Here is a 57,671-nt window from a genome sequence, read left to right as displayed (position 1 = left end):
TTCAGCAATTGGACAAGAAATTTATAAAAGTTTATTAGTTCGGAGAGAATCCTTAAAAGAATATGTTTCCAGCATTCAACAATATAAAAATGAAGACATGCTCTGGAATAAACAACAAACAATTATGGGAGCAATTATTCATATGCATTGTAATCGACTATTGGGAGCTAATCGAGAACTAGAGAAAAAAGCACTTGCCTTTACGCGGCATATCTTATCAAGCCAGCGATATTGGAGGAATCAGAATGAAACAGATACTCAATCACGTACCTGAAGATGAGAAACTATCATTTATAAATATTCTAAAGTCTTTTCATTATTGGCCTGGTTTATTTAAACTTTTATGGGAAACGCACAGAGGGTATTTCTTCTGTGTGCTTACCTTAAATTTTTTAAATGGATTATTACCTGCAGCATTGATTTTGACAATCCAATACCTCGTTAATACAGTACAGAACATCTACCAGAATGGGTATCAGGATGCTTATTTTACCCATGTTTTACCGTTTTTTATAGCTTTTGCACTAGTTACAATTTTAACGGGTGTTACAGGATCCGTTTTGGAAACATATAAACAGCTTTACCGAAATCTTCTTTCTAATAAAATCAATGTAAAATTAATAGAAAAAGCAAAAAGATTACCTTATTCCAGTTTTGAGAACCCAGAAATTTACAATAAACTTCAAAGAGCGCGCCAAGATTCCACATATAAACCATTTGCCATTTTTGAAGAACTTATGGGGATTATAAAAAGTGGAATAACTGTGATTTCTATTTCCGGTATCTTAATGATTTGGAATTGGCAGTTTACCCTAATTTTAATTTTGTTACCACTAATCTCTTCTTGGTCCATCATGAAAATTGGAAAAGAAATTTTTTTAATTAGTCATAAGCGTGCTGAAGAAACACGAAAACAATTTTACTACTACTATTTGCTAACAACAGACATCACAGTAAAAGAAGTGAAATTATTTGGATTAGGCAATTTGCTTCTCAAAAATTATTCGAATATCTTCAATCTATTTTATCAGCAAGATAGACATTTGCTTTTAAAAAAGATGAGGATTGACCTGTTTTTCCAATTAATTAGTGTTGCTTTTGTAATGTTTGTGCAGTTTATGGTGGTTATGGATGCTGTAACAGGGATTATTGCTATTGGAAGTCTTATCGCTTATTTTCAAGCTGTAAATACTACACAAAAAACATCTAATGAATTAATGTATATGATTTTTAATATGCATCAAAACAATCTTTATATGACTCAACTATTCTCATTTTTGGACATCCCTGAAGAAAGGGATGTTTCAAATAATAGAGACAATACTTATATAGAAAGTATCTCTTTTGAAGAAAAAGGTATTCGATTTATAAATGTCTCTTTTAAGTATCCCGGTCAAAAAGAATATATATTAAAAAAAGTGAATTTTCACATAAAACCAGGTGAAACATTGGCTCTTGTCGGATCTAATGGTTCGGGTAAATCTACAATTGTAAAGTTAATTACAAAACTTTATACGGACTTTGAAGGGATTATTCTATTAGATGGAAAATCCATTCATCAATACAGTACAAATGAATGGCAGGATAAGGTTAGTGCCATTTTCCAAGACTTTGTTAGATATGAACTAGATGTTAAAGATAATATTGGCTATGGTGATTATAAAAAAGCCGATCAAGTGATGGCTATACAAGCGGCTGCTAAAAAATCTGGAGCATTAAAGATGATTAATAATTTGCCTAACAAAATGGATACACAACTTGGTAAAACTTTTGCGAACGGAATACAGTTATCTGGAGGACAATGGCAAAGAATCGCCATTTCACGAGCATACATGAGGGATGCGGGCCTATATATTCTAGATGAACCTACTGCCGCATTAGATCCAGAAGCAGAAGAAGAGGTTTTTAGAGATTTTAAAGAAATTACAAAGAATTGTATGGGGCTTTTTATATCTCATCGGTATTCAACTGTAAGGCATGCTACAAAGATTATGGTCCTTGATAAAGGTAGAGTCGCGGAACTAGGTACTCATAATGAATTACTAAAAGTAAAAGGAATATACGCAAGACTATTTGAGTTGCAAGCTAAAAATTTTATAAATCATTCTAAAATTCAAGTGAAGGTGTAATTAGAGAGGAGAAAACTATGCGATTAACTACAGAAAAAAAATCATTTTGGTTACAGGGAATTAGTATTGAAAAAAGAAATAAAGCATTAAAGTTAGTTCGTGATATAGCAGAGCGATTAAAGGATCCGATGTATGTAGAAAAAATTGTTATGGAGCCTGATAATATACCAAACGGAGGAACACTTCATCCATGGGACCCCATTACTTTATCCCATGGTTATCCAGGAACTATTATGTTATTTGCAGAATTAGATCGACAGTTTCCAGAAGAGGGATGGGATCTTATTGCACATAGTCACTTGATAGAAATACAAAAGGCAATAGAAAAACAAGGTGTGAATAGTATTTCTATGTTTGGCGGTGTTTCTGGTATTGCGTATGCGACTTCATATGCTTCGCGTAACTATGAAAGATATCATATATTTTTGAAAAAGTTAAATGAATTTGTATTATCGCAGTTACATCTTGTATTGAACTATCAGAAAGAAGAGTGTGGTGTTCATCCATTTATGTACGATACAATTCAGGGCGCTACTGGAGTAGGTCGTTATTTGTTGCAAAATATTCAACTTGAATCAAATTCAGAAGCACTCAAAAAAATTCTCAATTGTTTTATTAATATGTCTAATGACATTGAAGTGAATGGTGAAGTTGTACCTGGTTGGTACGTACCGTACGCCAATCAGTTTTTGGAAACTGATAAGATACTATTTCCGGATGGGAATTTCAATTGTGGCCATGCTCATGGAATGCCTGGCCCGCTTTCCTTGATGGCGTTGGCTATTGAACAAGGAATTGAAGTCCCTGGGCAAAAGCAAGCGATTCGTAAAATGATAGATTGGTTAATAAGATGGCAAGATGAAGGTTCGTGGCCTGCCAGGCTTAGTTTTAAAGAAGTGGTCAATGACCAAGCATACCATGTGTATCCAAAGCGAAAAGGTTGGTGCTATGGAAATCCAGGAGTAGCAAGAGCTCTCTATTTGGCTGGAAGATCTTTGAAGGATCAGAAATCCATGAAAATAGCTTTAAGTTCTTATCAAGATACACTTTTGCAAAGTGAGGAGGAATGGGATTTAGCATCTCCAACATTTTGTCATGGAAGAGCGGGATTATTACAAATGTCTATTAGGATGGCAAAGGATGAAAATGGGGAGATATCGATGCAGTCCATTATAAAATTAATAGATTATGTAATGGATGCATATGATCCTCAAGCACCATTTGGTTTTAAAGACTTACAATCCAATGAGCAAACATCCAATGAGTTAAACAAGGTTGGACTATTGGAAGGTGTAAGTGGTGTACTTTTAACTTTATTAAGTCTAAGCGCAGTAGAGGAGCCATGGTGGGACGGAGTATTTTTAATTTCCTAATAAAAAATTGAGAGGATGTTACAGTATGGACCAAATGAAGCAATTGCTCAGTTCTAAGAAAATATTAGTAGGAGTAAGCGGATCTATTGCAGTAGCTGGGATTTTTCAATATTTAGCTATATTGAAAGCGAATTTTAGTGAAGTAAAGGTTATCATGACAAAAAGTGCAATAAAGCTTATCCCTGCAGAAACTGTGAAATTATATTGTAATGAGGTATTTGTTGATGAGGAACTTACTCTAAGTGGTAAACCAGGTCATGTGGAATTGGCTAGATGGGCAGACTTACTAATGGTACTACCGGCTACAGGAAATACTATTTCAAAAGTAGCTCATGGTTTAGCTGATGATTTATTAAGTACAGTCATTCTTGCTCATGATAAACCAGTTCTCTTTTTTCCTAATATGAACAAATTAATGTGGGAGAAAAAAGTAGTTCAGAATAATGTTAGTCTTTTAGGAGAATATGATCATATAGTGATTCCGCCTTTGAAAACAACGGCTTTTGAAATTGCGACTATGTCTTTGAAACCGAACTATGTTTTACCTAATAATCAAGAAGTATTGCATATACTCTTTAAGGAATTTGAGAAAAGAAAGTCAGTAACTGTACATGAAACAGTTGAAATGCACTAAAACTCACAAAAATGTGAGTTTTTTATTTTTTTCTTTCTTTTCTTTATTTTTTTTTTATATTTGTCTTCTATATTAGTCCATAAGGAGGGATTTTATATGAATAATGAAATAGTTTTAGAAGCAAATCACTTAACAAAAACAGTAGGTGGTAAGACAATAGTAAATGATTTTTCAACTAAAATATATAAAGGAGATATTTGTGGTTTTCTGGGGCCGAATGGGGCAGGAAAAACAACTGTTATGCGTATGTTTACAGGATTAATTCGCCCGACAAAAGGGGCCATAAAAATAAGTGGTCAAGATGTAAATCAAAATAGACAACAGGCTTTGATGAATATGGGGGCAATTATTGAATCACCAATATTCTTCCCATATATGACGGGTAGAAAAATGCTACAAAATTTAGCGAGATTATACCCTGCTCTTTCGCGAAAAGAACAATTGGAACAAGTAGAAGCAATACTATCTATTGTAAGGTTAACTGAGGATGCGGATGTGAAAATTAAAAATTATTCATTAGGAATGAGACAGCGACTTGGCATTGCACAAGCTCTTCTAGGTGATCCTGATGTTATTTTGTTAGATGAGCCAGCAAATGGCCTGGATCCTATGGGCATGAGAGAGTTAAGGGAATTAATTCTTGAACTTCGTGAAAAGAAAAATTTAACCTTTTTTATTTCAAGCCATTTACTAGATGAAATTCAGCAAATGTGTGACCGTCTTGTCATAATTAGAAATGGAAAACTTATTACGCAAGGAAGGAAAGATGAATTAATTACAGATCCAACAAAAAGGTTGGAAGATGTGTTTGTGGAGATGATGACATCATGAGGGGACTTTTTATTTCTGAATTCGAAAGGCTTTGGACGCAAAAAATAACTTGGTTAATCTTGCTTTTCTTACCTTTAATGGTAGTTGCGTCAGTGAAATATTACTTAAACTGGAATCAACATACTTCTCCTGGAAGACCAGATTACGTTACTGCTTTAAATTTTCCTATAATAAGTATTTCTGAGCATCTTGTGGTTTCGTTTAATATTATCGCTATAATACTGATTTCCACTGTTATAGCGTATGAAGTAGAAAATGGACAATTAAGAATGATTTTAATTCGTCCATTCTCTACCTCACAATTGTTTGTAGCTAAACTTGCTACTATATTAACTACCATGTTTCTATATTTAACTTTGTTTTGGATTTTTAATTCTATAGCGGGTTATTTATTCTTTCCAAAGGTAGATACATTAATAACATTTATAGATGAAACCAAGGTGTCTATTGCAGGGGCGATATTATATAACTTAAAGTATTTCTTCGCATGTTTCATTACTATGGTTTGTATTGTTTCTGTATTTACATTAATAGGGGCGTTAAGTAGAAGTACGATGATTACTCTTGGATCAGGAGTAGCCTTTATTTTCTTTGCTATTGCAATTCCACAGATTTTAGAATTCTCTAACCAAACGATAATTAGCGCTAATACTGTACTACACCTTATGTACATGTCAATCGTTAAAATTCAGCATACAGGTATAGCATTTATACTTTCAACAAGTAATAGTATAAACATTTATATTGTTATAGTGGAAGCGATTTATATTTTCCTATTTGGAATGTTCGCATACCTGTCATTTGTGAAAAGAGATTATTTTATTTGAAAACTAGGAGGGAGTTTAATTGAAAGCATTAGTTATAAGTGAATGGGAACGACTATGGAATCAGAAAAAAAGCAAATGGATGTTGGGGATTTTTACTGTCATTGTTTTTCTTCAGGCTTGGTTTTTAAAGTACTATGGAGTGGGGATTTATAATGATGGGCAACAAGTTCCACTAAATTCTTGGAATTTTTCATGGTTTTTATTAAAGGAATCTTCTTTCTTAATTACTTTGATTTTCATGCCTGTATGTTTCTTGAATAGCTTAAATGTAGAATACAACTCAGGAGCATATCGTCTATTTTTAATTAGGCCTTTTCAACGTATAACCTTTCTTATGTCAAAATGGTTTTCTCTTTCTATAATAGTGTTACTCTACTTATTTGTTGTTCTTTTTGTTGGCATAGTACTTGGGTTGGTGTTTTTTAAAGCCGATGATGCTTTTATGTTCTACGGCCAACAAAAGACCGCGATAGAAGCGATATTATATACAGTACAAGTATATGGATTGTTTTTTATTATTCAAATGTGTGGCTTAGCTCTTGCTAGTTTAATAAGTGTCATAATTTCAAATGCAGTTATTAGCTTTTTCCTTCTGATCGGAATCTACATCGGGTGCTTGTACATTAGTCAATTATCGTTCTTTTTATTATCTGTCCAGAGTATCTTCCATGCGCTCAGCACAGGAAGTAACACTTTATACGTTCTGATTCTAGGTATCATGATTATTAGTGTTAGCGTTTGTATAAGCATTTGGAATAAAAAAGAATTTACATGTTAATGCACAGGATAGAATGGAGGTATACCATGATTATGTTAGAAGCTAAAGGAATCGAAAAAGTTTACAAAACTAAATTCCGAGAATATCCAGTTTTAAATAATGTCAACTTAACTGTTCATGAAGGAGATTTTGTAGGAATTATGGGACCTTCAGGGAGTGGAAAGTCTACACTTTTAAATGTACTTTCCTCTCTTGATTTTCCTTCAAATGGAGATATTACAATTAAAGGACAAAATTTAACTAATATGGATGGTGATCAATTAAGCAATTATCGTCGTGAAAATATTGGTTTTATTTTTCAAAATTATAATTTGTTAGATCACTTAACAATTGAAGAAAATATTCTTCTACCCGCAGCTTTAAGAATGGGGAGTAAAAAAGGTGTCAGGGATAAACTCAATACATTAGGGAATGAACTAAATATTGAATCACTTTTGCCAAAGTATCCCTATGAAATCTCTGGGGGACAACAACAAAGAGCAGCTATTATCCGTTCATTAATTAATGATCCTTATCTGTTATTTGCTGATGAACCGACGGGAAATCTAGATTCAAAATCTGCTTATGATGTATTGAATATACTAAAAACATTGAATGAAACACATAAAACAACTATTTTAATGGTAACTCACGACTCTGTAGCTGCTAGTTTTTGCAACAGGGTCATATTTTTGAAAGATGGCAAGATTGTTCATGAGATGCAACGTTCCTATGAAGAAAAGCAATTCAGTTTCAATCAACGTATACTACTGTATATCTCTAAAGAAGTGGGGGAGAATGATGTCAATATTTTCACTCGCACTTAAAAATATAACTCGCAATTTTTCACTGTATATAGTGTATCTTGTAAGTAGTATTCTATCAGTTACAATTTTTTATATGTATGCAGCATTTCTTTCATATCCAAAAGTTTCTGGAATAGAGCAACTGTTAATTGCATGTGAATTCATTATCCTGCTATTTTCATGTTTTTTCATTTCCTATTCTTATGACCATTTTCTTACTGAACGGAAAAAGGAAATTGGTATTTGGAAAACGTTCGGAGCTTCTAAAAAACAATTATTTATTATCATTGTTTTAGAGAATACGATAATTGGAGCAATTTCTATCGTAATTGGAATTATACTTGGTATAGCACTATCAAAAAGCTTTTTTGAATTCATCGGGAAATCGCTCTTCTTAAGTGAGTCATTTTCCTATTTCTTCTCTCCAATTGCTACTTTTTTTACAGTTATTTTGTTTGGAGTTCTATTCTTTTTTGTTTCATTACGTAGTTATTATAAAATTGGACGCATTTCTGTTTTGGAGTTATTTCAAGAGACAAAAAAAACAAAAGATTTACCTAGGTTTTCTAAGAAGAAATTCATAATTTCCCTGTTAATTTTGGTTATTTCGTATGTTTTTATCCTTTATGCAACTTTACCTGTACTATTATTTTCTTTTTTGCCTTTATCTGCTCTTTTATTGTTAGGGACGTACCTTTTTTGTTCACACGGATTAGTAGGAACTGTATCGTATTTAATTAATAAAGAAAAAAAACATTTAAATGGCATTCGAATGCTAATATTTATAAGTCTAAGGAAAAAACTTTATTATAATGCTAAAATCATCTTTCTTGTTTCAATATTCTTATCAATGATAATGATATTAATCAGCTCTATATATTTATATTCGGAGTTGAATGATCAAAGAATGCGAAGTAGCCACCCACAGCCAGCTGTATTTATTGTTGATAAAAAACAAGAGAATACATTAGAATCTGATTTAGAAAAAAATTTCAAAGGAGAGGTTGAGGGATTTCATAAGAAAAAATGGGAAGGTGTATTACTGAAATCATCAAAGGAAGAAGGACAAACTCTTATACTACAAACAAATTCATTCTTTATAAAGAACTGGACAAAAACAAAAAAAGATAACCTGTTATTTAGTAAAAAAAATGCTAATATCGATAAGTTGAATATCCAAACAAATAAAGGGAATACAAAATTGATAGTAAAAAATGTAGTTGAAGGACATGCGATAAACCCGGTATCTGGGATAGATAATGTAGTTTTTGTACCAGCAGATATACTTAATGAATTAGAGAAGGGAATATTACCTACTCAACATGTTTCATTTTATACATTAGATTTCAAGGAAGATAATAAGAGTTATAGTGCACTAAAAACTTTATTTGAGGCACTCCCTTTAGAGATAAAGGAACAGTCCAGCGTTCGTCTTCTTCATTATGAAAATACAGTTCAATTAACTTCAGTTTTATGGATAATAGCATTATTTATTGGTTTTATCTTGCTAATTGCTTTATCCAGTCTTCTTTGGTTTAAGTTATACGAAGATATATCTAATGATAGAAAAATATTTCACGCTTTAAGAAAAATTGGTTTGAATTTCAATGAAATAAAAAAAACATTAAGAGTTCAAATTGCAATAATTTTCTTTGTACCAATTATTCTCGGGGGAATAAATCTATTCATAGCAATCTATGCCTTGCAAAATATATTGGGAGGATTTAAAATTTACTCAATAATATTAATATTTTTTATTTTCTTGGTATTCCAATTGGTATTTTGCTTCATTTCAAACCACGTTTATTATAAGAAGGTTGTTCATGAAAAGAATATTAATTAGCAAGAAAATATATTTCACAAAATAATAAGAGTTTTAAAATAAACTAGAGAGGAGTGTTTTTTTGAATGGAACGATTCTTGTTGTAGATGATGAGTCAGAAATTGTAGATGTACTCTCTGATATATTCTGTGATCGGGGTTATAAAGTTCTCAAGGCCTACAATGGAGAACAAGCTCTAAATCATTTGAAAACACAAGTTGATTTAGTCATTTTAGATATTATGATGCCAAAAATGGACGGTTTTGAATTTTGTAAGGTCGTTCGTGAACAAATAAAATGCCCGATTCTATTTTTGAGTGCTAAACATTCAGAAATAGATAAAGTGAAAGGCTTTACTTTAGGTGGAGATGATTATATTACAAAACCATTCCAAGTTAAGGAGCTCATCGCACGTGTGGAGGCCCACTTGAGGCGTGAGAAAAGAGAACGTGTAAACTTGCAAAATCAACGTTTCTTAGGAAACTTGACCATTAACTATTTACAGCATGATGTTTTTATTGATGGAGTAAAAATAGATGTAACGAGTAAAGAGTTTAAAATATTAGAGCTTTTAACGGTAAATTTAGGACAAATTTTTTCTAAGGAACAAATTTATGAGAAAATTTGGGGATTGGATGCAGTAGGAGATCTCAATACAATAATAGTGCATATTAATAACTTAAGAGCTAAATTAAGTTTGGGTATGTCAACTTACCATATTAAAACCGTATGGGGAGTTGGCTATAAGTTGGAGAAATGTTAATGTTAAAAAAATTATCGTTGAAAAACCAATTTATTCTAACATTTGCAGCTGTAATATTTTTAAGTATTGTCAGTACGGTTTGTACGTTAATTTTAATATACTCTTTTCTTTTTATTTATAATGAAAAATCTGTTTTACCTGCCAACCATTATGAAAAACAAGTGCCTAGCATTGAAAAATTTGTAGAAATGAATGGAGATAAAATAGTAGATTTATCCTATCAAAAAAAAATAGAGAAAGTGATTCCAATGCAAGGAATTACTTATCAAGTTATGAATACGAATGGAAATAGGTTATATGGTACATTGAGTGATGAATTATTGAAAAACGATAAAGAAGTGTATCATAAAATAAATACCTCTACTCAAAATGGTAAACTAATTACAAAATACATTCCAATTATGAGTAATGATCAACTAGTTGGTGTGCTTGCTGTACGATACATACTAGCTGCATCTATTGATTATTACATAGAATATGTTTTTATTATTGCTTTTCTTATTCCTTTTATATTTTTAACGCTTTATTCTTATCTATTAGCTAAACGTTTAGGAAAACAATTGAATAAACCTATTAAAGAAGTAATAATGGCCTCACAAAAAATTAAAAACAAAGATTTAGACTTTGAAATAAAATATGAAAGTGAAAATGAAATAGGTATATTAATTGATTCATTTAACAGTATGAAGGAAGAATTAAAAAATTCATTATATGTTCAATGGAAATTAGAACAGGAACGTCGGGATATGGTTGCTTCCATTGCACATGATTTGCGAACACCGCTAACTATTATTTTGTCTCATGTAGAAGTATTAATGGAGCCCATGCCAAATAATCAAAAACGACTTCATCACTACTTACAAACAATAAAGAATAATACCGAAAGAGTATTGCATTTAACCGAAGAGATGAGAAGAATTTCTGAAGTGGATAACCCTGATTTCACTCTTATGATTTGTAATATAGCTCCAGCTGAAATGATTCCAGAAATGCTTGAAGAGTTTAAGGAATTGGCAAAAAATGAAGATATCCAATTAACCTATACTTTACTTATTAAACCAGAAGAAAAAAATCTTAAGTTTGCACTTGATCCAAATCGCTTGCATCAAATTCTGACGAATATTATTTCTAATAGTATTCGCTTTACGCCAAAAAAAGGAAGGATTAATGTGCAAGTGGAGGTGAAAAAAGACGTTATGTCTTTTTCTATCTCGGATTCTGGAGTTGGATTTAATACTAAAGATATTCCATTTTTATTTAGTAAATTCTACCAAGGGGATCTTTCAAGGTCAAATCAACTACATCATGGACTAGGTTTGTATATTGTAGAAAAATTGGTTGAAAAACATGGTGGAGAAATTCATGCTGAAAATAATGAGATTCAAGGAGCTCGGATTTCATTCACGATACACGCTCTGTTTAGTAATAAAAAAAGGAACTATGAATTGTCATAGTTCCTTCTCCGTTATTTAATAGCATTATATACATCCAGCTGTCCGTACCCCCAAGAAGCTTTATCAGGTGCTATATCTTTCTTTATTCCATTTTTGTAAAGGTGTGAAATTGATCGATTTGGTTGATTTTTATAATTATAGTGATTGATAATTAGAGCTAGTGTAGCGGATACTTTCGGAACTGCCATCGATGTTCCAGCGGCAAATAAGTATCTTCCAGTATTAAAAGTTGTCAGTACTTCTTCTTGTCGGAAAAGACCAGTATTCCACCATACCTCTTCGCCATATTGTTGCCACAAACGATAATCTCCTCCTGGAGCAGATATGTCAATGAATCCTTCTCCGTAATTAGAGAATACAGAACGTTGTCCAGTTGGACCAGTAGACGATACTGTTACTACACCTGGTAATTCCCCAGGTGCTTCTATTCCTACACCAGTATATGTTTTACCCTCTTTTTCATATTTTTGTTTAAGAAAGTTATTTAGCTCCTGTTTATTAGCCACGTTTATAGAATCATTTCCTGCAGAAGCTACTACTATACTACCACGTTGATTGGCATATTCTATAGCACGTTTGTAACCTTCTACTTCTGCCCATCCATTGTCTACAAGTTTTCCATTTTCATAGACTTTTCCATTTACATAATAGGAACCAAGACTAAGGTTGATGACATCTACATCATCCTTAGCTGCTTCGATGATGGCATTAATGACCCAAGCTGCATCAGCTGATTTATTTCCAAATACACGATATGCTCTGATTCCCGTATTAGGAGCAACACCTTTTATTTCCCCATTTGCAGCAATAGATCCAGTAACGAGAGTTCCATGGCCGTTGATATCATTGATATTATTAATATCGCCTGTTTCTTCAGGTTCAGTACCTCTCAATCCTCCTTTTGGAACGAAATTTTTAGATCCGGGAATAAGGTTTTTTACTAAGTCAGGATGATCCACATCGACTCCCGAATCAATAATTCCAACAACCACATTATGAGAGCCAGTTTCCTTTTTATAACTTTCTCCATTATGAGTAAGTTCCTTCATGTCCCACTGCATATCCCATAAGGGAGGTAGGTTTGTATCTAAGGTTTTTGTTGAAAAATTAGATAAATTAGGTATCTTTATGGAATGAGAAATCTCTGGTGTTTCGACTTGCAAAGAAGGATTAACTGATTCGAATAAAGGAGATTGATTTGTAGACACTTGTGTATCTCCTTTGAATTGAATGAGTCCTATCTCCGGGACAGTGTAAGTAATTTCTCCATCCTTCTTTTTTATTTCGGTAATGCCTTGGTCTAATTTTGATGGGTCTTTTAATAAAACGGTGTAATATTGCTTAGGTTTTTCTTGAGCATGTCCTACATTTGAAAATAAAAAATACGTTAACACGGTTGCAATGACAGTGATTGCTTGTTTTTTCATAATTATCCCCTTACCTTTATAAATTGGAGGTGGAATTTGAAGATGGACCGCAAAATAAGTTTTGACAAATACCCCTATTGCCCATTTTGCTATCCCACCTAGATCCTATAAATAAGGTAACAAACCATTGGAAATTTCAAATCCGTAAATCCCGAACTTATAAGTGGTATATAGCGCAATATACTTCTTTATGTAAACACCCTGGAATTTCTACTCTAGATTTATTTCCAAAGAAATAATTCAGAAAATACAGAAAAATATCGTAATCATTTGTAGAAGTCTGTTATAATAAACGGAAAATGAAAACGTTTTAAAGGGGGACATAACCAATATGATGATGAATGTACCGCTAACAATTAGTTCTATGATGGAAAGAGCAGAGAAACTGTTTTCGAAGAAAGAAATTGTTTCACGGACGCATGATACAGTTACAACGTTAACGTATAAGCAGTTAGGGGAAAGGACGAGAAGACTTTCCAGTGCGTTGAAAAAGCTTGGAATTAAAGAAGGTGAACGTGTAGGAACATTAGCGTGGAACCATCATCGGCATGTGGAAGCGTATTTTGCTATTCCAGGTATTGCTTCTGTTTTGCACACAATTAACATTCGTTTATCTCCTCAACATATTTCATACATTATTCAGCACGCAGAAGACCGAATTCTACTTATAGATGAAGATCTCATACCGCTTGTTGAAAATATTCAATCACAATTATCAACTGTACAAGCTTACATTATTATGACTGATAAAGATGAACTCCCAAATACTACGCTGAAGCCTGTATATCATTATGAAAAGCTATTAGAAGAAGGCGATCCAACTTTCCAATTTGTAAAAGATATTGATGAAAATACACCTGCTGGTATGTGTTATACGTCAGCGACTACAGGAAATCCGAAAGGTGTTGTATATACGCATCGTAGTACTGTACTGCATTGCATGGCACTCGGTTTAGCGGATACAGCTGCTTTATCGGAAAGTGACGCGGCGATGGCAATTGTACCGATGTTCCATGTGAATGCTTGGGGACTTCCTTTCGCTGCTACTTGGTTTGGATCAAAACAAGTTCTTCCAGGACCGATGTTTACGCCGAAAATTTTATTAGAAATGATCCAATCTGAAAAAGTGACGTTAGCTGCCGGTGTGCCGACAATTTGGCTCGGTGTATTACAAGAGTTAGAAAATAATAGTTATGATTTATCTAGTATGACGAGAATACTATGTGGTGGTGCAGCCGCACCGAAAAGTGTTATTAAAGCATTTGAACAGAAACACAATGTTCCTTTCATCCATGCATATGGTATGACCGAAACAAGCCCACTCGTAACACTTGCACGTTTAAAAAGTTATGAAACAGAATTATCGTATGAAGAGCAATTAGAAATTAGATCAAAGCAAGGGTATCTTGTCCCTGGTGTAGAGATGAAAGTAGTCGGTACAAATGGTGAAGTGAAGTGGGACGGTACGGAGATGGGAGAACTATGTTTACGAGCACCTTGGATCGCTGCAAGCTATTATAACGATGATCGTACTGTCGAAGGTTTTCGCGATGGATGGTTATATACTGGTGATGTTGTTACAGTGGATGAGGAAGGTTGCGTGAAAATTGTTGACCGTACGAAGGATGTTATTAAAAGCGGGGGAGAATGGATTTCTTCGGTCGATCTTGAAAATGCTTTAATGGCACATGATGCTATATTTGAAGCGGCTGTCGTTGCAGTTCCTCACCCTCAGTGGCAAGAGCGACCAATTGCCTGCGTTGTTCAAAAGAAAAATAGTACGGTTACAAAAGAAGAAATATATGAGTTTTTAAAACCACAGTTTGCGAAGTGGTGGTTGCCAGACGATATTGTCTTTATGGAAGAAATACCGAAAACATCTGTTGGGAAGTTTTTAAAACAGGCGCTTCGGAAAGAACTGGAGCATTTGCATAGAGAGAAATAAGTGAATTTCTATTTGTAAACTCTAATACATTAATGGTTGACAAAAGAGGAGTGGAAAGATAATATAATTTTTGTGATATGTTACCTAAAATAAATTTTAAGTTTACAAATAGGAGAAGCAAATATGAATACAAAAAACTTAGTTTTTGTCGCTTTATTTAGTTCTATTATGGGAGTGTTAGGGTTAATACCTCCGATTGCTCTTTCTATTACACCAGTTCCAATTACATTGCAATCACTCGGTGTTATGCTTGCGGGTGGGTTGTTAGGATCACGTCTAGGTGCGTTAAGTCAGCTTATTTTCTTACTTATTGTAGGAGTTGGAGCACCATTGCTTGCTGGTGGACGCGGTGGCCTTGGTGTATTTGTTGGACCAAGTGCAGGATATTTACTTGGTTACATCATTGGGGCGTTTGTTATTGGTTATTTAATTGAGCGTTTACGTGAAGTTTCTATTATAAAAGTATTATGTATTAATATAATTGGTGGTATTTTCGTAGTTTATGTATTTGGTATTACTGTACAAGCGTTCTTAATGGATGTTTCTGTATGGGAGACAATGAAAGTGAGTGCTGTGTTTTTACCAGGGGATTGTATAAAAGCAATTATTGCGGCAGTTCTCGTAACAAAATTACATCGTTCATTGAAACATATTATTACGCCCGCTTTAAAGAATGGAAAATATACAAATGCGGGATGATAAAGGGAAGAAACACGTTAATTGCGTGTTTCTTTTTATTATTATTGTAAAGAAAGGACGTCTCATATGGGGATTACAAAAGAATATAAAAAGCATGCCTCTTTACAACCAAATAAAATAGCGATAAAGGAAAATGATAGAGTTTTAACATATAAAGAGTGGTTTGAATCAGTTTGTAAAGTAGCAAGCTGGTTAAATGAAAAAAAATCGAAGAATAAAACGATAGCAATCCTATTAGAAAATCGTATAGAGTTTTTACAACTATTTTCTGGTGCCGCTATGGCCGGGTGGGTTTGTGTTCCGTTAGATATAAAGTGGAAACAAGATGAGCTCAGAGAAAGAATTGAAATTAGTAATCCGGATATGATTGTGACAGAACGATATAAGGTGAATGATCTATTGGATGAAGAAGGAAGAGTAATTGAAATTGATGAGTGGAAAAGAATGATAGAGAAATATCTTCCTACATATTCCACTGTAGAAAGTGTACAACATGCTCCTTTTTATATGGGATTTACATCAGGATCAACAGGAACAGCAAAGGCATTTTTACGTGCACAACAATCGTGGGTTCATAGTTTTGATTGTAATGTACATGACTTTTATATGAAAAGGGAGGATTCGATTTTAATAGCTGGGACGCTCGTTCATTCTCTTTTCTTATACGGGGCAATAAGTGCATTATATGTAGGACAAACGGTGTACATTATGAGAAAGTTCATTCCAAATCAAGTACTAGATAAGTTAGAAACTGAAAATATATCAGTTATGTATACAGTTCCGACAATGCTTGAATCTTTATATAAAGAAAATAGAGTAATAGAAAATAAAGTGAAAATTATTTCGTCAGGAGCGAAATGGGAAGCTGAAGCGAAAGAAAAAATAAAGAATATATTTCCTTATGCGAAAAGATATGAATTTTATGGTGCATCAGAGTTAAGTTTTGTAACAGCACTAGTCGATGCAGAAAGCGAAAGAAGGCCAAATTCAGTAGGAAAACCTTGTCATAATGTGCAAGTTCGAATATGTAATGAAGCAGGCGAAGAAGTACAAAAAGGTGAAATAGGAACTGTTTATGTGAAAAGTGATCAGTTTTTTATGGGATACATAATAGATGGGGTTTTAACACGGGAGTTGAATGCAGAAGGTTGGATGACAGTGCGAGATGTAGGCTATGAAGATGAAGAAGGCTTTATATATATTGTTGGTAGAGAGAAGAATATGATTTTATTTGGAGGAGTCAATATTTATCCAGAAGAAATAGAAAGTGTATTACATGAACACCCAGCTGTCGATGAAATAGTTGTAATTGGTGTGAAAGATAGTTACGGGGGTGAAAAGCCCGTCGCGATTGTAAAAGGAAGTGCTACGAAACAACAATTAAAGAGTTTTTGCTTACAGAGATTATCCTCTTTTAAAATACCGAAAGAATGGCATTTTGTAGATGGAATACCTTATACAAATAGTGGGAAAATCGCTCGTATGGAAGCAAAAAGTATGATTGAAAACCGGGAGAAAATATATGAATAGAGCAGTTATTGTAGAGGCGAAAAGAACACCTATTGGTAAGAAGAATGGGATGTTAAAAGAGTATGAAGTTCAGCAATTAGCAACGCCGCTTCTTACGTTTTTAAGTAAAGGGATTGAGAGGGAAATAGATGATGTCATATTAGGTAATGTTGTTGGGCCAGGAGGGAATATTGCGAGACTATCTGCTTTAGAGGCGGGACTTGGCTATCATATTCCTGGTGTAACGATTGATCGGCAATGTGGTGCTGGTTTAGAAGCAATTCGAACTGCGTGTTATCTCATTCAAGGCGGGGCAGGTAAGTGTTATATCGCCGGGGGAGTAGAGAGTACAAGTACGTCACCTTTTCAAAAAAGAGCACGATTTTCACCTGAAACAATTGGTGATCCTGACATGGGAGTAGCGGCTGAATATGTTGCAGAACGTTATAACATCACGAGAGAAATGCAAGACGAGTATGCTTGTCTTAGTTATAAGCGGACACTGCAAGCGTTAGAAAAAGGATATATACATGATGAAATATTTTCTTTTAATGGATTATTAGATGAATCTATAAAGCCAGAAATGAATTATGAACGAATGATTAAAAGAACAAAACCTGCATTTTTACAAAATGGTACAGTAACGGCGGGGAATTCATGTGGTGTAAATGATGGAGCATGTGCCGTTCTTGTAATGGAAGAGGGGCAAGCCCGAAAATTAGGATACAAGCCTGTACTTCGTTTCGTTCGTAGTGCTGTAGTGGGAGTAGATCCAAATCTTCCGGGGACTGGTCCGATATTTGCGGTGAACAAATTATTAAACGAAATGAATGTAAAAGTAGAGGACATCGATTATTTTGAAATAAATGAAGCATTCGCCTCAAAGGTTGTTGCTTGTGCAAAAGAGTTACAAATTCCGTACGAAAAAGTAAATGTAAATGGTGGAGCAATTGCGCTCGGTCATCCGTACGGTGCATCTGGTGCTATGCTTGTAACACGTTTGTTTTATCAGGCACAAAGAGAGTCTATGAAATATGGAATTGCTACATTAGGAATTGGAGGCGGGATAGGGATTGCGCTATTATTTGAGAAAGTAGAAGACTAGCAATCTTAACTAGTTTTCTACTTTTTGAGGAACATAAATATTGCTACCAGGCTTCGCTTTCATTTCGTTCCAAGCAGCAATCGCATCAGCTTTTGCTTTCCCTTTATTATTTGGATCTTCGAAAAAGTCACGAGTAAAGCGATTGTATTCAAATTGTGTACCGATAGTTGTTTTGTATGTAGGGTCTTTTTTTCGTTCGTTTTCTTCATGCCAAAAAGCTATCGCGTCTTCATATGTTTTTCCAACATTCTCTTTGAAAAATTTTTGAAGAGCTACTGTAAAGCGGAAGTTTGTTCCGATTTTTTCTTTGAAAAAAGCACGAACATCTTCGCTACAGCGGTGATTGTTAGTAATAATCGTTTGAAGAGAAAGGTCTTTATAGGATAGGGAAGCTTTACTCACCTTTTGAACAGAGCTGTTTTTTAATATTTTACCAGTAGTTAAATAATGTGAGATACGCTCGGTTATTTCGATCTTAGAGCCACTAGCTGGCAACCCATTCTCACGACAAAATGTTTGGAGTTCTGCTTTTAACCAATAATAGTTTTGGAAATCTTCAAGTGATATAGACTTTGTTAAAGGTGGACGCATGAATGTAACAACTACTTTCTTCCATAATTTTCTTCAATTATAAAACGTATGTTCTTTTTATGGAAGGGTTAATTTGTAAATATAATGGGAAGAGGAGATTGCATATGGAAAATGTAATGCAAGTTCGTGTTACAGGAATTTTAATTGAAGATGAAAAGGTATTGCTAGTAAAGCAAAAAGTTGCTAATCGAAATTGGTCTTTACCTGGAGGAAGAGCAGAGAATGGCGAAACGTTAGAGGAAGCAATGATTCGAGAAATGAGAGAAGAGACAGGGTTAGAAGTTAACATTCAGAAGCTACTCTATGTTTGTGATAAACCAGATGCTCGCCCGTCTTTATTACATATAACGTTTTTGCTTAAAAGGATTGAAGGTGAAATTATGCTACCTTCTAACGAGTTTGATCATAATCTAATTCATGATGTGCAAATGGTGCCGATTAAAGATTTAAGTCATTATGGTTTTTCGGAAACTTTTATCAATCTTATAAGTGAAGGTTTTGTAAATGCAGGGAGTTATCAAGGTTTGAAACAAAATATAGGTCTGTAAATATAGGGGAAGGATAGCCGTTCGCTATCCTTCATAACATGTTTTAAACTGCTGACTGTAAAGAAGAAACAAGCTGATTTAAAAATTCATCTCCGCTCATAATTGCTTTCCCGCCACCGCGAGCACTCTTCTTATTTCCGCCACCTTTTCCTTCGATTGTAGGAAGAGCGTCTTTTAAAAGAGCATTCATATCGAGTGATACTGATTTTCCGCAAGCGAGAATACATTGTAGTTTGTCATCATTTTCGATGACGAAATACGTAATTGCATGCTCTTGTTGTTCTGTAATAATAGCGGAAAGCTTTGCGATTTCTTGCATAGAACGATTTATAAATACTTTAGAAATAAGTATGTCAGCATGAATTTTTATAGGCTGTAGAAGTAGTTCATTTGCCTCTGCAAATAATAATTTTTCATTCATTGTTTGTATTGCTTTTTCGTTTTCTTTTTGAGAAGTAAGCAGTTGCGCCACTTTTGCTGGAATATCAGTTTCGCTACTGTTTAATTGTTTAGAAACATCTTTCATAATTTGTTGCTGTTGCCCCATTAATTTAAGTGTACGCCAACCAGCGATAAACGTTAAGCGTATACCACCTTTATTGCGCTCCCATCCTAGTACTTGAATAGGACCAACTTCACCAGTTCGTTTCGGATGCGTTCCACCACAGCCGTTGTAGTCAAAGTTTTCGATAATAACAACCCGTATATTTTCTGTCATAGTCGGTTCTTTACGAAGGGGCAACGTTTTCGCTTCTTCTAAGTTCATCCACTGGATGCGGATTGGATGGTTTTCAAAAACAATTTTGTTTGCAATTTGTATTGCTTTTTCAACCGTTTCTGCATGAAGATTTTCTGTTTCTAAATCAATTGTTACTGTTTCTTTACCAAGATGGAATCCAATTGTAGGCATGTTAAAATGGTCCCAAAAAGCAGCAGATAAAATGTGCTGAGCTGCATGTTGTTGCATATGATCAAAACGGCGCTCCCAATTGATTTTACCTTCTACGTCTTCTGTATGTAATTGTTCTGCAATGTAGTGACGAATTTCTCCGTTTATCTCTTCTACATTGATTACATTGATATCATTTAATGTACCAGTATCATATGGTTGTCCGCCACCTGTCGGATAAAATGCTGTTTCATTCAAAACAACGTATAAGTTACCGTCTTTATCATAATCTTGCTTTATAATTTTAGTAGTAAAGTCTTGCTTATAAGCGTCAGTGTAATATAATTTGTGCTCCAATTTTCTTTCTCCTCTCGCATTAACTAGTTTCATTGTAATGCAATTGAAATTAGTTTCCTAATATTTCAGAAGAAAGAAACTATTTTTAGAATTTTCTTGCTATAATAAGGGAAAGAAAATGCGGGGGTGGAATAAATATGTTATATGAAAACGGCGTAGATAAACTGCTTAGTTTAAGTAGAAATATTTCCGAATTATATCGAGAATTAAACGAAATGACCCGGATTTTAACGGATTGTAATCGAGAAAGTGTGAAGTTTGATCGATTATATGTAAAAGAGTTACTTTGGAAGAAAGAAGATGTAATAGAGAAATATGACCAGCTACTTGTACAACTTTGTATTAACGAATGCTTTGATCTAAAAAGTGTCATTACAGGGGAATATAAGTATACATATGAAGAAGTAGAAAACATAGTTTTACAATTTAATGAAAAGTATAATGTCGCAATCTTAATTAAAGATGTGTGTAAAGAATTACAGTTCACATATGGAATTGATATGGACATAACGAGAACAACTCGGGTATCAACAGCTCAAGTATAGAAAAAGGAAAAGAAAGCAGATCCTTTGCTTTCTTTTTTTTGTGAAAATAGAGAGAGTAGGTTTAACGATGAAGGGGAAGTTACAGCATATTCATCCGCTTGGAATGAGTATTATTTTAGGGACATTGTTTGCTAGGTTTGCAACTTCAATGAGTATCCCTTTTTTAGCGATTTATTTAACGACTGTTAAAGGTGTATCAGCTGGAATGACTGGTGCTATTATCGGAACGAGTGCACTTGTTGGTGTTTTTGCTAGTTTTATCGGAGGGAATTTATCAGATCGATTTGGCCGGAAAACGATTATGCTCTGGTCCATGATCGTTTGGATTTTTGTGTTTATAGGTTTTTCACTTGCGGATCATGTTTTAAGTTTCTTTTTATTAAACGCTTTAAATGGATTATGTAGGTCGTTTTTTGAGCCAACATCAAGAGCATTATTATCAGATTTAACAAAGCCTGAGTATCGGTTACTCGTCTATAACTTACGATACGGTGCAATAAATGTTGGAGTTGCAATTGGACCAATTGTTGGATTACAGATTGGAAGTGCAAAATCAACAATTCCTTTTTTAGTAGCAGCTGGGGTATATATTCTATATACAGCTATATTAGCGTTCCAATTTAAGAAGTATCCAATGGAAAAAAAGAAAGTGAGTACAGAAAAAACTGTTACAATGCTAAATGCAATACGTATATTGCGAAAAGATATAGTATTTTTAGTTGCTTTAGTCGGTATTATTTTGAGTAATTGCGGTTTTTCCCATTTAACGACGACAGTATCTCAATATTTTGCAAATGCACATATATTTGAGGATGGGGTGAAGCTATTCTCATATATGCTCGCTTTAAATGCAATTGTTGTAGTGATTATCCAATACCCTGTTATTCAAATGTGCAAAAAGTATACACCGTTAACATCAATTATGGTTGGGACTTTATTTGTGAGCGGGGGATTATTTGGCTTTGGAATAGTAGAATCTATGCTAGGTGCTGCCGTTTGTACAATTATTTTTACAATTGGAGAAGTCTTAATGTTTTCGATGACGGATGTATTTATTGATGATATTGCTGTTGCGCATCTAAAAGGAACATACTTCGGTGCGATGGGCTTTTCGGGAATTGGAGTAGTAATAGGTCCGTGGTTCGGAGGAGTACTTCTCGATTACTACGGGTACCAAAATGGGTTTGCGGTATTTTCAGCACTAGCTATATTTTCAACTGTGGCATTTCCTGTGCTTTTAGTTACAAAAGGTTTATCGAAAAAAAGATATGATAGAAATTCTAATATAGAAATGCATGCGAAATAACATAAGCCCCAGTAACCAACTGGGGCTTAGTTTGAATTATATTAACTCTTAATTTGAAAAAAGAACTTTTTTTTCATGCTTATCAGCAACTTCATTTTTGGAAATATGAATGGCTAAAAATCCGTTTTCTAAGCAGGCTAGCATCTTTTTATAAATGATAGTAGTAGGTAAAGGGATTGTTCGTTGTAAGGAAATGTTTTTATGAAGTATGCATATAGCTAGGCCTGTCTCTAACTTTTTAATGAGTACATTTTGTTCCGTGACATTTTGTACATCTGTTTCCAAAATATATTCTTCTTCGGTTTCGCAAAGATCGATGTGAATTTGATTTGGAAAGCTAAAGTTACTATAAGAATCGGAACAAAATTGATCCATCCATTCTTCGAAACCATCAACATGAAAAAGACAATTCTTCTTTTTCTTGCCCATGTAAGACACCCTCCGTAAAATATCAATTCATATCATGTTATGCATGAATGAATTAGGGGTGAAGAATAAATGGAAAAATATAAACATTGTATGTGGAAAAGATAGCTAGTGTGCACTTTTTGTTTTACATATCATGATGCGCATGATGTTTTTGGCGTGAATGGTTACGGTTTTTTACTTTATGAGATCCGCTTAATGGTTCAGGTTGTCCTTTTTTTTCTTTCGCTTCACGATTGTTTTTTCCCATTGTATATGACACCTCCTCTTTCTTTTTAGAATGAGAGAAGTTGACGATTTTATACGAGAATGTTTTTAGAAAAAAAGGTAAAGATAAAGGGGACTAACAATTATAGAAAGGGGATTATATAATGCCATATCATAAAGATAAGCAACAAGCCTTTCAAGCGGCACAGCAAGGAGTTACACAAGCAGAAAATGCATTTAATAATATTGTGAAAAATGACCCTAACTACGGTCATGATTTAAAAGAGTTACGCCAAGAGGTTCAGGAAGCATATGAACAAATTCAAAATGCACTAGAGGTAGCTTCAGAAACACAACGTCCACAACTTGAGCAATATGAAAATAATCTCCAAAATATAATGCGAAATGTAGATCAATTAGAAAAGTAAATGAGGTTGTTGTCTATTTGACAACCTTGCTGCTTTAGTGAACGTTATGCTAAAACAGAAAATTTTTCTATTAGTTTTTTCTTTGCTATGTGCAGTACATATATTTCAAGTGGAAAAAGTGGAAGCGAAAATGTTGCTCAGAAAAGAGTTAGAACCAACTGGTTATGTAACATGGGAAGTACCTAATAATGAAAAAATTATTGCAATTACATTTGATGATGGGCCAGATCCAACGTATACACCACAAGTTTTAGATTTATTACGTCAATATAAGGCGGAAGCGACATTTTTTATGATTGGATTTCGAGTTCAGCGTAATCCATATTTAGTGAAGCAAGTGTTAAAAGAGGGACATGAAATTGGAAATCATACGATGAATCATTTGTATGCAAGTAATTCGTCAGATGAAAAATTAGAAAATGATATTTTAGATGGAAAGAAATTTTTTGAAAAATGGGTGAAAGAACCTTTGCTATTCCGTCCTCCTGGCGGATATATTAACGATGCTGTATTTAAAACAGCGAAAGAGGCTGGCTATCAAACTGTTCTATGGTCGTGGCATCAAGACCCGCGTGATTGGGCAAATCCAGGGGTTGAATCCATTGTAAATCATGTAGTGAAAAATGCTAAAAGTGGCGATATTGTATTGTTACATGATGGAGGGAATGATCGTAGTCAAACGGTAGCAGCGCTAGCAAAAATTTTACCTGAGCTGAAAAAACAGGGCTATCGATTTGTAACGGTTTCGGAATTACTACGTTATAAACATTAGAAGAAATCCCAAAAGGAAAATAGACCTTTTGGGATTTTTCTTTACTGGTTCTTTTTACGTTTCTTATTATTTTGTCGCTCTGCTGGAGTTAAAGGCTCGTTTGCAAATTCTTCATTGTAACCAGTTCCTTGTCCTTGTGCAGATGCAGCATTCATTCCTGAAATAGTATGATTTGCTTTTCTTTTACCCATTTTATTTCACCTCTATAACATTTTTTGTATGTTGAATGATGAGCAGTTCATAGTATGTATGAACTGTAAGTAAACCGCTGATAGAGCACTTTACTTTATGATAATAGTATTCATAAGGAGCATGAAAGCTATTCAAATTTAGAAACATAAAGAAAACTTATGATAATCTATAAGTTTCTTATTATTTACTTATTTAGAAAGTTGTAATAAGATATTATCGTAAGGTATTGAAAAGTTTGTCTACATTTTATATTCAGACAACTTAGTCACGTTTAACAGGGGGGAAACATAATGGTCAAACATAATCCATTTCAATCACGTGCAACTTTTGAAGTAGATGGAAAAACGTATCATTATTATGATTTGAAAGCGCTTGAAAATGCAGGGGTTGGCAACGTATCTCAATTACCATATTCCGTGAAAGTTTTACTTGAATCAGTACTTCGTCAAGTAGACGGACGTGTAATCACAGAAGAGCATGTTACAAATTTAGCGAAATGGGGAACGAAAGATGTGCAAGATATCGATGTTCCATTTAAACCATCTCGTGTAATTTTACAAGATTTCACTGGTGTTCCAGCTGTTGTTGATTTGGCTTCGCTTCGTAAAGCAATGGCAGACATGGGTGGGGATCCTGACAAAATTAATCCTGAAATTACTGTAGACCTTGTAATTGACCACTCTGTACAGGTTGATAGAGCGGGTACGGCAGACGCGCTTGCATTCAACATGGACTTAGAGTTTAAACGTAATGAAGAACGTTATAAATTTTTAAGCTGGGCACAAAAATCATTTGATAACTACCGTGCAGTTCCACCAGCTACAGGCATTGTACACCAAGTAAACCTTGAATATTTAGCACCAGTTGTTCATGCTGTGAAAAATGCTGAAGGTGACTTAGTTGCATACCCAGATTCATTAGTTGGAACAGACTCACATACAACAATGATTAACGGTATCGGCGTTCTTGGATGGGGCGTTGGTGGTATTGAAGCAGAAGCAGGAATGCTTGGACAGCCTTCATACTTCCCAGTACCTGAAGTAATCGGTGTGAAATTAACTGGCACACTTCCAAGTGGTACTACAGCAACAGACGTTGCATTAAAAGTAACACAAGTATTACGTCAAAAAGGTGTAGTTGGTAAATTTGTTGAGTTCTTCGGTAATGGACTAAAGAGCATGCCTTTAGCTGACCGTGCAACAATTTCAAATATGGCACCAGAATACGGCGCAACTTGTGGATTCTTCCCAATCGATGATATTTCATTAGAATACTTACGTTTAACAGGTAGAGATGAAGAGCAAATTCGTATTGTTGAAGAATACTGTAAAGCGAACGGTTTATTCTATACAGCAGACAGTAAAGATCCAATCTACACTGATCTTGTTGAAATTGATTTAAATACAATCGAATCTAACCTTTCTGGACCGAAACGCCCACAAGATTTAATTCCACTTTCAGATATGAAAGATGCGTTCCAAAAAGCTGTTTTAGCACCAGTTGGAACACAAGGACTTGGATTTAATGAGCAAGAGTTCGATAAAGAAGTGAAGGTTACATTAGAAGATAAAGAAGTAACGATGAAAACAGGTGCAATTGCAATCGCTGCAATTACAAGCTGTACAAATACATCAAACCCATACGTATTAATCGGGGCAGGTCTAGTTGCGAAGAAAGCAATTGAAAAAGGACTTGTAGTACCTGAGTACGTAAAAACATCATTAGCACCAGGATCTAAAGTTGTTACTGAGTACTTAGATAAATCAGGTTTAACAACATATTTAGACCAATTAGGTTTCCAAACAGTTGGTTACGGCTGTACGACTTGTATCGGTAACTCTGGTCCATTAGCGCCAGAATTAGAAGAATCAATCGCAGCAAACGACTTACTAGTAACATCTGTTTTATCTGGTAACCGTAACTTTGAAGGTCGTATTCATCCTCTTGTAAAAGCAAACTACTTAGCATCACCACCACTTGTTGTGGCATATGCACTTGCAGGTACTGTTGATATTGACCTAAAAAATGATGAAATCGGTAAAGATGCAAATGGCAATGCTGTTTACTTCAACGATATTTGGCCATCAGCTAAAGAAATTGAAGATGTAGTTCAAAGTGTTGTTACATCTGAACTGTTCAAGAAAGAATATGCACAAGTATTTAACAGCAATGAGCGTTGGAATGAAATCCAAACTTCAAACGAAGCTTTATATACTTGGGATAATGATTCAACATACATTCAAAACCCACCATTCTTTGAAGGTTTATCTAAAGAGCCAGGTGAAGTTGAAACGTTATCAGGTTTACGCATAGTTGGTAAATTTGGTGATTCTGTAACGACAGACCACATTTCACCAGCAGGTTCAATTGGTAAGCACACACCAGCTGGACGCTACTTATTAGAAAACGGCGTACAACCAGTTGACTTTAACTCTTACGGTTCTCGTCGTGGTAACCATGAAGTTATGATGCGTGGTACATTTGCAAACATCCGTATTAAAAACCAAATCGCACCAGGAACAGAAGGTGGATATACAACATATTGGCCAACTGGTGAAGTAACATCAATCTATGATGCTGCTATGAAATATAAAGAAGATGGAACAGGTCTTCTAGTTGTTGCTGGTAAAGATTACGGTATGGGAAGTTCTCGTGACTGGGCTGCGAAAGGTACTAACTTATTAGGTATTAAAGCAGTAATCGCAGAAAGCTTCGAACGTATTCACCGCAGTAACTTAGTATTAATGGGTGTATTACCACTTCAATTTAAAGATGGCGAAAGTGCTGAAACGTTAGGTCTTGTTGGTAACGAGTCATTTGAAATTCAAATTGACAAAACAGTTAGACCGCGCGATCTTGTAAAAGTAGTTGCAACTGATTTAGATGGCAACGAAAAACAATTTGAAGTAGTAGCTCGTTTCGATAGTGAAGTAGAAATTGACTACTACCGTCACGGTGGTATTCTGCAAATGGTTCTTCGTGAGAAAATCGAAGAGTCAAAAGTGTCAAACTAAATAATTGAAATGAAAAATAAGGAAGCTAACAATAGTTAGCTTCCTTATTTTATGGAAAGGGATGAAACCATATGGTTTCATCCCTTTCTTTTTACTACGAAAAGTGGAGGGAACGTCATGAAAGAATATAAAAGAATATTGTGGCCGTTACGAAAAGAGAAAATATTAGTAATGGCAGCTGTATGTAGTGGGATAATTGCTGCCATTTTAAATTTATCACGCCCAATTTTCATGGGATTAATTGTAGACAATCTTATTCAAAGGGAGCTAAAAGGTGCGTATTTATATATAGCTTTGTTTGCGGGTATTCGCTTTTTAATGTGGACGAACAATCTTTTATTTGGTTATATAAGCTCAAAAGCCAGTCAACGTATATTACAAACGAAACGTATAGAATTATTGCGTCACTATTTCTCATTACCGTTTGAAGAGAGTGAGAAGATTAAGCAAGGGGAGTTAGAAACTTTGGTCGTATCTGATATTCCGAACTGGGTCAGATTATATGGTTCTATATTAATAGAGTATATACACGCTATTGCCCAATTTATTGGAGCTTTCATAGCACTACAACATATAGATATACAGTTTATATTGTGGGTAACTCCGTTTTTATTTTTCAGTGCAATTGTTCCAATACTGATGGGAGAAAAGGTAAGGGATATTGCAAGCATTGCTCAAAAAAATCAATCGAGTGTTGTAGAGATGGTGTCACAGTTTGTAAAGGGTATACAAGATTTACGTAGTGTACAAAAAGAAAAATGGGCCATTCGCTTATTTAAAGGAGTAACGGCACAATCTTATAAATCGGAAGTAAAGAAGACGATGATGCAACATTGCATTGGAGTAGTTGGAACAGTGATTGAAACAGGAGCATATATCGTTGTTCTCATTGTAGGCGCACAAAAAATAATGAAAGGGGAAATGGAAGTTGGTTCACTTGTTGCAGTGTTAGCTACAATTGAAATGCTCTTTTTCCCAGTCTGTTACGTGGGCGATTTATTAATGATGACACAAGTTGCAGTCGCTTCGGCAAATAGAGTTTTTTCCTTTTTAGATAAAAGAGTGGCAGATAGTAATGTAGAAAGAGCGATGGGGATGATAATAACAAATGTTTCATTTCAGGAGAGTGAAGAAGAGAAATGTAGAATTAATAATATTGATTTGCAAATTAATCCTGGTGAATTCGTTATCATTGTCGGAGAAAGTGGTGCAGGAAAAACAACACTTTTAAAATTAATGACAGGTTTGTATAAACCATCTAACGGTAGTGTTGTTTATTATGGTCAAAAGGCTCGAATGACTACAGTGTGGCAAGAACCTCGTTTCTTTCGGACGACAGTAAAAGAGAATATGTATTTCGGGGAAGAGGGTTTAGAAAATCAGTTAGAAAAAAATAGTGAACTTATAAATGCAACGCCGATTATTAGAGGGTTACCTGAAGGGAGTCAAACTGTGCTACATAAAAGCGGTGAAGAGTTTTCAGGAGGCGAAAGAAAACGTCTTGCATTATTACGAGCAATTGGTTCAAATCCGAATCTTATTATTTTAGATGAACCGACTGCGGGGTTAGATCCGAGTAATCAAGAAACTGTTTGGAATATGATTGAAGGACTAGGAAGAGATGTAACGAGAATTGTGGCAACACATGATGTAGAGAAAGTGATACTAGCGGATCGTGTTGTCATAATGAGAGAAGGAAGTATTGTTGCATGTGGAAGTCCTGAAGAATTAATAAATAGTCATTCATTTTGAAAGAGATGTGAATAAAGATAAGAGCAGTGACCTTATCTTTATTCAACATCATTTATTTGATATTGGATAGATTCTGAATGATTTAGATCTACGTTAAAAGTAGCAGTCATAAGGAAAGTTGCAATTCCAAGGATTAAGAAAAGGACGAATGAGACTAGAGAGATGTAAAGACAAATACGCCCTATGTTCTTTTTTTCAAGATCGTTACTAAAGAGTGAAATGATCCATGTAATAATACCGATTGGGTATAAAAGAAAACTAAGAATATATAATGTTATTTTTTCGAATGAATTCATAAAAAATCCCCCTTTTGTTGAAGTTTATATAAGTACGAAAGTAAAAAGGTGAATGGGCCCATAAGAAGATAAACAACACTTCATCTGTTTTTCTAATTATATGATAAAAAGGAAAAAATTACACTTTAAATAAGGATATTCTAATTATTTCGACTCTGAATATTTCCAAGCTTGTCCGTATAAGCTAAAATAAGGTATATAGTATTTTGATGAATGTGTTAAAAGAAGATAATACGTTAGGGTGATATAAAATGTGGCGGAAGCTTACGATTATTGTAGTGTTACTTTGTTTAGCGGGATACGCAGCTTATGAACAGTTTGGTAATAAAGAGCAGGCGGTAAAAGTGAAGCAAGAAAAAAGTGAAGCTGCGATGAAAGAGATTATCGCAAGGAATGGTATTGAAATAGGGAAGAGTGCGCCAGACTTCGAATTAACGAAGTTAGATGGAACGAATGTAAAGCTATCAGATTTAAAAGGAAAGAAAGTGATTTTAAACTTTTGGGCAACGTGGTGTGGACCTTGCCAACAAGAAATGCCGGATATGGAGGCTTTCTATAAAGAACATAAAGAAAACGTAGAAATTTTAGCAATCAACTATACGCCTTCAGAAAAAGGTGGGGGGGAAGAAAAGGTAAGCAATTTTGCTAAAGAAAAAGGAATTACTTTTCCTATTTTATTGGACAAGAACATTGATGTGACAACAGCGTATAAAGTAATTACGATTCCAACTTCGTATTTTATAGATACAAAAGGTGTCATTCAAGATAAGTTTATTGGGCCGATGACGCAAAAAGAGATGGAGAAAAGGGTTGCTAAATTAAAATAATGGTGAAAAGGTAGAGGTGGAGAGTTCCCATTTCTGCCTTTTCTTTTTCAAGTAGTAATAACTTCATGATATGATGTAAGAAATATAATCGTTTAGAGATAAAGGAGTGTATGGAGTGGGGAATGTATCCTTACCGTTAGATTATGTTGTAATTGATTTTGAAACAACAGGATTTAACCCTTATAATGATAAAATTATTCAAGTTGCAGCGGTGAAATATCGTAATCATGAACTGGTAGATCAATTTGTTTCATACGTGAATCCAGAGCGGCCAATTCCGGACCGAATAACGAGTTTAACCGGTATTACCAATTATCGTGTTTCAGATGCACCGACGATTGAAGAGGTATTACCTTTATTTTTAGCATTTTTACATACAAATGTTATTGTGGCCCATAATGCTTCTTTTGATATGCGCTTTTTGAAAAGTAATGTAAATATGCTAGGGCTACCTGAACCTAAAAATAAAGTAATTGATACTGTATTTTTAGCGAAGAAATACATGAAGCAGGCGCCTAATCATAAACTTGAAACGTTAAAGCGAATGCTTGGAATTCGTTTAAGCTCTCATAATGCATTTGACGATTGCATTACGTGTGCTGCTGTTTATCAAAAGTGTGCAGCTATTGAAGAAGAAGGACAGAGAAAAGTAAATAAGGTCTCACTTGATGAAATCGTAGTATACGAAGCGGTGAAAGAAATGCTTGCACGTAATAAACGTAATGTAGAATGGCTACGTTGTATGAATGTAGGAAGTTATTTAGATATAAAAGCTTTTTATCCAGTTATGAGAGTAAAGGTAAAAGGGCGAAAGAAATATATATTAACAGAGATATTAGAAGATGATGTGAAAGAAATATGTACAAGCTTAAAATGTGAACCAGCGTTAAAAAGTGAAGTTGGTAATACGAGAATTATGCTTAATAGCTTAGAGGATGTTATGAAATTAGAAAGTTATATTTTAGAACAGTATGATTTTGTGTTACAGGCGCTTCATGATTATAAAGAAAATGAAATGAATGCAGATGAAAAGTTGAAAGAGTATTTAAATATTATGGTATAAAAAACTCCGTGTACAATATATTGTACACGGAGTTTTTTTAGGAGTACTAAAACATAAAATTTTCTTACAAATCTGATTAAAGAGTTTTTCGTTTGCTCATACTATGTAATAAGAAAGCGAAGGAGAGAGGGTGAACAACATGAGAAGAAGTCGCCGTAAATCGTTTGAAGAACTTGTAAATGAAAATAAACAACAATTATTAAGCGATCGTGATGCAATTGATCGCATTGAAGAGCGCATCGAAAAACGTTATGAAATGAAACTTTTTAAGCAAGCTGAATAATTCTTAACGCTAGTACGATACTAGTGTTAAGGAGGCGATAGTAATGGGTAATCCGAAAAAAAATTCAAAAGACTTTGCACCAAATCATATTGGAACACAATCGAAAAAAGCTGGTGGAAATAAAGGAAAGCAAATGCAAGATCAAACAGGTAAACAACCGATTGTTGATAACGGTTAAAAAGGAGAATGTTATCATTCTTCTTTTTTGTGAGGAAATGAAAGATGAGTTTTTAGCAGTAATATGAAAAAAAGGGCTGACTTTTGTCAGCCCTTTTTCGTAATCGTGAAATTTTCAACGAGTAAACGCCAATTTTGCGGGAATGGTAAACCGATTTTCCAGTAACTAATACCACCTATACCTTGTTCTTTCATTAAATTGAATTTACTTTGAACAGACCGTGAATCTTCAAACCAAACTTCGTGTTGCACGCCGTTTTCATCAAAATAATTAAAATGAGGAGCTTGGGCTGTGAAATCATAACGAATAGGAACATTATATTTACGAGCTAGTGCAACAGCTGCGACAGAGCTAATTGCTTTTGCGGGTGGATTTCCTTGTTTAAATGGAAGCTTCCAATCAAACCCGTATAAATTTTGCCCCATCATAATTTTTTGTGGAGGCATTTGAGATTTTGCATATTGAAGTACTTCTTTCACTGGACCGATAGGAGAAATCGCCATCGGTGGACCGCCTTGCCATCCCCAGTCATATGTCATAATGACGACGAAATCAACAATTTGCCCTTGCGCTTTATAATCGTGAGCTTCGAAAAATTTTCCCTTTTGATTTGAACTTGTTTTCGGTACGAGAGTTGTGCTCAATGTGTACCCGCTAGGTAAGCGTGTTTTTACATTTCGTAAAAAGCGATTATACGCCTCGCGGTCTTCAGGTGCTACACTCTCGAAATCGAAATGAATGTCTCGCATGCCATATTTTTGAGCTGTTTGCAAAATGTTAGTAATAAATTTGTTTTGAATCGTTGCGTCGCGTAAAATAACTGATGTTAGATCGGCACTGAAATTACCATTTTCAATATTTGTAATAACGAGCATAGGGATTGTTTTACCTTGCGTTGCAATATTAGCAATTTTAGCTGTTTCAGTAGGTTCTTTTAATGTGCCATCTCTTTTTGCCTCAAAACTAAAATAGGCTAAGTATGTTAAAAATGGATTGATGGCGCGTGTCGCATTAACTAAACTCTCTTTAATCGGTATAGTTGAAGGTTGTAAATAAGCGATGGATTCTACAGCTCGTTTTGTGCCTTTTGGTACATATAATTGTTGTCCGACATGGAGAATAGATTTTAAAGATAAATTATTAACTTTAGCTAAACTAGCGAGGGGGACATTATATGTTTGAGAAATTCGATATAGGCTGTCACCAGGCTGTACATAATAATTATTTCCTTTCGTATTAACGATAAGTGCCTGACCAACAACGAGCGTTTCAGCTGGATTTAGTCCATTGTCTTTTACTATTTCGTCAGGTGTTGATCCATATTTTGATGCCAAGCTATATACGCAATCACCACTACGAACAGTTACAATTTGAATCATATGCTGGCTCCTTTCAGTAAAAGATTCACTGTTTTTATTTTATTTTTGATGTTACTGTATTATGATTAAATGTATGCAAGGTAGCAGAAGTGAAAGAAGGCGAATACATATGTTTGTAGCAGAACATGAAGTTGAAATCCGTTATGCGGAAACAGATCAAATGGGTGTTGTTTACCATTCAAACTACTTAGTGTGGCTTGAGTTAGGTCGCACGAAACTTATACAAGATTTAGGTTTTTCATATGTTGAAATGGAGAAAGAAGGAATTATTTCTCCTGTGTTAGATTTACAAATTTCATATCGTAAAGCGATGCGTTATGGAGAAAAGGCAATCGTAAAAACATGGGTAGATACTGTGAGCCCGCTTCGCGTTGTATATGGATATGAAATATATAATGGTGATGGTGATCTTTGTATTACTGCAAGTACGACGAATATTTGTGCGAAAAAAGAAGGATTCCGCCCTGTATCATTTAAAAAGTTATATCCTGAGTGGTATGCGAAATATGAGGAAATTAAGAAAAAATAAAAAAGCGTGGCAGAAGCCGCGCTTTTTTATTTTTCATAATTAAATTGTGGGAAGTCGTCACCTTCATTAAGTGTAACAGATAAATTATGTCCATCGAAGAACCATTCATCATCGCCTTCAATAAAGAAGTTAATACCTTCTTCTTGAATTTGAACAGCAGGGTGTGCAGGATCATCTTTACGAATACCTAAAGAAAGTCCTTTTTGCACAGTACTGCAACCACCGTATTGTACGAAAAAGCGTAGTGTTTCATTTGATTGTAAGTTTAATTCAGTTTTATACCATTGTGCTGCTTCTTTTGTTACGGAAAGATTCATGTATAGTTCCTCCAAGTTATGTTGCTTTTTCTTTAGTATAAAAAATAACGCAAAAAGACGCTATTAATATGCTTCACGTTTTCTTTTTGCGTTATGTGGGTTACGATCTTATTTTTGCTTTTTTGAAAAGTTTGCTTTTGGTTCAGTTTTATTTATAATTCGTCCGATATTTGCACGGTGTTTATAAATAACCATACCTGCTAATAAACACATCGCAATAATGAAGATTTTATCCCCGCTAACAATGGATGCAATAACAGCAACAACTGCTGTTACCATAGAAGAAAGTGATACGTATCTTGTTGTAAATAAAAGGGTGAAAAATACAACAGCCAATATTGCAAAAACAACTGGTGAATAGCATAATAGCACCCCAGCAGAAGTTGCAACTGCTTTACCACCACGGAATTTCGCGAAGATCGGGTAGACATGTCCAAGAACAGCCGCTAATCCGAACCATAGTGGGTGAATATCTAATCCGAAAATCATTGGTAGACTTGTTGCTAATGTCCCTTTTAAAATGTCAGCAATTGTAACGGTAAAACCTGCTTTTTTCCCTAATGTACGGAATGTGTTTGTTCCGCCTAGATTACCGCTCCCGTGCTCACGAATATCGATTCCGTAGCCAATTTTTCCAACAACTAGTGCAAATGGAATCGAGCCAAGTAAGTAGGCAACGATAAATAAAAGATATGTAGTAACCATAAGTTCAGTCTCCTTTATTCAAATGTGTTGATAAAGGGTAAAAAGAGTTTTTCCCGTATATTGTACCATACATTTGTAAAGAGCACATTTCTTTTTTGTAAATGAAAAATTCATTATTTCGTGAAAAAAATTTCACAGTAATGTTACATTTCTCGCAGAAACAGCAAGACTATATGTAGTAACATTTTAATCAAAAGACAACAACATATTGGTGGAGGGTTATAAATGTTACAAAATAATACACGTGGAGAAGAATTAATGAAAGTGTTCGAGACGATAGTCCACGGCAATGAACAAGATTTAATGCAAGAAAATGCAAATGTAGACGGCCGCTCTCCAATGGGTGTAATGGGAACGTTCGCATCTGAGAGTGCAAAATATTATGCTGTTGAGAATTTATTGTCAGATCAAGTGAAAAAAGCGATAAATGAAAATATATTATATCCACATGATTTAGATTTTTATGCGACAGGAACGACGACTTGTTCGCAAATTCCGTTAGCGCAAATGCTTGCTAACGGTTTTCATACTGGACATGGACATATGAGACAACCACAAGACATTAAAAGTGCATTGGCTCTTTCGTCTATTATTTTTCAAGCGAATCAAAATATGCAGCATGGCGGTCAATCGTTTGCACTCTTTGATATTGATTTAGCACCTTATGTACGAAAAACAATTGAGAGACATAAAAAACGATTACAATCATATCCGCTTACGAAAGAACAAATAGAAGAATTTGCATGGAAAGAAACGGAAAATGATACGTATCAAGCGTGTGAGGCTTTCGTTCATAATTCGAATAGTATGCATAGTAGGGGCGGAGGACAAGTACCGTTTATTTCTATTAATTACGGAACAGATACGTCAAAAGAAGGAAGAATGTTAATTAAACAACTATTAAAAGCGACACAAGCTGGACTTGGTAAAGGAGAGACACCAATTTTTCCGATTCAAATTTTCAAGATGAAAAAAGGTGTGAATTTTGAAGAAAGTGATCCGAATTACGATTTATTTGAATTAGCATTAGAGACAACTGCAGAGCGATTATTCCCTAACTTTTCATTTTTAGATGCTCCGTTTAATGCAGTGCATTATGATGGAAGACCAGAAAGTGAAGTATGTTACATGGGATGTCGTACCCGTGTTATGTCTAATATACATGGAGAAGAAACAGCGATTGGTAGAGGGAATTTATCATTTACGTCTATCAATTTAGTGAAATTAGCGTTAATTAGTGGTTCAAAAGAAGCATTTTTTGAAGCGCTAAACTACTATTTAGATTTAGGAATTAAGCAGTTATTAGAAAGATTTGCGTATCAATGTACGAAGCGAGCAAGAGATTTTCAGTTTTTATATTCACAAGGTGTATGGCGTGGTGGAGAAGCATTGCAGCCTGAAGACTCCGTAGCTTCGATTTTAAAACAAGGGACGTTAAGTGTTGGTTTTATCGGTCTTGCGGAATGTTTAGTAGCTTTAACAGGAAAGCATCATGGGGAAGATGAAGAATCATGGAAACTTGGGTATGAAATTATTTCCTTTATGAGAGATAGAATGGATAAAGCGACAGAAGAACATCAACTGAATTTCTCGATAATTGCAACTCCAGCAGAAGGATTATCAGGAAAGTTTGTGAAAAAAGATAGAGAAGAATTTGGCGTAATTAGCGGTATAACGAACCATAATTACTATACGAATTCATTCCATATTCCAGTTTATTATAACATTCAAGCGATAAATAAAATCCGTTTAGAAGGCCCGTTTCATGCTCTCTGTAATGGAGGACACATTACGTATATTGAACTAGACGGAGCAGCGATGCATAACAAAAAGGCATTAAAACAAATTGTACAAGCCATGGCAGAACATGGCGTTGGATACGGTTCAATTAATCATCCTGTTGACCGTTGTAAGTGCTGTAGTTATCACGGGGTTATTGGAAATGAATGTCCAAGTTGCGGGAATGAAGATGAGGCTAATATAGAAAGAATTCGCCGTATAACAGGCTATCTTGTAGGAGATATGTCGAAGTGGAATAGCGCGAAACGTAGTGAAGAGATAGATCGGGTGAAACATAAATGAAAGTGATGAATATTATTCATGATAGTGTAGTAGATGGAGAAGGATTGCGGACAGTCGTGTTTTTTGCGGGCTGTCCGCATCGTTGTGTCGGTTGCCATAATCCAAAATCGTGGAATATTTGCAACGGAACGGAAATGACAGTAGAAGAAATTGTGAAAGAGATTGCAAGTAATCCATTAACTGATGTAACATTTTCAGGTGGAGATCCATTTTTTCAAGCTGCTGAAGTGAAAAAGGTAGCAAAAATCGTGAAAGATTTGAAAAAAAACCTATGGATGTATACAGGTTATACGTTAGAAGAGATACAGAGTTCTCAAAATAATGATATGATAGAGTTGTTACATTATGGGGATGTTTTAGTCGATGGAAGGTTTGAAATTGAGAAAAAAGATTTAACACTTCCATTTCGCGGAAGCTCCAATCAACGTATTATTCGATTGAAAGAGTAAAAAGGCGGGATAGATTATATGAATAAAACAGTATTGCTTGTTGAAGATGAAAGAAGATTACGTGAAATTGTTAGTGATTATTTTCGTAATGAAGGCTTTGAAGTAATCGAAGCAGAAGATGGAAAAAAAGCGTTAGAGTTATTTGCAGAGCATGAAATTGATTTAATTATGTTAGATATTATGTTACCGGAAATAGATGGATGGTCTGTTTGTAGACGAATTAGAAAAGAATCAGCAGTACCAATTATTATGTTGACAGCGCGTTCTGATGAGGATGATACATTGCTAGGTTTCGAATTAGGTGCAGACGAGTATGTAACGAAACCATTTAGCCCGAAAGTGTTAGTAGCTCGTGCAAAGACGTTATTGAAACGTGCGGATGGTGCGGTAGGTATAGCGGAAGAAAATGCTATGTCTTTAGCTGGAATTGAAGTGAATCGTCTATCTAGAACTGTTTTAGTAGATGGAGAAGAAATTATATTGACACATAAAGAATTTGAACTTCTCGTTTATTTAATGGAGAACAAAGGAATCGTTTTATCACGTCAACATTTATTAGACCAGTTATGGGGATATGACTATTACGGTGATGACCGAACAGTTGATACTCATATTAAAAAACTTCGAAATAAGTTGGGAGATAAAGCGAAGCATATCGGTACTGTTATTCGAGTTGGTTATAAATTTGAAGAATAATCTAGAACGATTTGTGTAATTTAGCCTAGGGAAATGGCAATTTTATACTCTCTTTTGAAGGTAGAATGTACAAAAAATACTTTTCTTGTCTACAATGTTAGATAGGAGTATTTTTTTAATTGGATTTCACGATGAGTTCACAAGAAGGACACAAAACGTGACTATACTGAAAATACGAATTCACCAGAGAGGGGAAATAAAACATGGGATATTACGACGGACCAAATTTAAATGAAGAGCATAGTGAAACGAGAGAAGTGAGAAAATCAGGTAGTAAAAAAGGCTATTTCTTCACAGGTTTAGTGGGAGCTGTAGTCGGAGCGGTTTCGATTAGTTTTGCAGCACCATATATGCCATGGGCTCAAAATAATGGAGCACCAGTATCATCATTTAGTTCGGATTCAAAAGTAGAAGGTACTGTAGTTCCTGTTGTAAATAAAGCGAAAAATGAAACTGATTTACCTGGTATGATTGAAGGAGCGAAAGACGTTGTTGTAGGTGTTATTAATATGCAGCAAAGTGTTGATCCATTTGCAATGCAACCGACAGGTCAAGAACAACAAGCTGGTTCAGGATCAGGTGTTATTTATAAAAAAGCAGGAAATAAAGCATATATTGTAACAAACAACCACGTAGTAGATGGTGCAAATAAACTTGCTGTAAAACTAAGTGATGGTAAAAAGGTAGATGCAAAGTTAGTAGGGAAAGATCCTTGGTTAGATTTAGCTGTTGTTGAAATTGACGGCTCTAATGTGAATAAAGTTGCAACTTTAGGTGACTCAAGTAAAATCCGTGCAGGTGAAAAAGCAATTGCAATCGGTAACCCACTAGGATTTGATGGAAGTGTAACGGAAGGCATTATTAGTAGTAAAGAACGTGAAATTCCAGTTGATATTGATGGCGATAAACGACCAGATTGGCAAGCACAAGTTATTCAAACAGATGCAGCGATTAACCCCGGTAATAGTGGTGGTGCATTATTTAACCAAAATGGTGAAATAATTGGGATTAATTCAAGTAAAATTGCACAGCAAGAAGTTGAAGGAATTGGATTTGCTATTCCAATTAATATCGCAAAGCCAGTTATTGAATCACTTGAAAAAGACGGAGTAGTAAAACGTCCAGCTCTTGGAGTAGGTGTCGTTTCGTTAGAAGATGTGCAAGCTTATGCAGTCAATCAATTGAAAGTACCGAAAGAAGTAACGAATGGTGTTGTATTAGGTAAAATTTACCCAATATCACCGGCAGAAAAAGCTGGTTTAGAGCAATATGATATTGTAGTAGCATTAGATGATCAAAAAGTAGAAAACTCACTTCAATTCCGTAAATATTTATATGAAAAGAAAAAAGTAGGCGAGAAAGTAGAAGTTACATTCTACCGTAACGGTCAAAAAATGACGAAATCGGCTACTTTAGCAGATAATTCAGCTACAAAGAATCAATAATCGAAATAAAAGAAAGTCTCTTTCATATTGAAAGAGACTTTCTTTATCGGCTATACTAAAGGAATAGGAGGGATTAATTATGACAATTGAAAACCCAACTCGTACGGAAATTGGTGAAGTGTTAAAGAGAAGCAAAACAATTGCGGTTGTTGGATTATCAGATAAGCCAGAACGTACATCGTATATGGTTTCAAAAGCAATGCAAGATGCTGGATACCGTATTATTCCAGTTAATCCAACAGTAGATGAGGTGCTTGGAGAAAAGGCAGTTTCTTCACTAAAGGATATTAAGGAACACGTTGACATAGTAAATGTATTTCGTCGCTCAGAGTTTTTAATGGATGTTGCAAAAGAATTTGTAGAGATTGATGCAGATGTTTTTTGGGCACAATTAGGAGTACAAGATGAAGATACATATAAACTTTTAAAAGAAAAAGACTATACTGTAATAATGGATCGTTGTATTAAAGTAGAACATGCGATGACAAAATAGTATAGATTTAAAAGTAGAAAGATTGATTCAGCTCTCATTATAGATAAGTAGGGCCGATGAACGAGGTGTTCATCATGAGATTTTTTAAAGGCTGTTTTTGGGGATTGTTATTTGTAATCCCATTTTGGATCTTGATCATTTGGATCATAATAAAGGTTTGGAATGTGTAATCTTGGAATACATATCCATTTCTCGTTGACAAACGATTATTTTTCTGAAATAGTAGCCTAGAGGAATCCTTGTGAGAAAACAAGGATTTTTCTATTGAAGATGGTATATAAAAGAGATAAGATAACTTGCCAAAACTATAGTCGAGGCGTTATTCTATAATAGAAACATATGTTCTGATTTTGGATTAGGAAAGGGGCAAGGAGTTTGGCGAAGCATCAGTTCCAATATAATGAAGATGCGATTCAAGTGTTAGAAGGACTTGAAGCCGTTCGAAAACGCCCGGGTATGTATATCGGGAGTACGGATAGCCGTGGATTGCATCATTTAGTATATGAAATAGTAGATAACTCCGTTGACGAAGCGTTAGCGGGATTTGGCGACGAAATTTCAGTCGTAATACATAAAGATAATAGTATTAGCGTTATAGATAAAGGGCGAGGAATGCCTACGGGAATGCATAAACTTGGGAAACCTACACCTGAAGTTATTTTAACTGTACTTCATGCAGGTGGTAAGTTTGGTCAAGGTGGCTATAAAACGAGTGGTGGTTTACACGGTGTTGGGGCATCAGTTGTAAACGCTTTGTCAGAATGGTTAGTAGTAACAATTAAACGTGATGGTAACATTTATGAACAACGCTTTGAAAATGGTGGCGTTCCTGCAACGACGTTAGAGAAAATCGGGAAAACAAAAGAGTCTGGTACGACAATGCACTTCAAACCAGATACAACGATTTTCAGCACGACAAATTACAATTATGAAACATTATGTGAGAGATTACGTGAATCTGCATTCTTATTAAAAGGAATGAAAATCTCGATAAAAGACGAACGTAATGATTTAGAAGATATATTTCATTATGAAACAGGAATCGAAGCTTTCGTTTCATATTTAAACGAAGAAAAAGATTCAATTCACCCGGTTGTATATTTCACTGGTGAACAAAACGGGATTGAAGCAGAACTAGCATTCCAGTTTAATGATGGTTACTCAGAAAATATTCTTTCGTTTGTAAATAACGTACGTACAAAAGATGGTGGAACACACGAAGCTGGATTTAAAACAGCAATGACGCGTGTGTTCAATGAGTATGCTCGTAAAGTTTCATTATTAAAAGAAAAAGATAAAAATTTAGAAGGTACAGATATTCGTGAAGGTGTAGCGGCTATCGTTTCTGTACGTGTACCAGAAGAAGTACTTCAGTTTGAAGGACAAACGAAAGGGAAACTTGGTACAAGTGAAGCTCGTTCTTCTATTGATGCCATTGTATCAGAGCATTTAGCTTACTTTTTAGAGGAAAACCCGGATGTAGCTACACTTCTTGTGAGAAAGGCAGTTAAAGCAGCGCAAGCACGTGAGGCTGCTCGTAAAGCGAGAGAAGAAGCACGTAGTGGTAAGAAGAAGAAAAAATCAGAAGGTACGTTAAGCGGGAAGTTAACACCTGCACAATCACGTAATCCTCAGAAAAACGAATTGTATTTAGTAGAGGGTGACTCTGCTGGTGGTTCAGCGAAACAAGGACGAGACCGTCGTTTCCAGGCCGTATTACCATTACGTGGTAAAGTAATTAATACAGAGAAAGCAAAGCTTGCTGATATCTTTAAAAATGAAGAGATTAATACAATCATTTATGCGATTGGCGGCGGTGTAGGAAATGAATTTGATGTTGAAGATATTAACTACGATAAAGTTGTAATTATGACCGATGCCGATACGGATGGAGCTCATATTCAAGTATTGTTATTAACGTTCTTCTACAGATATATGAAGCCACTTATCGAAGCGGGTAAAGTGTTTATCGCACTCCCTCCTTTATACAAAGTAAGTAAAGGAAAAGGTAAGAGTGAAGTAATTGAATACGCTTGGTCAGATGAGGAATTAGACGGTGTAACGAAAAAAGTTGGAAAAGGCTATATGTTACAACGTTATAAAGGGCTTGGTGAAATGAATGCGGATCAATTATGGGAAACAACAATGAATCCTGAAACGCGTACATTAATTCGCGTGAAAATTGATGATGCAGCAAGAGCAGAGCGTCGCGTTACAACATTAATGGGCGATAAAGTAGAACCGCGCCGTAAATGGATTGAACGTAATGTACAGTTTGGTATGCAAGAAGAAGGAAATATTTTAGAAAATGAAATGATTATGGAGACGGAGGTGGAATAACATGCAAGCAGAGAAGTTTCATGACCTCCCGCTTGAAGACGTGTTAGGTGATCGCTTTGCACGTTATAGTAAATATATTATTCAAGATCGTGCACTTCCAGATGCACGTGATGGCTTAAAGCCAGTACAAAGACGTATTTTATATTCTATGTATGTAGAAGGTAATGTACATGATAAAGCGTTTCGTAAATCAGCTAAAACAGTAGGTAATGTTATCGGTAATTATCATCCACATGGAGATTCCTCTGTATATGAAGCAATGGTACGCTTAAGCCAAACTTGGAAAGTACGTAATGTTTTAGTTGAAATGCATGGTAATAACGGTAGTGTTGATGGGGACCCAGCGGCAGCAATGCGTTATACGGAAGCTCGTTTATCACCAATCGCATCTGAATTATTACGTGATCTTGATAAAGAAACAGTTGAATTCGTGTCAAACTTTGATGATACGAGTGAAGAACCAGTTGTATTACCAGCAGCGTTCCCGAATTTATTAGTGAACGGATCTACAGGGATTTCCGCTGGTTATGCAACAGAAATTCCTCCGCATCATCTTGGAGAAGTTATTGATGCTACAATGATGCGTATTGATAAGCCAAATAGTACTGTTGATGATTTATTAACAGTTATGAAAGGACCAGATTTCCCAACAGGCGGTATTATTCAAGGGATTGATGGTATTAAAAAGGCGTATGAAACAGGTAAAGGTAAAATTATTATTCGCGGAAAAGCAGAAGTTGAAACAGTGCGCGGTGGGAAACAACAAATTGTAATCACTGAAATTCCTTACGAAGTGAATAAGGCAAACCTTGTAAAGAAAATGGATGAATTACGTCTAGATAAAAAGTTAGATGGTATTGCTGAAGTGCGTGATGAGACAGATCGTACTGGTTTACGAATTGTTGTTGAATTAAAGAAAGAAGCAAACGCCGAAGGTATTTTAAATTATTTATATAAAAATACAGATTTACAAATTCCATATAACTTTAATATGGTAGCGATTAATAATCGTCGTCCAACACTTATGACATTACCAAAAATTTTGGATGCTTATATTGGACATCAAAAAGAGGTTATTACGAGACGTTCGCAATATGAATTAAGAAAAGCAGAAAATCGTCAACATATTGTAGAAGGTTTAAAGAAAGCATTATCGATTTTAGATCAAGTAATCGAGACAATTCGAGCTTCAAAAGATAAACGTAATGCGAAAGATAATTTAAGTGCAAAATTTGGCTTTACAGAAGCACAGGCGGAAGCAATTGTTTCCTTGCAATTATATCGCTTAACGAATACAGACATTACGGCGTTACAAGAAGAAGCAGATGAGCTTAATAAGAAAATTCTAGAGCTACAGTCAATTTTACAAAGTGAAAAAAGATTACTTCAAGTCATTAAAACTGATTTGAAGAGAGTTAAGAAAACATATAGTGATGATCGCCGTGCTATTATTGAAGAACAAATTGAAGAAATTAAAATAGACGTAGAAGTGATGATTCCACAAGAAGATGTCATCGTTACTGTAACGAAAGAAGGATATGTGAAACGTACTGGATGGCGCTCACATAATGCATCAAACGGCAAAGACTTCGGTATGAAAGAGGGTGACATCTTACTTGAACGATTCGATACGAATACGACTGAAACAGTTCTTTTATTCACAAGTAAAGGGAACTATATATATCTTCCAGTATACGAAATGCCAGATATTCGTTGGAAAGATTTAGGTCAGCACGTTGCAAATATCGTTTCACTCGACCGAGATGAAACGATCATTTGGGCAACGGTTGTACCGAACTTTGAGGAAGAAAAACGATTTATCGTATTTGTAACACGAAATGGTATGATAAAGAAAACAGAATTAAATCAATATAAAGTTCAGCGTTATTCAAGGGCATTCGTTGCTGTAAACTTGAAAAAAGATGATGAAGTTGTCGATATATTTGCGACAGATGGAACGAGTGATATCGTTCTTGCTACACATGGTGCATATGCACTTATTTTCCATGAAGATGAAGTAAGTCCAGTCGGTGTAAGAGCTGCTGGTGTGAAAGCAATTAATTTAAAAGAAGATGACTATGTCGCTTCTGGTAAACCGTTAAATGGTGATAAAGATCAACTTATTCTCGTAACGCAGCGTGGTGCTGTAAAACGTCTAAAAGCATCAGAAATTGAAAAATCAACGAGGGCGAAGCGAGGTCTTGTTATTTTCAAAGAGTTAAAACGTAATCCGTACCGCATTGTCGGTATTGAAATTGTTCGGGACGATGAATTAGTTTACATGAAGACAGAGAAAAACATTGTAGAAGAGATTGATCCGAAAGCGTATCGAAATAAAGACCGGTATAGTAATGGTAGCCTAGTGCTAGATGTAAATGATACTGGTGAAGTAGTAGAAACGTGGACGAAAAAACGACCGGAGTAAAAAAGCATCTTGCTATGAATAATAGCAAGATGCTTTTTTCTAGGCAATTTATTATGTAAATAATAATAATCTTGTTATAATAACTGAATGAAATCGTTCTCATAAAGTGAAACTTTAATCAATGGGGATTTTCTTCATCCTCACTGATTATTAGTTGAACTAATCGGGCTTTAACAAGCAGTTGATTCCTCACCTAATTCCTTAGCTTTCACTGAATTTTGGGTTAGGAATCTTACTGCCCGTTAAAGCGGCACAAATGGAGGGGCAACATGAAAAAAATAGGTGTAGGGATTGTAGGATTTGGTTTTTCTAGTACGACATTTCATATCCCACTATTACAAACAATAGAAGAATATGATATTCGAGCTGTATTATCCTCAAAAGAAGAGGTAGTAAAAGAAACATTACCAAACGCTAATGTTGTTAGTACAATTGATGAATTGGTGAAGCGAGCTGATGTTGACTTAGTTGTTATTACATCACCTAATACAACTCATTTTCCATATGTAAAAGAAGCAATTTTAAACGGTAAGCATGTTGTTGTAGAAAAACCATTTGTTGTTTCAATTGAAGAAGGGGAAGAGCTTATTACATTAGCAGAGCAGCATAATGTAATGTTAAGCGTATATCATAATCGTCGTTTTGATAATGATTTCTTAACAATTAAGAAATTGTTAGGAGAAAACAGAGTAGGGAATGTATACGCATATGAATCAAATTTTGATCGTTTCCGTCCACATGTACGTGATCGATGGAGAGAAAAAAATCTACCAGGTTCCGGTATATTATACGATTTAGGATCGCATTTAATTGACCAAGCGTTATCAATATTCGGGAAACCAGATGCGATAAGTGCAGATGTAATAAAACAACGACCAGGTGCAGAGGTGGATGATTATTTCCACATAGTACTGCATTACGGAGTTAAACGTGTCATTTTACGTAGCAGCAGTTATGTGAAAAAAGCTGGACCGCATTTTATAGTGCATGGAGAGAAAGGTTCTATCGTGAAGTACGGTATGGATTCGCAGGAAGAGCAATTAAAAAGTGGAATGAAGCCAGGCAATAACGGTTATGGGGTAGACGATGAAGAGAATTTTGCTACTTTAGAAACAGAAGAAAGCTTAGAGCGTATTCCAACAGAAGTCGGTTGTTATGACAATTATTATAAAGGTGTACGAGATAGTATATTAAATGGTGAGGAACTACCTGTAACAGCAAAAGAAGGTTTAGATGTTATTAAACTGATTCAATTAGCGATTGAAAGCAGTGAAAAGGGTAGAGTCATTTCTATAAAATAAAAAGACACGAATTTCGTGTCTTTTTTATTAGGAATATGTGAATATGATTAATTAATTAGTTTAGTCGTTTATCGTACATTAATTGGATTTGTATGCCATAAGGATCTTCAATAATACCATATGCTTCACTAAATATATTTTTTTCTAGCTGAGAGATTATTTTCACATGCTTATCGGAAATTAAATTATTATAAAACCTTTGTATTTCTTCTAAATTAGCGCTTTGAATGCAAAGTGACATGTTATTTCCAACGTTATAACGTTCATTAGTATTCATTGTATCTTCTGCTATCATTAGCTTTGTATTCCCAATTTGTAAAACAGAGTGAGCAATATGATCTTTATTTTCACTTGTAATTTTAAAAGAACTATCTCTTTTCGCCAGTTCTTCATACGTAACAATCATTAACTTTTTGGCTTCTAAATTACGTATATAAAAATTAATCGCCTCCTTTGCTTGCCCATTCATTGAAAGAAAAATAGCTATTTCTAATGTCATAAATATATAACTCCTTTATTAGTTGATAATTATAATATAGATTAAAAGGGTTTCAATACATGACACCTTTTTGGGAGGGAAATATGAAAAAAACGGAACGAATAAATGATATGCTTATTTTCTTAAAGAATAAAAGATATTTTAATTTAAAAGATTTAATGACTAGATATAATATTTCTAAAAGTACCGCGTTGCGAGATATTCAATCATTGGAAGAAATAGGTGTACCCATATATTCTGAACTGGGTAGAAATGGAAGTTATAAAATTATAGAAAATAATGTGTTATCACCAATTTATTTTAGTGTGGATGAAATGTATGCGTTATACTTTTCAATTCTTACGCTAAATGGATACAAGACAAAACCATTTAATGTAGAAAGTATTGCGCTTGAAAATAAATTTAAACATGTATTACCTGATAATGTGAGTAAAAATATTTCAATCATGGAACGAACGCTTTCCTTTGAAGTAACAAATCATAGTAAATTTAGTCCGTTCTTAAAAGAAATTTTACAGGGGATTTTTGCTGAGCGAGTTTATCATTTAACATATTTAAAAAAAGGTGAGGAGAAAGCATTGGTTGCCCAATTTATTCGAATAGAATCTAAATTTGGCCAGTGGTATGCTAAAATCTTTAATTTTGAGACAAATCATGTTCAAATAATTAGATGTGATAAAATTCTTTCTATTGTGGAAACAAGCAATGTTCATCCAAAAAATCTTGAAGAATTATTAAGTTATCTTACTACTTTTCACAGGAAGCCTGATGCAATTGATTTTAGCGTCATTGTTAATCAAAAAGGAAAAGACATTTTTGATAAAGAGAATTACCCTTCCATGAGGTTGCAAAAGGAAAATGAAAATTACATTATAACAGGCTATTTTAACAAGCAAGAATCTGATTTTATTTCAAATTATTTTCTGAATTTCGGTGAAACGATTATTTCGATTCAGCCTGTTATGCTAAAAGAGTTAATCTATAATAAGGTGTTATCTATAAAGCAGCATTTAACTTCTTTAAGATAAAGTTAGTTTTAGCTATTTATTTGATATGAGAAAGCCCTTGAGATTTAAATATCCAAAGGGCTTTTTGGTGATTGTATTTGTTTTTTAGAAACAATTATTTTTCTGGGACGGACAGTCCATAAAAGAACATCGTGACGATATCTTGTATATGTTTTTCGCGATTTCCTTCAAGAAGTTGTGCCCCAAAATCATCACCTAATTTAGTAAACATTTGAATGTAAAGTAACATCATTTCTTTAGTAAGGTGTGGATTAATTTCGTTTTTGCGCTGAGCTTGTTCTAATATTTCTAAATACCAGGGCAGGATTTTTTCATTTTGATAACTATAAATAAACTTACGGAGTTCTTCGTCCCTTTGCATCATTTGCAGTAACATATCAGGTTGAAATAACCCGCCAGTATTCATTTTTCTTACAATCATTTTTTGCATCATATCATGAAAAGGTAATTTTTCTTCTGCAAGCTCTTTATAATATTGAAATTCAGATATGATAAATTCTTGTATAAGCTCCCTAAATAACGCATCTTTACTTCCGAAATGATTATAAATTGTAACTTGAGAAACGTTTGCTTCTTTTGCGATATGTTCTATTTTCACTTCATTAAATCCACGTTCTGAAAATAATACGAATGCTGCTTCTTTAATGGCACGCTTTTTCTTTTCTTTTACTCTTTCAAAGCCGTTCAATGCAATCACCTCACTTAAAATATACAAGAAAAAATAATGGAAAACAATAATTTTGAAATATGGACTAATAAATATTTCAAAAAGTTGTTGCGAATATGGAAGATGAGGAGTACAATAATTTTGAAATATCACATATTCAATATTTCAAAAAATGAGGTGGAATTATGATTTCAGTTCAAGATGTCACAAAACAGTTTTCGAATGGAAAAGGTTTGTTTCATATTACATTTGATGTAAAAGAGGGAGAAGTATTTGGTTATTTAGGACCGAATGGTGCCGGAAAATCAACGACGATTCGTAATTTAATGGGATTTATAAAACCGACAGCTGGTAAAGCGACAATTTTTGGATTAGATTGTTGGAATGAAGCAGCGAAAATTCAAAGGGAAGTTGGTTATCTACCGGGTGAAATTTCTTTTATTGAAGGAATGAACGGATTAGAGTTTTTAAAATTAATGCAGGGAATGCGTGGATTAAAGGATACGAAAAGACGAGATGAACTGATAGAGCGTCTGCAATTTGATGTGAAAACACCGATTCGCAAAATGTCTAAAGGAATGAAGCAAAAAGTAGGGATAGTCGCTGCATTTATGCACGATCCAGAGGTGTTAATTTTAGATGAACCAACATCTGGACTTGATCCACTTATGCAACAAGTGTTTATAGATTTAATATTAGAGGAAAAGCAAAGAGGAAAAACAATCCTAATGTCATCACATATTTTTACTGAAATTGAGAGAACTTGTGACAGAGTAGCTATTATTAAAGATGGTCGACTCGTAACGGTTGAAAATATTCACGATTTACAAAGTATGAGAAGACAGGTGATAGATGTAACAGTATCATCACAAGAAGAGATTGAGTCCCTTATAAAGTGTAATTTGCAATTTGAAGCGGTAAAAGGTAGAGAGGCATCTATCATTGTACAAGGAAACTATCAAACTGTTTTACAAACACTTTCAAACTATAATGTAACGGCACTTCAAACGAGAGCGATGGATTTAGAACATTTATTTATGCATTATTACGATAAGAAAGAAGGGGTAACGCATGAATAAGCAATTGTTTTTAGCTAGTTTGAAAGAAACACAAAAAAGTATTTTGAGTTATGCGTGTGGTGCGGCTTTATATTTGTGGTTATTAATTTGGATATTCCCGTCAATGGTATCAGCGAAAGGGCTAAATGAATTAATAGCTGCCATGCCTGATAGTGTGAAAAAAATCGTTGGTATGGAAAGTCCGATTCAAAACGTAATGGATTTTCTAGCGGGCGAATACTATAGTCTATTGTTTATTATCATTTTAACAATTTTTTGCGTAACAGTTGCGACACATTTAATTGCTCGTCATGTAGATAAAGGAGCAATGGCATACTTGCTAGCAACACCTGTATCTAGAGTGCAAATTGCTATTACACAAGCTACTGTTCTCATATTGGGACTTCTGATTATTGTATCTGTTACGTATGTAGCTGGGTTAGTAGGTGCAGAATGGTTTTTACAAGATAATAACTTAAATAAAGAATTATTTTTGAAGATAAATATAGTCGGAGGTCTCATATTTTTAGTCGTTAGTGCGTATTCATTTTTCTTTTCTTGCATATGTAATGACGAAAGAAAAGCACTAAGTTATTCAGCGAGTTTAACTATCCTATTTTTCGTATTGGATATGGTAGGGAAGTTAAGTGATAAGTTAGAATGGATGAAAAACCTATCATTATTCACGCTGTTTCGTCCGAAAGAAATTGCTGAAGGAGCGTATAATATATGGCCGGTAAGTATAGGGTTAATTGCCGGAGCACTTTGTATTTTCATAGTAGCAATTGTAGTGTTTAAGAAGAGGGATTTACCGTTATAAAGTAGAAAGTCCACTAGAAAGTGGGCTTTTTTTATTTGTAAATTAAAACTAGTATGTTTATCGCATAACACTTATAAAGGATATTTATCTTTTTAATTAAGAAAATATTCAAAAAAATGAACCTTTTTCTAGGTTCATACGTCTAATACATGTAAAGTTAAATTGGAAGTGATGAAGTGAGGATGAAACAGGAGGAGCAATTGTGAAAGTAATCCCTTTATATAAAATGATTATAAAAGAAGAAACGGATGTTTCTTTGGCGAAAAAAGGTAATCATGAAGCCTTTATAGCGCTTATGCATACAGAAAAAGTGAAGATGTATCGAATAGCAAAGGCGATGTTACGTGATGAGACAAATATAGAGGATGCGATACAGACAACAATTTTAAAGGCCTATGAAAATATAAAAAAATTAAAAAAAGAAGAATTTTTTCAAACTTGGTTAATTCGAATACTAATAAATGAGTGTAACAATATTATTAGAGCGTATAAAAATGTAATTGTGACAGAAGAGAATGATTACAATATGAGTGCGTGTGATCAGTATGAAGATATAGATTTGTGTAATGCGATTCAATCGTTACATGAAGAATTAAGAGCTGTTACGGTGCTTTATTATTATGAAGATATGAATCAAGAGAGTATAGCAAAGCTGTTAGAAATACCGAAAGGAACAGTGAAATCAAGATTGTCACGCGCGAGGGAACAACTACAAAAACGATTAAAGATGGAATAGGGGGTGTAAAGGATGGATAATGAAAAATTATTTGATGAGAAATTAAAAAAGAGAATAAAAGATGAAAATGTTATAGTACCTCCAGAGTTAAATGAAAAAATTAATGGCACGCTACATAATCTTAAGGTAAAAAAGAAGAGTTACAAAATTCATATGATGATAATTAGTGCAGCGGTTTGTATACTTTCAGTGGTATCTATGTCTGAGTTTTCTATACAAAGTTTTGCGCAAAATGGTGGAGTATTTGAATATGTAAAGAAAAAAGCGTTTTCTGATTTTGAAAATGAAGAAGAAATAAAATCGAATGTACATTATCCAGATAAAGAAAAGATTCATCAAAAAATGCTAGATTCTATTGATTATTTTAAAAATATTTCAGGACAATTTGAGGAATATTCTAGCTCATCAAGAATTGCTACAACATATAAGTATGCGATTGATACGGAGAAACAAAGAGGTATCTCTTCGAAAGAAGATAAACTAGCGAAAAAACGAACAATTATATATAACGAGGGCAAGAAAAAAGAGTTTGATAATGAGAAGTATACCTATAAAGAGACAAAATGGAACCCGAAAGAAAGAAACAATGAACTATTAAAATTAAATCCTACGGAAAGGTTATTGAAAAAAGCAGGTGAAAAAAAGCGATATGATGATGAATATATAGGGCTAGCTAAATATAGTATTCAATCAGAATTCGCAGATTTGTTAATTCGATATAAAGATTGGAATTATAAAGAAACGAAATATCTTGGATTAGATTGTTACAAAATTGAAGGAGTCATCAACATAGAGATGCCTGTTAGCACCTCTGAAGATTTAAGAGGGAAATTCGAAATGGTTGTGGAGAAAAATACAGGGATTATGTTGAAATTTCTTAGTTTTCAAGAAGGCTTGATTCAATATTCAGTTACGACTGAATGGATACAAATAGATAAGGGATTGAAAGAAAGTATGTTTCAAAAGGATAGCGCTAAATATGAAAGAATGAAAAACATATTGGATGAATAGAAACAGGAGGAGAGTAAATGGAGAATCATTCATCTTTAAGAGAAGAGAAAAATAAGCAAAAATATAAAAAGAAAACGATAATAAGTTTACTACTGGCGGTATTACTATTTGGTGGAATTGGCTATGGAGCCTATGTATATATGAAAACTTCTAGTCTCGTACAAAAATCTAATTTGAATTTAGCACGAGGTGAAAAATCCAATTTACGTGAGAAATCTGTAAAGCCAATTGCAAATCATGTTTCACTTTTAATTATGGGAATTGATGAAAATCAAGAACGACAAAAGGAATATAATGGTGCATTTCATACAGATGCATTATTGTTAGCGACTTTTAATAAAGACGATAAAACAGTGAAATTAACGAGCATACCGCGTGATACATATACATATGTTCCAGTTGAAAAGAAAAAAGATAAAATAACCCATGCATATGGAAGTGGTTTCGTTAAAAATGGTACAGATGGAGGACCGCAAGCTTCTGTGGAAGCGGTAGAAAAATTGTTACAGGTGCCCGTTGATTATTTTGTGAAATTTAATTTTGGTTCCTTTACTAAAATTGTTGATGGGTTAGATGGTATTGAAGTGGATGTCCCGGTTGAATTTACGGAGCAAAATAGTAAAGATGAACCTGATGCGATTCATTTGAAAAAAGGATTACAAAAATTAAATGGCGAAGAAGCACTTGCACTAGCAAGAACGCGCCATATTGATAGTGATGCAATGAGAGGACAGCGCCAACAACTTGTTATTGAAGCGATTTTAAGTAAATTAAAAAGTGTAGGATCGATTACGAAGCTAGAAAAAATAGTTGAGGCGGTTGATAGTGATTTTAAAACAAATTTAGTAATGGATGATATTTTATCTTTTTATAAATACGGTTTAAACGGTTCAGTTGAAAAAATACAATTAGCTGGTGATGATTTATACTTACCTAATGGCCCAAACGGGCAACGTGTATATTATTATAATCCTAATAAAAAAGATCTACAGAGTTTGAGTAATACTCTTAGAACACATCTAGGGTTAAGTGAAAAGCAAATTGAGGAGAATTAAAGCAGACGAAATGTCTGCTTTTTTATTTTTGTAGAAAAGAGGTTTGTTACGATATACATTATTTATTAACAATAATTTACAAGTTATTTTATAGTGAAGGGATATAAAGACTATTAAATCAATACATAGAATTCCATGAGGTATAGTGTTTCGAAAGGTTAAGTAATTTTTATGAATATTACTGTAAAAAAATAATTTTTTAAAAATTTTCAATAATAACACTTTACAAAACTCAAAAAATTAGTAGAATAATAGTTAATAAGAATCTTCTGATAAATATATAAAGAAAAACAGAATTATCAGAAAATTCTTAAATGAGAGCGTTAAGAATTAGGGAGGGTACAGAAAGTGAAAAAGAAAAAAATGAAAAAACTAACAGCGGTTGTAGTACCAGTTTTAGCAATGAGTATGGCATTAACAGCATGTTCTACATCAGGTGGAGATAAGAAGACAAGCACAAATTCTAGCTCTGGTGGAGATAGTAAATCAGAAGGAAAATTAGCAGCAAAACAAGTACTAAATCGTACTGAAACAAATGAGATTCCAACAATGGATACTTCTAAAAATACAGATACATTAGGTTCTCAAATTTTAGGGAACACAATGGAAGGTTTATATCGATTAGATAAAGATAACAAACCAATCCCAGCTGCTGCAGAATCAAGCACGAAGAGTGAGGATGGTAAAAAATATACATTTAAACTACGTAAAGATGCAAAATGGTCAAATGGTGATCCTGTAACAGCGAAAGATTTTGCATATGCATGGCAACGCTTATTAGATCCAAAAACAGCTGCTGAGTATGCATTTATTGCATTTCCAATTAAAAATGCGGAAGCGGTGAATAAAGGTGAAAAACCTGTAGCAGAGCTAGGAGTAAAAGCGGTAGATGACTATACGCTTGAAGTTGAGTTAGAACAAGCAGTACCATACTTCTTAAACTTAGTAGCGTTCCCATCGTACTATCCATTAAATGAGAAGTTCGTGAAGGAAAAAGGAGATAAATATGGTTTAGAGTCTGATACAACAGTATATAACGGACCGTTCGTTCTTACTGATTGGAAGCATGAGCAAGGTTGGAAATTAAAGAAAAACGACCAATATTGGGATAAAAAGACTGTAAAACTAGATGAAATTAACTATAGTGTAGTAAAAGAAGTAGCTACAAGAGTAAATTTATATGATACAAATGCAATTGATTTTGCACTTCTATCAGGTGAATTCGTTGATAAGTATAGAAATAATAAAGAAGAGTTTGGCACATATTCACAAGTAAGCACATACTTCTTACGTCTGAACCAAAAACGTGGCGGACAAGATACACCGTTAAAGAGCCAAAAATTACGTGAAGCAATCGCGCTTTCTATTGATAAGAAAAATCTATCAAATGTAATTTTAAATGATGGATCTAAACCTGCGGACTTCTTAGTACCAAAAGGATTAGCAACCGGACCGGATGGTAAAGATTTCCAAGAAACATTTAAAAATGGTATTAAGCCAGATGCGAAAAAAGCAGCAGCTGCATGGAATGAAGCGAAAAAAGAACTTGGAAAAGACCAAGTTACAATTGAGCTATTAAACTATGATACTGGTAATGCGAAAAAAGTTGGAGAATATGTAAAAGACCAGATCGAGAAAAACTTAAAAGGTGTAACGGTTAATATTAAACTTCAGCCATTCAAACAAAAGTTAAAATTAGAAACAGAGCAAGATTATGATTTATCATTTGCTGGTTGGGGACCTGACTACGCTGACCCAATGACATTCTTAGATATGTTCCAGTCTAATCATTCTCATAACCAAATGAGCTTCGCTGATTCTAAGTATGATGATATGATTAAAAAAGCTGGTGGAGAATTAATGGGTGACGCGAAGAAACGTTGGGAAGAGCTAGGAAAAGCTGAGAAATTACTTCTTGAGAAAGATGTAGCACTTGTACCTTTATACCAACGTGGTGATGCATATGTTCAAAAACCAAATGCAAAAGGCATCGTTCACCATAACATTAGCCCAGAGTATAGCTTCAAGTGGGCATATATGACTGAAAAAGATGGAAAATAATTTTTGAACAGTAATGTTATCTTTAAGTGGATGTATACAAGTTTCTTAGCTTATTTTGTAGTGAGAATCTCGTACAATAGAAGATAAATGATAGAGCATTCCAAAAGTAGACTATTTACTTTTGGAATGCTCTTTTTATTATGAGATTACATGTAAATAAATCGATAGATGTAAGGAAGAATTTGTATCATGACAATTGTAAAAAATACGTTTTACTATAATAAAAAAATAATTTTTAGAATATTTTAAAAATAACTTTACAAAAGCGGAAAAATTAGTAGAATATTAATTAATAAGAATTTTCTGATAACTAATTATTAGAAAGTCTATCAAAAATGGTTTCGTACATATAATTGGGGAGGGTACAAAAGTGAAGAAAAAGATGAAAAAGTTCACGGCGGTTGTAGCGCCAGTTTTAGCAATGAGTATGGCGTTGACAGCGTGTTCTGGATCTGGTGGGGAGAAGAAATCAACTACGACGTCTAGTGGTGGTGGGGAAGAGAAAAAAGCTGAAATTAAATATGCAGCGAAACAAGTATTAAATCGTACAGAAAATCAAGAAATTCCGACGATGGATGTTTCAAAATCTACTGATACATTAGGTTCTCAAATTTTAGGGAACACAATGGAAGGTTTATATCGATTAGATAAAGATAATAAGCCAATCCCAGCTGTGGCAGAATCTAGTACGAAAAGCGAGGATGGCAAAAAATATACATTTAAACTACGTAAAGATGCAAAATGGTCAAACGGTGATCCTGTAACAGCGAAAGATTTCGTATACGGATGGCAGCGCTTACTCGATAAAAATACAGCTGCAGAATATGCGTTTATCGCTTTCTATATTAAAAATGCAGAAGCAATTAATAAAGGTGAAAAACCTCTAACAGATTTAGGAGCAAAAGCGGTAGATGATTATACACTAGAAGTAGAATTAGAAAAGCCAGTACCGTATTTCTTGAATTTAATGGCATTCCCATCGTACTATCCTTTAAATGAAAAGTTCGTAAAAGAAAAAGGAGATAAGTTCGGTTTAGAAGCAGATACAACGTTGTATAACGGACCGTTCGTTATGGCGTCATGGAAACATGAACAAGGATGGCAATTAAAGAAAAATGATCAGTATTGGGATAAAAAGACTGTGAAATTAGAAGAAATTAACTATAGTGTAGTAAAAGAAGTTGCGACGAAAGTAAACTTATATGATACAGGATCAATTGATTTTACACTATTATCAGGAGAATTCGTTGATAAATATAAATCGAACAAAGAGGAGTACGGTGAGTATTCAGAAGCAAGTACATTCTTCTTACGTTTAAATCAAAAGCGTAACGGACAAGATACACCGTTAAAGAGCAAAAAACTACGTGAAGCAATCGCATTATCAATTGATAAAAAAGGTTTAGCGAACGTTATTTTAAATAACGGTTCAAAAGCAACAGATCAATTAGTACCAAAAGGGCTTGCGACAGGGCCTGACGGTAAAGATTACCAAGATACATTTAAAAATGGTCTAAAATATGATCCGAAAAAAGGTGCAGCAGCTTGGGAAGCAGCGAAAAAAGAACTTGGAAAAGATCAAGTGACAATTGAACTACTAAGCTATGATGATGGAACTGCGAAAAAAATTGCTGACTATTTTAAAGATCAAATTGAGAAAAACTTAAAAGGTGTAACGGTTAACACGAAAATTCAGCCGTTCAAACAAAAACTGAAATTAGAGTCAGCGCAAGATTATGAAGTTTCATTTGCAGGTTGGAGCCCAGATTATTCGGATCCAATGACGTTTATTGATATGTTTGAATCGAAGAGCCCATATAACCAAATGAGTTATTCGAATCCAAAATATGATGAAATGGTAGCGAAAGCAGGTAATGAATTATTGTCTGATCCCAAGAAGCGTTGGGAAACGTTAGGAAAAGCAGAGAAATTGTTCCTTGAAGAAGATGCAGGATTAATTCCTTTATATCAAACAGGTAGAGCGTATGTAATGAAACCGAATGTTAAAGGAATTGTGAAACATAACATCAGTCCAGAATATAGCTTTAAGTGGGCTTATGTAACAGAAGGGAAATAATAAAAAAGAGCGTTTTAAAGGTAGATAATGAAGTGACCCCTAAAAGTTAGACACGGTTATTTCATTAGGCAGCTTGATAAAAGTGAGTCCGGTATTGTACTGGGCTCATTTTTAATTTTGCCTTAATCCGTTTCGTATTATAATAATCTATATATTTTTCTAATTCTATTTTAAAGTGCTCTACATTTTCAAATTCTTTTATGTAGAGGAACTCCGACTTCATAATCCCAAAGAAATTTTCTATTACTGCGTTGTCGTAACAGTTGCCTTTTCGAGACATACTCTGGACGATAGCTCTTGATTCAAGTGTCCGGACGTACTGTCTCATTTGATAATGCCATCCTTGATCCGAATGCATCAGTAGCTGGTGGGTTTCAGGTAAACGTTCCAATGCTTTCTCTAACATGCCTGAAACAAGCGAATACGTCGGTCTAGAACCAATTGTATAGGTAATAATTTCACCATTATACAAATCTAATACAGGTGATACATACAGTTTTTCTCCAAACAATTTAAACTCTGTGATGTCTGTTACCCACTTTTGATTCGGTGCATCTGTATGAAAATTACGCTCTAAAATATTAGGTGCAATTCTACCGACTTTTCCTTTATAGGATTTATATTTCTTCATACGCACAACACACTTTAACCCAAGCTCTTTCATAATGCGCTGAACCTTCTTGTGGTTCACTTTCTGGCCACGATTCGTTAATTCATCACGAATGCGACGGTAACCATAACGA

General features: G+C 34.4%; 56 protein-coding genes (1 of these 56 running past the window's edge). 43 read left to right on the top strand and 13 right to left on the bottom strand.

The features are described 5' to 3' along the window. From ACO6VI_RS23580 to ACO6VI_RS23530, 11 genes are all read left to right on the top strand, one after another. A protein-coding gene (locus tag ACO6VI_RS23580) for a lantibiotic dehydratase (RefSeq protein ID WP_088021344.1) crosses the window boundary here: on the top strand, positions 1–274 show its final stretch. It extends 2,942 nt beyond the left edge of the window; 274 of the gene's 3,216 nt are visible here — the last part of the coding sequence; the start codon falls outside the window, past its left edge; it ends in the stop codon at positions 272–274. Further along, positions 246–2,129 (top strand): ABC transporter ATP-binding protein, encoded by a 1,884-nt coding sequence (locus ACO6VI_RS23575; protein WP_063548353.1) that lies wholly within the window; start codon positions 246–248, stop codon positions 2,127–2,129. Before ACO6VI_RS23580 ends, ACO6VI_RS23575 begins: the two co-directional genes overlap by 29 nt. A 17-nt stretch (positions 2,130–2,146) precedes the next feature. Further along, a complete protein-coding gene (locus tag ACO6VI_RS23570) occupies positions 2,147–3,502 on the top strand; it encodes a lanthionine synthetase C family protein (RefSeq protein WP_023522748.1) in 1,356 nt (451 codons plus the stop codon). A gap of 25 nt (positions 3,503–3,527) precedes the next feature. After that, positions 3,528–4,136 (top strand): flavoprotein, encoded by a 609-nt coding sequence (locus ACO6VI_RS23565; RefSeq protein ID WP_023522747.1) that lies wholly within the window; start codon positions 3,528–3,530, stop codon positions 4,134–4,136. Between the two features lie 96 nt (positions 4,137–4,232). Then, positions 4,233–4,967, top strand: a complete 735-nt coding sequence (locus ACO6VI_RS23560) for an ABC transporter ATP-binding protein (RefSeq protein ID WP_063548351.1) — start codon at positions 4,233–4,235, stop codon at positions 4,965–4,967. Next, positions 4,964–5,794 (top strand): ABC transporter permease, encoded by an 831-nt coding sequence (locus ACO6VI_RS23555; protein ID WP_063548349.1) that lies wholly within the window; start codon positions 4,964–4,966, stop codon positions 5,792–5,794. Before ACO6VI_RS23560 ends, ACO6VI_RS23555 begins: the two co-directional genes overlap by 4 nt. Positions 5,795–5,813: 19 nt before the next feature. Next, positions 5,814–6,572, top strand: a complete 759-nt coding sequence (locus ACO6VI_RS23550; RefSeq protein ID WP_161520479.1) for an ABC transporter permease — start codon at positions 5,814–5,816, stop codon at positions 6,570–6,572. 26 nt (positions 6,573–6,598) lie between these two features. Next, a complete protein-coding gene (locus ACO6VI_RS23545; RefSeq protein ID WP_023522743.1) occupies positions 6,599–7,378 on the top strand; it encodes an ABC transporter ATP-binding protein in 780 nt (259 codons plus the stop codon). Further along, positions 7,353–9,200: an FtsX-like permease family protein gene (locus tag ACO6VI_RS23540; protein WP_063548347.1), complete on the top strand. Its 1,848-nt coding sequence runs from the start codon at positions 7,353–7,355 to the stop codon at positions 9,198–9,200. The genes ACO6VI_RS23545 and ACO6VI_RS23540 overlap by 26 nt, the downstream gene beginning before the upstream one ends. 61 nt (positions 9,201–9,261) lie before the next feature. Next, positions 9,262–9,942, top strand: coding sequence for a response regulator transcription factor (locus ACO6VI_RS23535; RefSeq protein WP_023522741.1), 681 nt, complete (start codon positions 9,262–9,264; stop codon positions 9,940–9,942). Next, the gene (locus ACO6VI_RS23530; RefSeq protein WP_043924693.1) at positions 9,942–11,396 is read left to right on the top strand and encodes a sensor histidine kinase; all 1,455 of its coding nucleotides are present in this window, start codon (positions 9,942–9,944) and stop codon (positions 11,394–11,396) included. Before ACO6VI_RS23535 ends, ACO6VI_RS23530 begins: the two co-directional genes overlap by 1 nt. Positions 11,397–11,407: 11 nt before the next feature. Here the strand turns inward: ACO6VI_RS23530 and ACO6VI_RS23525 are convergent, their stop codons facing one another. Further along, entirely contained in the window at positions 11,408–12,823 is a 1,416-nt protein-coding gene (locus ACO6VI_RS23525) for a S8 family peptidase (RefSeq protein ID WP_065484953.1), read from the bottom strand. A gap of 331 nt (positions 12,824–13,154) precedes the next feature. Here ACO6VI_RS23525 and ACO6VI_RS23520 point away from each other — a divergent pair, with 331 nt between their 5' ends. The 4 genes from ACO6VI_RS23520 (at position 13,155) to ACO6VI_RS23505 (ending at position 18,081) form a co-directional block, all read left to right on the top strand. Further along, positions 13,155–14,768, top strand: a complete 1,614-nt coding sequence (locus ACO6VI_RS23520) for a long-chain fatty acid--CoA ligase (protein ID WP_161520480.1) — start codon at positions 13,155–13,157, stop codon at positions 14,766–14,768. Positions 14,769–14,891: 123 nt separating this feature from the next. Then, entirely contained in the window at positions 14,892–15,467 is a 576-nt protein-coding gene (locus ACO6VI_RS23515) for a biotin transporter BioY (protein ID WP_001093334.1), read from the top strand. A 66-nt stretch (positions 15,468–15,533) separates the two neighbouring features. Then, positions 15,534–16,997 carry an acyl-CoA synthetase gene (locus ACO6VI_RS23510; protein WP_161520481.1) on the top strand — a complete coding sequence of 488 codons (1,464 nt, stop codon included), beginning with the start codon at positions 15,534–15,536 and terminating at the stop codon, positions 16,995–16,997. After that, positions 16,990–18,081 (top strand): acetyl-CoA C-acyltransferase, encoded by a 1,092-nt coding sequence (locus tag ACO6VI_RS23505; protein WP_048655773.1) that lies wholly within the window; start codon positions 16,990–16,992, stop codon positions 18,079–18,081. Before ACO6VI_RS23510 ends, ACO6VI_RS23505 begins: the two co-directional genes overlap by 8 nt. 9 nt (positions 18,082–18,090) lie before the next feature. On the opposite strand, the gene ACO6VI_RS23500 is transcribed toward ACO6VI_RS23505, so the two are convergent. Beyond that, complete coding sequence (locus ACO6VI_RS23500; protein WP_063548339.1) at positions 18,091–18,672, bottom strand: DUF6434 domain-containing protein; 582 nt, start codon at positions 18,670–18,672, stop codon at positions 18,091–18,093. Positions 18,673–18,776: 104 nt separating this feature from the next. Between ACO6VI_RS23500 and ACO6VI_RS23495 the strand changes: the two genes are divergently transcribed. After that, positions 18,777–19,220, top strand: a complete 444-nt coding sequence (locus tag ACO6VI_RS23495) for an NUDIX hydrolase (RefSeq protein WP_048655771.1) — start codon at positions 18,777–18,779, stop codon at positions 19,218–19,220. 43 nt (positions 19,221–19,263) lie between these two features. Here ACO6VI_RS23495 and ACO6VI_RS23490 read toward each other — a convergent pair whose 3' ends face one another. Then, positions 19,264–20,466, bottom strand: coding sequence for an alanyl-tRNA editing protein (locus tag ACO6VI_RS23490; RefSeq protein WP_154816436.1), 1,203 nt, complete (start codon positions 20,464–20,466; stop codon positions 19,264–19,266). Between the two features lie 137 nt (positions 20,467–20,603). Between ACO6VI_RS23490 and ACO6VI_RS23485 the strand changes: the two genes are divergently transcribed. Both ACO6VI_RS23485 and ACO6VI_RS23480 read left to right on the top strand, forming a co-directional pair. Beyond that, entirely contained in the window at positions 20,604–21,011 is a 408-nt protein-coding gene (locus ACO6VI_RS23485; protein ID WP_000965149.1) for a hypothetical protein, read from the top strand. Positions 21,012–21,078: 67 nt separating this feature from the next. Beyond that, positions 21,079–22,317: an MDR family MFS transporter gene (locus tag ACO6VI_RS23480; RefSeq protein WP_063548335.1), complete on the top strand. Its 1,239-nt coding sequence runs from the start codon at positions 21,079–21,081 to the stop codon at positions 22,315–22,317. Between the two features lie 48 nt (positions 22,318–22,365). Here the strand turns inward: ACO6VI_RS23480 and ACO6VI_RS23475 are convergent, their stop codons facing one another. Next, positions 22,366–22,746: an Hsp20/alpha crystallin family protein gene (locus ACO6VI_RS23475; protein ID WP_000516758.1), complete on the bottom strand. Its 381-nt coding sequence runs from the start codon at positions 22,744–22,746 to the stop codon at positions 22,366–22,368. Between the two features lie 124 nt (positions 22,747–22,870). After that, positions 22,871–22,993 (bottom strand): small acid-soluble spore protein P, encoded by a 123-nt coding sequence (locus ACO6VI_RS23470; RefSeq protein ID WP_000517649.1) that lies wholly within the window; start codon positions 22,991–22,993, stop codon positions 22,871–22,873. A 121-nt stretch (positions 22,994–23,114) separates the two neighbouring features. Between ACO6VI_RS23470 and ACO6VI_RS23465 the strand changes: the two genes are divergently transcribed. After that, the gene (locus tag ACO6VI_RS23465) at positions 23,115–23,378 is read left to right on the top strand and encodes a hypothetical protein (RefSeq protein ID WP_001146295.1); all 264 of its coding nucleotides are present in this window, start codon (positions 23,115–23,117) and stop codon (positions 23,376–23,378) included. A gap of 46 nt (positions 23,379–23,424) precedes the next feature. Continuing rightward, on the top strand, positions 23,425–24,150 hold the full coding sequence (pdaB, locus tag ACO6VI_RS23460; protein WP_061665781.1) for a polysaccharide deacetylase family sporulation protein PdaB: 726 nt from the start codon (positions 23,425–23,427) through the stop codon (positions 24,148–24,150). A gap of 41 nt (positions 24,151–24,191) precedes the next feature. Here pdaB and sspO read toward each other — a convergent pair whose 3' ends face one another. After that, positions 24,192–24,341 (bottom strand): acid-soluble spore protein SspO, encoded by a 150-nt coding sequence (gene sspO, locus ACO6VI_RS23455; RefSeq protein WP_000518057.1) that lies wholly within the window; start codon positions 24,339–24,341, stop codon positions 24,192–24,194. Positions 24,342–24,632: 291 nt separating this feature from the next. Here sspO and acnA point away from each other — a divergent pair, with 291 nt between their 5' ends. Both acnA and ACO6VI_RS23445 read left to right on the top strand, forming a co-directional pair. Further along, the gene (acnA, locus tag ACO6VI_RS23450) at positions 24,633–27,356 is read left to right on the top strand and encodes an aconitate hydratase AcnA (RefSeq protein ID WP_063548333.1); all 2,724 of its coding nucleotides are present in this window, start codon (positions 24,633–24,635) and stop codon (positions 27,354–27,356) included. Between the two features lie 117 nt (positions 27,357–27,473). Further along, positions 27,474–29,108 carry an ABC transporter ATP-binding protein gene (locus tag ACO6VI_RS23445; RefSeq protein ID WP_063548331.1) on the top strand — a complete coding sequence of 545 codons (1,635 nt, stop codon included), beginning with the start codon at positions 27,474–27,476 and terminating at the stop codon, positions 29,106–29,108. A 38-nt stretch (positions 29,109–29,146) separates the two neighbouring features. Here the strand turns inward: ACO6VI_RS23445 and ACO6VI_RS23440 are convergent, their stop codons facing one another. Then, positions 29,147–29,404, bottom strand: a complete 258-nt coding sequence (locus ACO6VI_RS23440; protein ID WP_016123225.1) for a hypothetical protein — start codon at positions 29,402–29,404, stop codon at positions 29,147–29,149. A 251-nt stretch (positions 29,405–29,655) separates the two neighbouring features. Here ACO6VI_RS23440 and ACO6VI_RS23435 point away from each other — a divergent pair, with 251 nt between their 5' ends. From ACO6VI_RS23435 to sspN, 4 genes are all read left to right on the top strand, one after another. Continuing rightward, positions 29,656–30,231, top strand: coding sequence for a redoxin domain-containing protein (locus ACO6VI_RS23435; protein WP_000269083.1), 576 nt, complete (start codon positions 29,656–29,658; stop codon positions 30,229–30,231). A gap of 115 nt (positions 30,232–30,346) precedes the next feature. Then, positions 30,347–31,294: a 3'-5' exonuclease gene (locus tag ACO6VI_RS23430; RefSeq protein WP_063548329.1), complete on the top strand. Its 948-nt coding sequence runs from the start codon at positions 30,347–30,349 to the stop codon at positions 31,292–31,294. Between the two features lie 139 nt (positions 31,295–31,433). Beyond that, on the top strand, positions 31,434–31,577 hold the full coding sequence (locus tag ACO6VI_RS23425; protein WP_001254699.1) for an FbpB family small basic protein: 144 nt from the start codon (positions 31,434–31,436) through the stop codon (positions 31,575–31,577). 43 nt (positions 31,578–31,620) lie between these two features. Beyond that, positions 31,621–31,755 carry an acid-soluble spore protein SspN gene (gene sspN / locus ACO6VI_RS23420; protein WP_000527987.1) on the top strand — a complete coding sequence of 45 codons (135 nt, stop codon included), beginning with the start codon at positions 31,621–31,623 and terminating at the stop codon, positions 31,753–31,755. Between the two features lie 86 nt (positions 31,756–31,841). On the opposite strand, the gene ACO6VI_RS23415 is transcribed toward sspN, so the two are convergent. Further along, the gene (locus ACO6VI_RS23415; protein ID WP_422424206.1) at positions 31,842–33,134 is read right to left on the bottom strand and encodes a glycosyl hydrolase family 18 protein; all 1,293 of its coding nucleotides are present in this window, start codon (positions 33,132–33,134) and stop codon (positions 31,842–31,844) included. A 109-nt stretch (positions 33,135–33,243) separates the two neighbouring features. Here ACO6VI_RS23415 and ACO6VI_RS23410 point away from each other — a divergent pair, with 109 nt between their 5' ends. After that, entirely contained in the window at positions 33,244–33,663 is a 420-nt protein-coding gene (locus tag ACO6VI_RS23410) for an acyl-CoA thioesterase (RefSeq protein ID WP_000495808.1), read from the top strand. Between the two features lie 26 nt (positions 33,664–33,689). Here ACO6VI_RS23410 and ACO6VI_RS23405 read toward each other — a convergent pair whose 3' ends face one another. Then, positions 33,690–33,980, bottom strand: a complete 291-nt coding sequence (locus tag ACO6VI_RS23405; protein WP_001054455.1) for a HesB/YadR/YfhF family protein — start codon at positions 33,978–33,980, stop codon at positions 33,690–33,692. A 108-nt stretch (positions 33,981–34,088) separates the two neighbouring features. Then, positions 34,089–34,685, bottom strand: a complete 597-nt coding sequence (gene plsY, locus ACO6VI_RS23400; RefSeq protein ID WP_000258974.1) for a glycerol-3-phosphate 1-O-acyltransferase PlsY — start codon at positions 34,683–34,685, stop codon at positions 34,089–34,091. Between the two features lie 225 nt (positions 34,686–34,910). Here plsY and ACO6VI_RS23395 point away from each other — a divergent pair, with 225 nt between their 5' ends. From ACO6VI_RS23395 to ACO6VI_RS23360, 8 genes are all read left to right on the top strand, one after another. Further along, a complete protein-coding gene (locus tag ACO6VI_RS23395; RefSeq protein WP_000940082.1) occupies positions 34,911–36,767 on the top strand; it encodes an anaerobic ribonucleoside triphosphate reductase in 1,857 nt (618 codons plus the stop codon). Next, positions 36,764–37,216 carry an anaerobic ribonucleoside-triphosphate reductase activating protein gene (gene nrdG / locus ACO6VI_RS23390; RefSeq protein WP_000867078.1) on the top strand — a complete coding sequence of 151 codons (453 nt, stop codon included), beginning with the start codon at positions 36,764–36,766 and terminating at the stop codon, positions 37,214–37,216. The genes ACO6VI_RS23395 and nrdG overlap by 4 nt, the downstream gene beginning before the upstream one ends. Before the next feature lie 18 nt (positions 37,217–37,234). Then, entirely contained in the window at positions 37,235–37,912 is a 678-nt protein-coding gene (locus tag ACO6VI_RS23385; RefSeq protein WP_063548327.1) for a response regulator transcription factor, read from the top strand. Positions 37,913–38,115: 203 nt separating this feature from the next. Next, positions 38,116–39,357, top strand: a complete 1,242-nt coding sequence (locus ACO6VI_RS23380) for a S1C family serine protease (protein WP_000542643.1) — start codon at positions 38,116–38,118, stop codon at positions 39,355–39,357. A gap of 79 nt (positions 39,358–39,436) precedes the next feature. Next, positions 39,437–39,850: a CoA-binding protein gene (locus ACO6VI_RS23375; protein ID WP_000151397.1), complete on the top strand. Its 414-nt coding sequence runs from the start codon at positions 39,437–39,439 to the stop codon at positions 39,848–39,850. 375 nt (positions 39,851–40,225) lie between these two features. Beyond that, positions 40,226–42,190 (top strand): DNA topoisomerase IV subunit B, encoded by a 1,965-nt coding sequence (gene parE / locus ACO6VI_RS23370; RefSeq protein ID WP_001062197.1) that lies wholly within the window; start codon positions 40,226–40,228, stop codon positions 42,188–42,190. Between the two features lies 1 nt (position 42,191). Continuing rightward, positions 42,192–44,615 (top strand): DNA topoisomerase IV subunit A, encoded by a 2,424-nt coding sequence (parC, locus tag ACO6VI_RS23365; RefSeq protein WP_001147467.1) that lies wholly within the window; start codon positions 42,192–42,194, stop codon positions 44,613–44,615. Between the two features lie 269 nt (positions 44,616–44,884). After that, complete coding sequence (locus ACO6VI_RS23360) at positions 44,885–45,916, top strand: oxidoreductase (protein ID WP_063548324.1); 1,032 nt, start codon at positions 44,885–44,887, stop codon at positions 45,914–45,916. Positions 45,917–45,971: 55 nt separating this feature from the next. Here the strand turns inward: ACO6VI_RS23360 and ACO6VI_RS23355 are convergent, their stop codons facing one another. Continuing rightward, positions 45,972–46,415: a VOC family protein gene (locus tag ACO6VI_RS23355; protein WP_000171338.1), complete on the bottom strand. Its 444-nt coding sequence runs from the start codon at positions 46,413–46,415 to the stop codon at positions 45,972–45,974. 59 nt (positions 46,416–46,474) lie between these two features. Between ACO6VI_RS23355 and ACO6VI_RS23350 the strand changes: the two genes are divergently transcribed. Continuing rightward, positions 46,475–47,443 (top strand): helix-turn-helix transcriptional regulator, encoded by a 969-nt coding sequence (locus ACO6VI_RS23350; protein ID WP_161520482.1) that lies wholly within the window; start codon positions 46,475–46,477, stop codon positions 47,441–47,443. 94 nt (positions 47,444–47,537) lie between these two features. On the opposite strand, the gene ACO6VI_RS23345 is transcribed toward ACO6VI_RS23350, so the two are convergent. Further along, entirely contained in the window at positions 47,538–48,140 is a 603-nt protein-coding gene (locus tag ACO6VI_RS23345; RefSeq protein WP_120460340.1) for a TetR/AcrR family transcriptional regulator, read from the bottom strand. Positions 48,141–48,295: 155 nt separating this feature from the next. Between ACO6VI_RS23345 and ACO6VI_RS23340 the strand changes: the two genes are divergently transcribed. From ACO6VI_RS23340 to ACO6VI_RS23310, 7 genes are all read left to right on the top strand, one after another. Then, positions 48,296–49,189, top strand: a complete 894-nt coding sequence (locus ACO6VI_RS23340; protein WP_023522720.1) for an ABC transporter ATP-binding protein — start codon at positions 48,296–48,298, stop codon at positions 49,187–49,189. After that, a complete protein-coding gene (locus ACO6VI_RS23335) occupies positions 49,182–49,988 on the top strand; it encodes an ABC transporter permease subunit (RefSeq protein WP_001041425.1) in 807 nt (268 codons plus the stop codon). Before ACO6VI_RS23340 ends, ACO6VI_RS23335 begins: the two co-directional genes overlap by 8 nt. A 202-nt stretch (positions 49,989–50,190) precedes the next feature. Beyond that, positions 50,191–50,724 carry an RNA polymerase sigma factor gene (locus tag ACO6VI_RS23330; protein WP_023522718.1) on the top strand — a complete coding sequence of 178 codons (534 nt, stop codon included), beginning with the start codon at positions 50,191–50,193 and terminating at the stop codon, positions 50,722–50,724. A 12-nt stretch (positions 50,725–50,736) separates the two neighbouring features. Continuing rightward, positions 50,737–51,735 (top strand): hypothetical protein, encoded by a 999-nt coding sequence (locus ACO6VI_RS23325; protein ID WP_063548320.1) that lies wholly within the window; start codon positions 50,737–50,739, stop codon positions 51,733–51,735. 17 nt (positions 51,736–51,752) lie between these two features. Beyond that, positions 51,753–52,790: an LCP family protein gene (locus tag ACO6VI_RS23320; RefSeq protein WP_000427599.1), complete on the top strand. Its 1,038-nt coding sequence runs from the start codon at positions 51,753–51,755 to the stop codon at positions 52,788–52,790. A gap of 348 nt (positions 52,791–53,138) precedes the next feature. Continuing rightward, a complete protein-coding gene (locus ACO6VI_RS23315) occupies positions 53,139–54,851 on the top strand; it encodes a peptide ABC transporter substrate-binding protein (RefSeq protein WP_000727534.1) in 1,713 nt (570 codons plus the stop codon). 382 nt (positions 54,852–55,233) lie between these two features. After that, entirely contained in the window at positions 55,234–56,928 is a 1,695-nt protein-coding gene (locus ACO6VI_RS23310; protein WP_098641297.1) for a peptide ABC transporter substrate-binding protein, read from the top strand. Positions 56,929–56,992: 64 nt separating this feature from the next. Here ACO6VI_RS23310 and ACO6VI_RS23305 read toward each other — a convergent pair. Beyond that, on the bottom strand, positions 56,993–57,671 hold a 679-nt coding region (locus tag ACO6VI_RS23305), incomplete at its 5' end, for an IS3 family transposase (protein ID WP_422423579.1).

Origin of the sequence: Bacillus sp. PSXD-155 (assembly GCF_049310765.1) — a bacterium.
GTDB classification, from domain to species: Bacteria; Bacillota; Bacilli; order Bacillales; family Bacillaceae_G; genus Bacillus_A; species Bacillus_A cereus.
Note: the sequence above shows the minus strand (reverse complement) of the source record. Positions and strands in the feature narration are given on the sequence as shown.

Bases quoted from the DNA above. Each gene is read 5' to 3' on its own strand.
- ACO6VI_RS23475 (WP_000516758.1), bottom strand. From the start codon at position 22,746: ATGGGCAAGAAAAAGAAGAATTGTCTTTTTCATGTTGATGGTTTCGAA.
- ACO6VI_RS23335 (WP_001041425.1), top strand. From the start codon at position 49,182: ATGAATAAGCAATTGTTTTTAGCTAGTTTGAAAGAAACACAAAAAAGT.
- acnA (WP_063548333.1), top strand. From the start codon at position 24,633: ATGGTCAAACATAATCCATTTCAATCACGTGCAACTTTTGAAGTAGAT.
- ACO6VI_RS23480 (WP_063548335.1), top strand. From the start codon at position 21,079: ATGAAGGGGAAGTTACAGCATATTCATCCGCTTGGAATGAGTATTATT.
- ACO6VI_RS23310 (WP_098641297.1), top strand. From the start codon at position 55,234: ATGAAAAAGTTCACGGCGGTTGTAGCGCCAGTTTTAGCAATGAGTATG.
- ACO6VI_RS23385 (WP_063548327.1), top strand. From the start codon at position 37,235: ATGAATAAAACAGTATTGCTTGTTGAAGATGAAAGAAGATTACGTGAA.
- ACO6VI_RS23360 (WP_063548324.1), top strand. From the start codon at position 44,885: ATGAAAAAAATAGGTGTAGGGATTGTAGGATTTGGTTTTTCTAGTACG.
- ACO6VI_RS23560 (WP_063548351.1), top strand. From the start codon at position 4,233: ATGAATAATGAAATAGTTTTAGAAGCAAATCACTTAACAAAAACAGTA.
- ACO6VI_RS23320 (WP_000427599.1), top strand. From the start codon at position 51,753: ATGGAGAATCATTCATCTTTAAGAGAAGAGAAAAATAAGCAAAAATAT.
- ACO6VI_RS23495 (WP_048655771.1), top strand. From the start codon at position 18,777: ATGGAAAATGTAATGCAAGTTCGTGTTACAGGAATTTTAATTGAAGAT.
- ACO6VI_RS23570 (WP_023522748.1), top strand. From the start codon at position 2,147: ATGCGATTAACTACAGAAAAAAAATCATTTTGGTTACAGGGAATTAGT.
- ACO6VI_RS23470 (WP_000517649.1), bottom strand. From the start codon at position 22,993: ATGGGAAAAAACAATCGTGAAGCGAAAGAAAAAAAAGGACAACCTGAA.
- ACO6VI_RS23515 (WP_001093334.1), top strand. From the start codon at position 14,892: ATGAATACAAAAAACTTAGTTTTTGTCGCTTTATTTAGTTCTATTATG.
- sspO (WP_000518057.1), bottom strand. From the start codon at position 24,341: ATGGGTAAAAGAAAAGCAAATCATACTATTTCAGGAATGAATGCTGCA.
- sspN (WP_000527987.1), top strand. From the start codon at position 31,621: ATGGGTAATCCGAAAAAAAATTCAAAAGACTTTGCACCAAATCATATT.
- ACO6VI_RS23505 (WP_048655773.1), top strand. From the start codon at position 16,990: ATGAATAGAGCAGTTATTGTAGAGGCGAAAAGAACACCTATTGGTAAG.
- plsY (WP_000258974.1), bottom strand. From the start codon at position 34,685: ATGGTTACTACATATCTTTTATTTATCGTTGCCTACTTACTTGGCTCG.
- ACO6VI_RS23340 (WP_023522720.1), top strand. From the start codon at position 48,296: ATGATTTCAGTTCAAGATGTCACAAAACAGTTTTCGAATGGAAAAGGT.
- ACO6VI_RS23520 (WP_161520480.1), top strand. From the start codon at position 13,155: ATGATGATGAATGTACCGCTAACAATTAGTTCTATGATGGAAAGAGCA.
- ACO6VI_RS23445 (WP_063548331.1), top strand. From the start codon at position 27,474: ATGAAAGAATATAAAAGAATATTGTGGCCGTTACGAAAAGAGAAAATA.
- ACO6VI_RS23465 (WP_001146295.1), top strand. From the start codon at position 23,115: ATGCCATATCATAAAGATAAGCAACAAGCCTTTCAAGCGGCACAGCAA.
- ACO6VI_RS23545 (WP_023522743.1), top strand. From the start codon at position 6,599: ATGATTATGTTAGAAGCTAAAGGAATCGAAAAAGTTTACAAAACTAAA.
- ACO6VI_RS23350 (WP_161520482.1), top strand. From the start codon at position 46,475: ATGACACCTTTTTGGGAGGGAAATATGAAAAAAACGGAACGAATAAAT.
- ACO6VI_RS23525 (WP_065484953.1), bottom strand. From the start codon at position 12,823: ATGAAAAAACAAGCAATCACTGTCATTGCAACCGTGTTAACGTATTTT.
- ACO6VI_RS23410 (WP_000495808.1), top strand. From the start codon at position 33,244: ATGTTTGTAGCAGAACATGAAGTTGAAATCCGTTATGCGGAAACAGAT.
- ACO6VI_RS23555 (WP_063548349.1), top strand. From the start codon at position 4,964: ATGAGGGGACTTTTTATTTCTGAATTCGAAAGGCTTTGGACGCAAAAA.
- ACO6VI_RS23325 (WP_063548320.1), top strand. From the start codon at position 50,737: ATGGATAATGAAAAATTATTTGATGAGAAATTAAAAAAGAGAATAAAA.
- ACO6VI_RS23485 (WP_000965149.1), top strand. From the start codon at position 20,604: ATGTTATATGAAAACGGCGTAGATAAACTGCTTAGTTTAAGTAGAAAT.
- ACO6VI_RS23510 (WP_161520481.1), top strand. From the start codon at position 15,534: ATGGGGATTACAAAAGAATATAAAAAGCATGCCTCTTTACAACCAAAT.
- ACO6VI_RS23540 (WP_063548347.1), top strand. From the start codon at position 7,353: ATGTCAATATTTTCACTCGCACTTAAAAATATAACTCGCAATTTTTCA.
- ACO6VI_RS23530 (WP_043924693.1), top strand. From the start codon at position 9,942: ATGTTAAAAAAATTATCGTTGAAAAACCAATTTATTCTAACATTTGCA.
- ACO6VI_RS23405 (WP_001054455.1), bottom strand. From the start codon at position 33,980: ATGAATCTTTCCGTAACAAAAGAAGCAGCACAATGGTATAAAACTGAA.
- ACO6VI_RS23500 (WP_063548339.1), bottom strand. From the start codon at position 18,672: ATGCGTCCACCTTTAACAAAGTCTATATCACTTGAAGATTTCCAAAAC.
- parC (WP_001147467.1), top strand. From the start codon at position 42,192: ATGCAAGCAGAGAAGTTTCATGACCTCCCGCTTGAAGACGTGTTAGGT.
- nrdG (WP_000867078.1), top strand. From the start codon at position 36,764: ATGAAAGTGATGAATATTATTCATGATAGTGTAGTAGATGGAGAAGGA.
- ACO6VI_RS23355 (WP_000171338.1), bottom strand. From the start codon at position 46,415: ATGACATTAGAAATAGCTATTTTTCTTTCAATGAATGGGCAAGCAAAG.
- ACO6VI_RS23395 (WP_000940082.1), top strand. From the start codon at position 34,911: ATGTTACAAAATAATACACGTGGAGAAGAATTAATGAAAGTGTTCGAG.
- ACO6VI_RS23440 (WP_016123225.1), bottom strand. From the start codon at position 29,404: ATGAATTCATTCGAAAAAATAACATTATATATTCTTAGTTTTCTTTTA.
- ACO6VI_RS23565 (WP_023522747.1), top strand. From the start codon at position 3,528: ATGGACCAAATGAAGCAATTGCTCAGTTCTAAGAAAATATTAGTAGGA.
- ACO6VI_RS23380 (WP_000542643.1), top strand. From the start codon at position 38,116: ATGGGATATTACGACGGACCAAATTTAAATGAAGAGCATAGTGAAACG.
- ACO6VI_RS23415 (WP_422424206.1), bottom strand. From the start codon at position 33,134: ATGATTCAAATTGTAACTGTTCGTAGTGGTGATTGCGTATATAGCTTG.
- pdaB (WP_061665781.1), top strand. From the start codon at position 23,425: ATGCTAAAACAGAAAATTTTTCTATTAGTTTTTTCTTTGCTATGTGCA.
- ACO6VI_RS23435 (WP_000269083.1), top strand. From the start codon at position 29,656: ATGTGGCGGAAGCTTACGATTATTGTAGTGTTACTTTGTTTAGCGGGA.
- ACO6VI_RS23375 (WP_000151397.1), top strand. From the start codon at position 39,437: ATGACAATTGAAAACCCAACTCGTACGGAAATTGGTGAAGTGTTAAAG.
- ACO6VI_RS23575 (WP_063548353.1), top strand. From the start codon at position 246: ATGAAACAGATACTCAATCACGTACCTGAAGATGAGAAACTATCATTT.
- ACO6VI_RS23425 (WP_001254699.1), top strand. From the start codon at position 31,434: ATGAGAAGAAGTCGCCGTAAATCGTTTGAAGAACTTGTAAATGAAAAT.